This window comes from Methylobacterium sp. Leaf104, assembly GCF_001422885.1.
GTDB lineage: Bacteria > Pseudomonadota > Alphaproteobacteria > Rhizobiales > Beijerinckiaceae > Methylobacterium.
Genome location: NZ_LMMZ01000008.1, coordinates 57,672 through 109,248 on the forward strand (window position 1 = coordinate 57,672; position 51,577 = coordinate 109,248).

A 51,577-nucleotide genomic window follows, 5' to 3' on the forward strand; every position below is an offset into this window, starting at 1 on the left:
TTGGCGATCACATGCCGCGGTTCATCATCCGCTTCTTCATCATGCGGCGCTTCATCATCTGCTTCCGCATCATGCGCTTCTTCATCATCATCCGGTCGCCGTGCATCATGCGCACCTGGGTAACGCCACTCTCGGACTGGAGGCCGTTGACGGACATCGGTGCAGCCGTGGCCGAACCGGCCGCGAGGCCGATGCCATTGAAGGCGGTCAGCGCGGTCAAGACGAGCGAGAACTTCTTCATGAGATATCTCCCGTAGAGGCGAATGACTTATTCATCCTACTGGGAAACAGGATTATTCTATCGTTGTTCCGAGAAATATTAGATCGATTTCTTTTAATTAAATCTCTTGGCAATACTCCTCGCGCGCTCAAGCCAGGGCTTCGAGCACGGGGATCATTTGTCGTTACGTATGGCTACGGGATCGGTCGGCGATAAGTTTCAGGACCGCCAAAAGCTTGTTCGAGGGCGGTGACCGGCGATAGCTGACCTAAGGGTCCGGTTTCGTCCCTTGGTGTTCCGTGCGCTACCAACTTAAAATGAGGCGGGGCGCCCCGTCGGACGGGGCGCCCCGAATATGTCGAATGAAAAACTTTGGCTTCGGCTTTGGCGATTGAGCTTCTCGTGTCGCGAACTGCCCAAGCTTGACGCTTGGTAGCGTCCGGAGCGTCCCTCAAGCGGCCCGGGCGGTCACCTTCTCGAAGGTACCGGTCGCGACCTGGTCTTCGAGCTGGGCCTTGAAGTCGGCGATACCAAGGACTTGGAAGGGATTACCGGACTCGTCGAGGAACTCGTAGAGCGCGTCCTCGATATTGCGGTTGCTGAAGAACACGATGGCGTCCTCGTCGCCGCCGCCCTCCATGTGCGGGTCGCCGTTCGCCACGCCCGAGACGTAGCTGCCTGTTGGGCGCGTCTCCTTGTGAGTTCCGTCCTCACGATAGAACCTGAGCTCGCCCTGCATCACGAGCGTCACGTAGGGGCTCTTGTGCCGATGCAGCATCACCTTCTGGTTCGCCGCGAACTTGAAGACGACATCGACGATGCGGTTCTCCTCGTCGACCTTGTAGACGAAGAAGGCGATGTGCGGCAGCCAGTCGAGGGTCCGCCAGGTGATGTTGCTCTCGTCGAACATGGGTTTGGGCATCTCGTTTCCTTCCGTTCCCCCATCCGGCCGCTCTCGGCGAACGCACGGCTTTCCGCCGCCTCGGATGATCAGATCCAAGGCCAACGTCCCACACGATGGATCGATGCGGTGGCGCTTTCGACCAAGGCGATCCTGCTGCATGCGATCAAAGGCGGCCGACCGACGGTCAGACCGCGTGCTGGATGGCGTCGACGACCTGGTCCAAGCTGTAGGGCTTGGGTACGAAGCGGCCGTGGTCGGGGATTTCTCCGTCGGCGAACCGCTGGCGTCCCGAGGTCACGACAAGACGGATGTCGGGCCAGGCGTCGTGGACGCGTCCGGCCAGGGTCACCCCGCACATGGTGCCCGGCATGTCGACATCGGTGAACAGCGCGCCGATGTCGGAGCGCTCGTGGAGGATGAACCATGCCTCGTCGGCATGGCGCGCCTCGACGATTGTGAAGCCAGCATCCTCCAGCATCTCGACGGCGCAAAGGCGTACGAGGTCGTCATCCTCGACCACGAGGACGGCCGAGGCTTTCATGGAGCGCTTCGCGGTCATCGTTTCGCAACACAGGTTCAAGGCGATTGGTTGCCGACCGTCCGACGCGTCATTTGCACGGTCGGGTCCGGCTCGCGGATCACTCCATCCGTCTCGGGCGGTCGACGGCCTGTGAAGACTCGGATCAAGGCGAGGCGCAACCAGGTCGGGTAATGGCTCTCCAGGTGTGGCGTATCTCGGCCTGGCAACCCACCGATGCCGTTCACATCCGGCATTGCGACTCGCGCGAAACACAATCGAAGGGTAACCGGCGCGCATGCCTGCCACCGCCACGCCAGACCCCGAAGCCCTTTCGCGCGAACAACTCGTAGCCGAGGTTCTTCGCCTGCGTTCTCAGTCGGCCTCGCTCGCCGAGATGTTCGAGCAGGCGCCGAGCTTTATCGCGCTCCTCGGCGGACCGGAGCATCGCTTCACGTTGACCAACGCCGCCTACCAGCGGGCTATCGACCATCGCGATGTAGTCGGTCGGACCGTGGCGGAAGCGCTGCCGGATGCGGCGGCGCAAGGCTACGTCGACCTCCTCGACGAGGTGTTCCGTTCCGGCCGGACGCACAGGGCGACCGGTTCCCGCTACGATGTCCAGGCGACCCCGGGTGGCACGGTCCACGAACGCTATCTCGACTTCGTCTACCAGCCGATCACGGATGCGGACGGTGCCGTCACCGGCATCTTCGTCGAGGGGCACGACGTCACGGAACGCACTCTCGGCGAGGTCGCCCTAGGCGAGAACGAGGCACGCTACCGGACCCTGTTCGAGAGTATCGAGGTCGGGTTCTGCATCATCGAGATGAGGTTCGAGGGTGACCGCGCCGTCGACTATCGCATCGTCGAGGCGAACCCCGCCTTCGTGCGCCAGACCGGCGCCGACGTCGCCGGCAAGTGGGTGAGCGAATTCGCCCCGGACCTGGAGCGCCACTGGTTCGACACCTATGGGGGAGTCGCGCAGACCGGCGCACCCGCGCATTTCGAGCACTATGCCGAGGTCTTCGGGCGCTGGTTCGACGTGCGCGCCCTGCGGACCGGCGAGCCAGGCGCGAACCGCGTTGCGGTCTTCTTCTCGGACATCACCGAACGCCGTTCGATGGAGAAGCGCGCCGAAGCGGGCGAGCGCGAGCTCCGCCTCATCACCGATGCCTTGCCGGTCCTGATCTCCTTCATCGACGCGGACTACGTCTATCGCTTCGCCAACCAGGCGTACGACGACTGGTTCTTCATGCCGCCCGAGCAGGTCGTCGGCCAGGACGTGAGGGTGCTGCTCGGACCGGAAGGCTACGCCGCCCGCAAGCCCTTCATGGACCAAGCCCTGAGCGGGGAGGCCGTCACATTCGAGCTGGACTGGCCGCAACGAGACGGACGTCCCCGCGTCGCCGAGATCCGCTACCTGCCCCGCAGGACCGCCGACGCCCGCGTCGACGGGTTCCATGTATTCGTGCAGGACGTAACCGCGCGTAAGCAGACGGAAGCCGAACTCGCGCGCCAGGTCGCCGCCCGCACGGCCGAGCGCGACCGGATCTGGCAGGCGACCTCAGACATGCTCTGCGTCGCCAACCTCGACGGCTACTTCGTCAGCCTCAACCCGGCCTGGCCGAGCAAGCTGGGGTGGACCGACGCCGAGATGAAGGCACGCCCCTTCCTCGACTTCGTCCACGCGGACGACGTCGCCCCGACGCTGAAGGCGGCGAACGGCCTTGCGCGCGGCGAGGCTCAGACCACGTTCGAGAACCGCTATCGCCACAAGGACGGACGGTACCTCTGGCTGTCCTGGAACGCGGTCCCGCGCGACGGCCTGGTCTACGCGTCGGTGCGCGACGTCACGGAGATCAAGGAACAGGCGGAGGTGCTCCGCCTCACCGAGGAAGCGCTGCGGCAATCGCAGAAGATGGAGGCGGTCGGTCAATTGACCGGGGGCCTGGCGCACGACTTCAACAACCTGCTCGCGGGCATCTCCGGATCGCTGGAGCTGATGCAGACCCGGATGACCCAAGGGCGGCTGGGCGACCTCGACCGTTACATGACGGTGGCGCAGGGAGCCGCCAAGCGCGCCGCCGCCCTGACGCACCGCCTACTGGCCTTCTCACGGCGCCAGACCCTCGACCCGAAGCCCACCAACGTGAACCGTCTCGTCACCGACATGGAGGAGCTCATCCGGCGAACGGTCGGGCCGTCGATCCACCTGGAGGCCGTCGGTCTCGCCGGGGTATGGCCGGCGCTGATCGACCCGGGCCAGCTTGAGAACGCGCTGCTGAACCTGTGCATCAACGCCCGCGACGCGATGCCGGACGGTGGCCGCATCACCATCGAGACGGCCAACAAGTGGATGGACGACGCCGGGGCCCGCAAGCACGACATGCCACCGGGCCAGTATCTCAGCGTCTGCGTGTCCGACACCGGCACCGGCATGTCGGCGGACCTCATGACCAAGGTGTTCGAGCCGTTCTTCACCACCAAGCCGCTCGGCGAGGGCACGGGTCTTGGCTTATCCATGGTCTACGGGTTCGCGCGCCAGTCCGGCGGACAGGTCCGGCTCTACTCCGAGGTCGGCGAGGGCACCACGGTCTGCCTGTACCTGCCGCGGCACTACGGCGAGGCCGACGAGGACGAGGTCGCGCGAAAACTCTCCGAGGTCGAGCGGGCCGAGCAGGGTGAGACGGTGCTGATCGTCGACGACGAACCTTCGGTGCGTATGCTCGTGACCGAGGTGCTGGAGGATCTCGGCTACACCGCCATCGAGGCTGCCGACAGCGTCGCCGGCCTGCGGGTTCTCCAGTCCGACGTGCGCATTGACCTGCTGGTGACGGACGTTGGTCTGCCGGGCGGTATGAACGGCCGGCAGATGGCCGATGCCGGCCGGGAGCGGCGACCAGACCTGAAGGTGCTGTTCATCACCGGCTACGCCGAGAACGCCGTCCTCGGGAACGGCTACCTCCGGCCCGGCATGCAGATCCTGACCAAGCCGTTCGTGCTGGAGACGCTCGCCTCACGCATCAAGGAACTGATCGCCGCCGACTGAGCGATCCGCTGGTCCCCCCCCAGGGCGGCATGTCGGGCGAACGTTCCATCATGGTTAGGGGATCCCTTCGATTCGGGAAGCGGGCATCAGGAGGCGCATCCTGCTTTCCGCGTTCCTCGGAGTCGAGATCGACCGCGCCGATGGCCGCCGCAGCCGCAGGATTGGACGACCGTTAGCTCAGGATGGAGCCCCGCAGATCCCCTTTGGGGGTCTCCGCAACGGACCACTGGCCATTTTCTTGGTTCGAGCCGCCGAAGCGTGTGCCGATGAAATCGACGAACGAGCGTAGCTTCGGAGTGATGCGCCGATCCGGGGCGTAGAGGATGTGCATGGGATGCGTCGGGGGCTCATAGTCCGGCAGCAGGTGGACGAGCCTTCCCGATGCGAGAGCGTCCCGGACCAGCGATGCCGGTTGCAGCAGGATGCCCATTCCCGCCACCGCCATGGTCAGCAAGGCCTGGCCGTTGTTGACGATGTGCCGACAGGGGACATCGATGGTGACCGCACCCGTCGGCCCTACGAAGGTCCACTGGTTCCGCGTCGAGCCGTAGGCGAAGCCGAGGCATTCTTGTTCCCGCAGGTCAGCGGGCGTCGTGGGCGTGCCCCGTGCCTCGACGTAGGCGGGGGCCGCGCACAGGACCATCCTCATGGGCCGCAGCGACCGGGCGATGAGGCCGCTGTCACCAAGAGGACCGACACGGAAAACGGCATCGTATCCCTCGTCGATCAGGTCGACCGTACGGTCCGCGAGCGTCAGTTCGACGTCGACCCCAGGGTTGGCGTCCAGGTACCCCGGAAGCACCAGGGCCAGTTCATGGGCCCCGAACGTCACCGGGGCGTTCACCCGGATACGCCCGCGCGGGATGGCCAAGCTCTCCGCCGCCAGGGCCTCCGCCGCCTCGACCTCCGCTAAGATGGTCCGAACCCGCTCGTGGAAGGCACGTCCCATCTCGGTGACGCTCTGGCGGCGGGTGGTGCGGTTGATGAGCTTGACCCCGAGGTGTTCCTCCAGGGTCCGCACATGCTTGCCGACCATCTGGGACGACATCGAGAGGGCGTCGGCGGCGGCCGAAAAGGACCCCGCCTCGACGGCCTTGGCGAAAATGGCCATGCTCGCCAGCCGGTCCATTATTTGAAACTCCTTGTTTCAAGTGCTTGCAACGGATGGCGATTTATCCATCATCCGTTATGCCTCACAACCCCTCCAACGCCCATCGGACGGCGTTTCGGAGGTTGAGCAAATGACCATCGCGATCATCGGCACCGGCAACATGGGGAGCGGCATGGCCCGGCTTCTCGCCTCCAAGGGCATCGACGTCGCCATCGGTCACCGGGACCCGGCCAAGGCTGCTGCACTCGCCAGCGAGATCGGCCCTCGCGCCCATGGCGGGGGTGCACAGGCCGCCGCGAAGCTGGCCGACATCGTCGTCCTGGCGGTAAACTACGGTTCGGCCGGCGAGGCCTTGAAGGGTGCCGGCGACCTCACCGGCAAGATCGTCATCGACATCTCGAACCCGATCACGCCGGACTACAAGGCGCTCACCGTCGGTCACACCACGTCGGCCGCCGAGGAGATCCAAAAGCTGGTTCCGGGCGCGAGGGTCGTGAAGGCGTTCAACACGATCTTCGCCCAACTCCTCCCTGCCGAGGCACGCGTGGGCCGGGAGGTGCAGGTCTTCGTCGCCGGCGACGACGCCGCCGCCAAGGAGGCCGTCTCGGCCATGGCATCCTCAGTTGGGTTCACCCCCGTAGACGCCGGCCCGTTGAGCAACGCCCGCTACCTGGAGCCGGTCGGCGAGATCAACATCCACTTCGGGTTCTTCCTCGGCTGGGGCACCTCGGCGGCGCCGGCCTGGATCAAGGCGGCCTGAGCCGCTCCCTTCATTCCATTCAAGGAGACCCTCATGTCACGCATCGTACGCTTCCACGAGATCGGCGGCCCCGAGGTCCTCAAGGTCGAGGATGTCGAAGTGTCCGCCCCAAAAGCCGGCGAAGTGCAGATCAGGGTGAAGGCCATGGGCCTGAACCGGGCCGAGGTCATGTTTCGGACCGGCCAGTACGTCACCCAGCCGGCCTTTCCCGCCACCACCGGCTACGAGGCCGCGGGTGTCGTCGAGAAGGTCGGTCCCGGTGTCGAAGGCTTCTCGGTCGGTGACAAGGTCAGCGTCGTGCCTTGCTTCATGCTCGGCGAATACGGCCTGCACGGCGAACTCGTGAACGCCCCGGCCTTCGGCGTGGTGAAGCACCCGGAGAGCCTGTCGTGGGAGGCCGCCGCAGCGACCTGGATGATGTTCGTCACTGCCTACGGCGCCCTGGTCGACATCGCCAGGATGCAAAAGGGCGACGTGGTGCTGATCCGGGCGGCCTCGTCGAGCGTTGGGCTCGCCGCGATCCAGATCGTCAACATGCTCGGCGGTGTCTCAGTCGCGCTCACGCGGGGTAGCTCGAAGCGCGAAACCCTGCTCGCAGCAGGGGCGCAGCACGTCGTCGCCACGTCCGAGCAGGACCTCGTCGCCGAGGTCGGAAGGATCACCCACGGCAAGGGCGCCCGCATCGCCTTCGACCCGGTCGGCGGGCCCGAGGTCCCGAAGATCCTCGATGCGCTTTCGCACCTGGGCATCTTCTTCCAGTACGGCGCCCTCGACGTCGCCGACGTGCCGGTGCCGGTCCTCTCCCTCCTCGGGAAGAACCTCACCATCCGGGGCTACCAGCTCTTCGAGATCACGACGGACCCGCAACGACTTGAGCGCGCCAAGGCGTTCATCGTCGAGGGATTGGCCTCGGGCGCGCTGAAGCCCGTCATCGCCAAGACCTTCACCCTCGACGAAATCGTGGAAGCGACACGCTTCATGGAGAGCAATGAGCAAGTCGGAAAGATCGTGGTGAGCGTTTGAGTGACCGACGTTAAAGCAGGCATCATAAACGGCCCACTCGGGCAAGGCTGTTTCGCGCGTCCGCAATTGCTCTCGTGATGGATGGAAGTGGACCTTCCGCTACCCACCCAATCTGGTCATACAAGTCAGCTCATCAGACTGACCGAAGGCAGACGCTTTTAAGTCCCACTGAGGACTGGAACTCATAGCGCATAACAATTGGTTGGGGCCTCCGAAGCGCTCCTCCGACCACCGAATATGGGGCGCAGCATTTACCTAGCTTAGGGTAAGAGCCACGCTCCCTATGAGCCTCCGAGCCTCAACCGCTAGCCAGGCGTGATGGGAACCAGCCGGAGAATCCACCGAAGGGCATCGGTTGCAAGCGGTCGCAGATATTACGAGACCGCAGGATGGAGGTAGACGGGTAGCCCCAACCCTCCTCGACGACTCCAACGCCCCGCGGATCGAGCGGAGGGGTCCGTCGGCGCTGGCCGTCCAAGTTGACGGGAAGCGGTGCGTAAAGGCCGATCGCGCAGCCCCGGCCTGCCTGTCACAAGGTTGCACTTCGATCCGCCGGTCGACCGACAGCGTGGCTCCAAGATCCACTTCCTTCGGGATGATGCGATGCTTTGCCCTCACCGGCAAAGCCTTGCCCTAAAGGCAAACCGGTCTCCCTCAAACGTCCACCAAGATCCAGAACGAGCAGGCAGATAGAGACAGCGCGGGCCTTCGAACTGACATGGGCCGAGGCCGTGCCCCCCTTCGCTACCCCCGGGCTACCACCGGCCCGCAGCAACACGCACCAGCCCCACAGACCCGGTGAACGCCGCCTACCGTTCCGGGAAACCCCGGCCGAGCCGTCGAGACCGCGGCGCCCCGGAGCCTCGCCCTTCATGCCCTCACACGACCTGCACGCCCGCGTCGCCGCGGCCATCCTTTCCCAACTCGAGACCGCCGACCCCGCTTCGTGGACCCCACCCTGGCACGGCGCTGACCCAATGCCGCATAACGCCCGCACCGGCCGACGCTACCGTGGCATTAATGTCCTGGCGCTTTGGTGCGCGGCGCAGGCTGAAGGCTACGCCGACGCGCGCTGGGCGACCTACCGGCAATGGGCCGCCCTTGGCGCACAGGTTCGTAAGGCTGAGCGCGGCACGCTGGTCCTGTTCTACAAGGACCTGCCACGCAGCGCCCGCGCCGAGACCGGCGACAGCGACCCGCCGGACGGTGCCCCCTTCGTCGCCCGCGCTGCCTACGTCTTTAACGCAGCCCAAGTCGACGCCGCCCCGCCGACTGCGGACATCGATACGGTCACGTTGCAACCCGAGCCGCTGCCAGCCTTCGACGCCTTCGTCGCGGCCACCTGCGCGACAATCCTCGAAGGTGGCATCCGCGCCTGCTACGTCCCGGCCACCGACACGATTCATCTACCTCCCCGTGCGGCCTTCCACACGGGTACAGGCCACGCCGGCACGCTCGCCCACGAACTCGTGCACTGGACCGGCGCTCCCCACCGCCTCGCCCGCGACCTCACGGGCCGGTTCGGGGCCCGCGCCTATGCTGCCGAGGAGCTCGTGGCCGAGCTCGGCGCCGCCTTCGTGCTGGCCGACCTCGGACTCGCGCGCTCGCCACACCCCGACCACGCCGCCTACTGCGCCTCGTGGGCGCCGCTACTACGCGCCGACCCCCGCGCACTCGGCCACGCTGCCGCGCAGGGCTCGCGCGCGGCCGACTACCTCACCGCGCTGCAGCCCGCAGCCCGCAAAGCTTACTCATCCGAGGCAACAAAACCCGCTGCGGCAATGGCTGACACAATGCTGACGAATGCCGAGGCGCGTGTTGCCCAAGAACAGGCCGCCGCGTAAGCGCCACCGTCCCACCCCCTCGCGCCGGCTGCCGGACGCGCTGCCCGGCGACGTCGCCCAGATCAATCAGAACAGAGAGCTGAGGCGTGAGAAGCAATGCGGTAAACCGACGGAAGGGCTCAACTGACGCGCTGACCGGGGAGGGCAGCTTGCAAGCCACAAAGGGGGAGGGGAGGGCGACCGATCCTCCTTGCCGCCGCTCCACCCTGCTGCTACACATCCTATGGCGGCAGCGAAGCTAACTGACTGTAGTGGCTTATGTTTTTATGCAGCGGTCTCGTGGGTCAGTATCCTGGTCCCCCAGCCACTGCTTGAACGACGCCCTTTCCATTTCAGATTGAGACCCGCCAGGCCCGGTCGGCAAGAGCGGATCCGGTTTCGAACTGCGCGATGGCCAGCGCCAGGCGGCTGACGGCCGTTCCGCGTCGACCCGGAGGGACGGTTCGTCGATGCGCACCGACCCGCACTGTGGCTTGCGGACCTGGCGCCGCCGCTTTCCGATCACCGCCCCAGAGGCCAGGCCCCACCATGTCGGGGACCGTGATCGACCTCCAGGCCCCGCTTCCGGGAACGGCTCCGCACCGTCGCGGTCGCGCGGCGGGTCGCGCAGGGGCCGTGAGGCGGCCTCGACGATGAGCGCCGTCTCGCAGGGACGGCCCTCGAAGTCGCTCTCGGCACGCGGCTCGCGCTCGGCGGCGATGGCGGCGTCCCGCTTTTGCCTCCGGCGAAACCCCGTCCCCGAATTCCCTACGCGCCGGAAGAACCCGGCAGTGTGCCCGGGCGTCGCCCCTGGACCCGGCCCCTGGACCGGATCCGTCAGGATGCCGGACGGAACACGGAGAAGCCCTTCAGCAGCATCGACGCGTCTCCGCCGATCAGCAGCGGTTTCCGCCGGAGGTCTGGCCGTATTGCTGGGTGGGGAAGTTCTGCTGGTTGGCGTTGCCCTCGGCCTCGCACTGGGTGCAGGCCTTCATCACGGCGGTGAGGTGCTTGNCTCTGCGCCCGTTCCCGCATGGCCGGGGCCGGACGGGTCCAGGCCGGACGGAACACGGAGAAGCCCTYCAGCAGCATCGACGCGTCTCCGCCGATCAGCAGCGGTTTCCGCCGGAGGTCTGGCCGTATTGCTGGGTGGGGAAGTTCTGCTGGTTGGCGTTGCCCTCGGCGGCCGAGCTCATCGGGCAGCCGCGATAGGCGGGCGGGCGGCGCAGATCGGTGAGCGAGCCGGTGGTCTCGACATCGTCGRGCGCGAACGCCGTGTAGCGGGAGGGGCTGTCATAGGCCATTGCGGACGAGATCGGAGCGACGCCAAGGACAARCGCGGTGGCGAGGGCGGCGATACGGGTCTTCATGAAAGYTTRCGAGCTCCTTCACAGTACGAACCAGGTCTCTGGTGCGTTTCTCTCTGTCTGAACCTCATATGGGAATGACTTTCCCGTCTCGACGTGTCGGAGGACACGCGCTGCGCGGGATTAAGGCCGAGCGCCGCGCATCCGATCTTTGGCTATTCTGGTACGGGCCGCGGAAGAGGCCGCCTAAAGCCTTGCGTCCGAACAAGGTATACCASCGTCGGCGCCGGTGTTCCGGCCGATCGTGGTGCCTGTGGCAGCGCTGACCGGAGACCGCGCGGTTCCTGTGGGCCGAAGCCCGCGTCCAGCGTGACATNCGGGATTAAGGCCGAGCGCCGCGCATCCGATCTTTGGCTATTCTGGTACGGGCCGCGGAAGAGGCCGCCTAAAGCCTTGCGTCCGAACAAGGTATACCACCGTCGGCGCCGGTGTTCCGGCCGATCGTGGTGCCTGTGGCAGCGCTGACCGGAGGCCGCGCGGTTCCTGTGGGCCGAAGCCCGCGTCCAGCGTGACATCGAACGGCGTGCCACCGGGGCGGATGCTCGGTGAGGGCGCGAGCGACGCCGAAGCCGGGCGGCACTTCGCCCGTCCACGATCGTCCCCTCGCTCTCCTACGCCGAGGCAGGCGGAACGCTGCCCGCGCGGGGACGAGGCGGCGGCGTGAACGCCGTCGCGAGCGGGAGCCGCCTCACGCGGCCCCTGTACCCGGCGGCCGCGCAAGGGCTTCGGCTTCATCGGTGCGGGACCGTCCGCGCGCAGAACCAGCTGCCAAGGCCTACTTCGGACGTTTACCAAAGCAATCAAAACGAGAAGACACTAATAAAAAAGTTCAGCATAGATCTCACGAGCCATCGCGGTTCGGTGGCGGAGGTCTTTTCCCAGGCGGCGGCAGCTGAACATGACCTACAACCAGACGTTTTCCGAGCGTATCGCTACCGTATTGTCCTTCGCATCCAGCGCATTGCGAGCATCTATCTTTACCGATCGGCGAGCACCCAAGCGGAGCTCGGGCTGGACGCGCATGGATGAGCGCATGGCACGGGCGCGCGACAGATTCGATTAGAGGGTCGATCGCCGATCCCCCGCTGCGAGGCGGAGCCTCGAGCGTATCTGGGCCGTTCCAGTCCGCGCGGTCCTCTCTCGGACGGCCGCCGCCCGCGTGAGGTTGAGCCGGACGCGAGCGGCCCACGACGGCGCCGCGACGAACGATTCGCCGAGTTCCGGTGCGTGGCAGATCGGGAAGATGCTCCACGACGTCGGCCACGGGATCTCCAGGCGCTGCGTGCCGTAAGGCCGGCCGTCGTGCCGAGGCTCACGGCGGCCTGCGGCGATGTCCGTGACAGGTGGCAAGCAGTATTGGGGTCGCGACCCGCAAGGCGACATTCGACTTCGCCTCTATGCCGGATGTTCTGGATCGGCGAAGCGCTGCCGAGAAGCGAACGTTCGAGGACGGCCGACAATGACAGCGCCCCTCAAGGGCCGGTTGCAGGGCGGTGAGATGTCAGGCGCGGGTACGCCGGCCCGACACTGTGAGAACGGCGAGCGCGATCGCGGCCAGCGCCGAGACGGCGAGGCCGGTAAAGAGGCCGGCCGGTACGTATCGCAGGTCCAGCACGCCGTCTCCCGCTGGGACGACCGTCGACACGAGGAAGTCGTTGACGATCTCGACTGCCAGCGGTGCGCCGTTCCAGGACGCCGCGTAGCCCGGGTACCACGCGCGCGCCCAGACGATGCGGCCGCCCGCTGGCGAGGCGACCTTGTATCGCCCGGACGCCGCCCCCTCCGCCGCCGCGGCGACGCGGAAGCCCGCCGGCCCGGCCGAGAGCGTTCCAGGGAGGACGGGTGCGCCGGCCACCCGCTCGAACAGTTCGGCCGCCGCGCCGCTGCGCCGGGTCCAGTCAGGTCCGGCGACGGACGCGAAGCCGTCCGCGCGCGGCCCTTTTTCCGCCGCGACCCGAACCACGCGCGCAAGATCGAGCGTGCTGGCGCCCGTTACGGGATCCGGGCGCGCCAGTCGCTCGGCGGCCTCCGGACAAGTTACACCGACATACCCCATGCAGATCGCGCGGAAGCCCCGGACCGGCATGGGCGAATAGCCGCCGACCACTGCGGCTCCCATGAGCAGCGGCGTGTTGGAATGGGGCAGTTCGGTGAACACGGCGCGTTGAGCCTCCGGCGTCATCGGCGCTCGGTGGTAGCCCTTGCCGTGGAGAACCACCATCGTGTCGCCCGGGCGCATGGATGGAGCCCCGTAGGCCGAGCGCTCCATCGGCGCGGGCCACGTGCCGGCCTGGCCATTGAACGGCATGACCGCGGTGAGGATGGCGAAGACGACGGCGTGGCTCGCTGCGATGACGGCGAGCCGCGCCGTCCCTTCCGCCTGCAGCGCCAGAACGGCCGCCAGGGCGACGAGCGCCGTCAGCGTGAGTTGGAGCGGGAGGAGGTCGGGGTCGCGCGCGAGCGCGACTGCGCCACCGACCGCGATGAGCGCCAGTGTCGGGCCAAGCGCCCAGCGATCGCGGGTGACAAGCCAGGCCGCGACGATCGTGAAGCCGATCTGGACGTATGGCAGGAAGCGGAAGGGCCAGCGCAGCTGCGACACGCCCGGCGAGATCGCGAGCAGCGCGATCACGCCCGTCACCGCCAGCAACAGGGCGACGCCGCGGCCCTCGGGCTCACTCAGCCGCGCCCGGGAAATGATCACAATGGCAGCCGGCACCCACCAGGAGACGTACTGGGTAGGCGGCCCAGCGGTCGTCGTTGCGCCGCTGAACCCGAGCCAAGTCTCCGGCCAGATCGGAACGCCCAGCGCCAGCAGGACCGAGGGGGGCGTGGACAGCATCCCGCTGAACAAGCTCTCCGGCTGGCGGGAGCTCGACCCGAGGGCGGCCGCGAGAGGCATCCAGGACGGGGCGGCGAGCAGCCCACCGAGCCCGGCCGTCAGCGCAATGCGCAGGCAGGTGTGCCGATCACGCCCGACCCAGAAGGCCAGGGGGAGTCCAACGCTGAGACCGACGATGAGCGCCGCGTCGGAGAACGGCCACCCGCTCGTGATCGTCAGGTAGATGGCGGCCGCTGCCAGCGGCACAAAGCCCGGATCCCGGTAGGCACGGATCAACGCGGCGGCCGCCCAGGATAGCCAGGCCGTGCTGACGAGGCCGGGGATCCAAGTGATCGCGCCCCAGTAGATGATCCATCCGCTGGTCGCGGCCGTCAGCCCGGCCAGCACGGCGGCCGGTCGGCTCACGCCGACCAGGCGCGCCAGCGCGTGGGTGCCGCCGGCGAGCAGGCCGACGTGAACGAGCGCGAAGAAGGCCGCGGCGTGATCGAGCCGCGCGAACCCGTCGAGCGCGAGGTAGAGCAGCAGGCTGACGGGATTGAACAGCGCGTACTGGTATTCGGCGAGGAATGCCCCGCCCTGGAACAGCCGCGGCGTCAGGAACGGCAGCTCCCCTGCCTTGATCAGCCGGGCGATCTCCAGGAAGCCGGGTAGGAAATACGACTGGTAGTCGTCCGTGAAGTAGAAGGCCGGCTCGTGGACGAGCGGAATGGCCGCGGTCGCAATGGCGAGTACGGCGGTCAGCAATCCCCAGCCGAGCTCGGCCCCGCGCGGCATGCTGCGCGGCGGATGAACGGACGGCGACGCCCCGTGAATGAGCCCAGCGCTCATCGCGTCCAGATCCCCAGCACCGACTTGCCCGCCCGGAACCCCAACCAGGGATCGAGGCGACGCGAGAGCGGCACCATCAGCCGGTCCCAGGCGGCGATCTGCGCCGCGTTCGGCATCGCACTCCGCAGGACGAGGCGGTTGCCCAGCGAGGCGCAGAACCCGATGGCATCGAGGTAGTCGAGCCGCACCCGCCGCAGGCTCTCTGGCGCAGCCTCGCGCAAGGTCGCACGGGTGTAGCGCCGCTCGTGGCCGATCGCGGCATCAAAAGGCGAGTAAAGGCAGGGATGGGCCGGCGAGAGCACGACGAGGTGGCCGCCTGTCGCGAGCCGCGCGGCCGCCACGGCGAGCTCGCCGTGATCGTCGCGGATATGCTCCAGCACATCGATGTAAAGGATCGTCTCGAAGCGTTCGGCGGGGTCAAGGTCCCGGACCGTTCCCTGCCGCGCCTGCGTGCGCGCGGGCAGCCCGCCCGACGCGATCCGCCTGGCCAGGCGCCCGGCGAAGCGCGCGTCGGGCTCCAGGCACGTCCAGGCCTCGATGGTCGCCCGCGTGGAGAACACGTCCGCCGTCGCGCCCAGCCCGGCGCCGACGTCGAGGACACGGCCGCCGACGAACGGCGCGATCACGTCCGACCAGTAGCGCTTCCAGTTGCGGGCGGCAGCGAAGAGTTCAAGTTCAGTCCCGACATAGTCGGACTGTGTGATCAGCACGCCGCCCGCCGATCCGGTGGCCAATTCGCTTCTCCATTGTCGTCCGCGGGGGCGGCGGGGGCGCGCAGAAAACAGGGCGCGTCGCGGGCCGGCACGATCTCGGGCAGGGCGCGACGGTTGAGGTGGGCGGCGGCCGCCGTCGCCGCGAGCAGTGCCGCTTGGAACAGCACGACGAGGAGCAGCCCGCCCGCGTTCGTCGCCCAGCCGGGCATGGCGAGGTCGGTGCAGAAGCGGACCGCCACCACGCCGATCATCGCGACGATCACCCCGCACCCGAACGCCGCGAGCAGCACGAGGAGGCGCACGAGGCAGACGTCTTCGAACACGGCGATGGCATTGAGCCCGTGCCGGATCAGCGCCGTCGCGTTCATGGTCGAACGCCCGGCGTAACGCCGACCGCGGTCGAGGGGGACGCGGTGGAGCGGCAGGCCGGAACGGATCAGGCTCGCGGCGAAGTGGCTCCACAGCGCCGGGGTGTGAACGAGCCGCGGCAGGTGCGCCGGCGGGATCGCACAGTAATGGCCGAAATCAATGTGCCGTCCCGTGCAGAGCCGGAAGACGAGTTTGAACAGGCCGTAGCCGAGGGCGAAGCGGGAGCCTTCGAAGCGCCGTCGGCGCTGGGCGCAAACCACGGCGTTGGGGTGGGCCATGGCCTCCGCGACGAGGAGCGGGATATGCTCCGGCTGGTCCTCGCCATCGCCGTCCATCACGACGATAGCGCGGTAGACGTTCGCCCGCGCGCTCGCCTGCACGAGACCGACGGCAATCGCACGCTGGTGGCCGAGATTGGTGGCGAGCACGGCCGGTCGCACGCGCAGCCGCCGGGCCGCACCTGCAATCTCGGCGAGCACGCTCTCACCCGACTGCCAGGAGCCGTCGTCGACGACGATGAGCTCGGCGTAGAGGTCGGCCGCGACCAGGATGGTGTCGATCGCGCGTGCCAGGATCCGAAAGGCGGCCCAATCATTGTAGACGGGCACGACAATGGCGATCAGAAACGGATCGCGCGGCGATGCGTCCGACGTCTGGCGCAGGGCGGTGAGTTCGCGGGCAACCCGTGCGAACCGGTCGGCCTCGCTCGGCTCCAAGCTGCTCCCCACAACGTCTCCGTTTGCATCCGCCGCGTTAGGTCGACGAAGGCTGGATGAGCAGGGTAAACATTCGATTAAGAACCAAAATAGGACGATCAACCGCTTGATGGTGCGTGAAGAACGCTGCGGCAGGGCAGTTCGGTCGAGGCGTTTGAGGAAGGGTTGCCAGCGCTCAGGCGTGCACAGGGTCCGCTCAGCCAGTCGTGCGGCGATACGGTCTCGGTCCGAGCGCCGCTGCGAGCCGCGTTGTTCGCCCACGTCACGAGAACGTCTGACCGCGTAACCATCGCTGGCCGTGCGGTGCAAGTGACCGATCGACAGGCGCGGAACCTCGGCCCGACCCTCCAGGAACGGACCACCAACGCGCTCGAGCACGGAGCGCTCAAGGACGAGACTGGCCGACACGGCGTCACCCGGGAGATTGGTTGCGACCGGCGCGAGCGCCGCCGACCCGCGCCGCCGAGTGTGGCCGCTCTCGTTAGGTTGAACCGGCTGCCAATGCGGTATCTTCAGGGTTGGCTGCATGAACGGTACGGCGTTCAGAGGGGAATGCCCTCGCAGGCTAGGTCGGGTTGCGAGCCGGCGTGGCGGCGTCCGCTTTCCCCAACCATCGCCTGAAAGCGGACCAACGTCGATCCGCCCGGAGCTGCCGAGGGTTTCTGCCGCCACGAGAAGCCTGCAAGCGGACGTTCCTGGCTACCGCGCAGGCTCGGGACCTGACCGTCCGCTCTACGAACGGATCGGGGTGGCCGGCCCGGGCCAAGGGCGGGGCGCCTGCAGGGTGGCGTCCCTGGGGTGGCGGCAGGCCGGATCCGGGACGGTGACGGGTGCGGGCGAAGGTTCGTCCGCCGGCGCTCGATCCGCGCGCCGGAGGCGCGATTCCGGCCTTCACGGTGAGGCCGGGCTGCGGGCCGACGGACTTCGCGGCGGCATCCTGGATCTGCTTCGGTCGGCAAAAACATTCCTCCGCGAAAGCGCGCAAATTCGAAAAACCCTTTCCTTGCCAAATCTTGGCGGGCGTCCGTAAATCGTCGGCACGGGATCGTGATCGCACCGCCACGGTGCCGGCGATCCGCGAGCGGGCCCGCGGCGACCCTCGGCGGCGCGGCGCGGGACTTTTTCCCCGCGAGACCTTCCCTCGACAAGACTGGCCTTCCGGAGACGATCGATGACCGACGATACGCCGCGCGGGGCAGCCCCGTCGCGCCGGACGATCCTGCGCGCCGGCCTCGGGGCCGCCGCGCTGGCGCCCCTCGGGATGCCGGCGGTCCGGGCGGCCGAGCGGACCGTGCGCCTGAGCTACCAGCGCTCCTCGACCCTGCTCACCATCCTGAAGGCGAAGGGCACCCTGGACGCGCGCCTGAAGCCCCTGGGCTTCGCGCCCTCCTGGCACCTCTTCACCAGCGTGATCGAGCCGATGAATGCCGGGGCCGTCGATCTCCACGCGGACGTCGCGGACGCGGTGCCGATCTTCACCCAGGCGGCCAACGCGCCGCTGACCTTCTATGCCCGCGAGGTCGGCTCCCCCGCGGCCGAGGCCATCATCGTTCCCGAGGACTCGCCGATCCGCTCCATCGCCGACCTGAAGGGGCGCACCGTCGGCGTCTCGCGCGGGTCGGGCTGCCACTTCATCCTGGCGGCCGCCCTCAGACGCGCGGGCCTCGCCTTCGGCGACATCAAGCCGGCCTATCTCCAGGCGCCGGAGGGCCTCGCGGCCTTCGGCCAGGGCAGCCTCGACGCCTGGGTGATCTGGGACCCGTTCCTCGCCATCGCCCAGGCCAAGCGGCCGGTGCGGGTGCTGGCCGACGCCACCGGCCTGTCGAGCTACCACCGCTACTACCTCGCCAACGACCGGTTCGTGGCCGAGAACCCGCGGGTGCTCGAGGTGGTCTACCGGGCGCTCCGGGAGGCGGGCCGCTGGGCCAAGGCCGAGCCCGATGCGGCGGTGGCGCTCCTCGCGCCGATCTGGGGCGACCTCTCCCCGGAGGTGGTCGCCACCGTGAACCGGCGCCGGACCTACGACGTCACGCCGGTGGTGCGGGCCGAGCTCGGCGAGCAGCAGGCCATCGCCGACACCTTCCGCGCCGCCAGGCTGATTCCCCGCGACCTCGACGCGACCGCGGTGAATACCTGGCAGCCGCCGGCGGAGCGGGGCTGAGCGCATGACCCATCCGCTCCGCTTCGGGATCTGGGCCGCCGTCCACGGCGCCCGTGCCTCCCACCACGATCCGGACGAGCCGGACGACGCCAGCTGGGACCGCAACCGCGCCCTCGTGCTGGAGGCCGAGGCCCTCGGCTTCGACGCCGTGCTGGTCGCCCAGCACACCGCCAATCCCTACGACGACGGGCGCGACCAGCTCGAGGCCTGGACGGCCTCGGCCGCGCTGGCCGCCCTGACCCGGCGCATCGAGATCATCGCGGCGATCAAGCCCGGGCTCTACCATCCCGTCGTGCTGGCCAAGATGGCCCTCCAGATCGAGCACATCGCAAGGGGGCGCTTCGCCCTCAACCTCGTGAATGCCTGGAACCGGGCCGAGTTCGAGCGGGCCGGCCTGCCCTTTCCGGCCCATGACGCGCGCTACGCCTACGGCGCCGAGTGGATCGGCCTCGTGGACCGGCTGATGCGGGGCGAGCGCGTCACCCATGCGGGGCCGCACTTCCGGGTCGCGGATTACCAGCTGCGCCCGGCCGGCAGCTTCCGGCCGCGCCCGACGATCTATCTCGGCGGCGAATCCGAGCCGGCCCGCGCCCTCGCGGCGGAGCGGGCCGACGTCTGGTTCATCAACGGCCAGCCCCTCGCGGAGGTCGCGGCGCTGATCGCCGACGTCGCCCGCCGACCCGCCGCCAACGGGCCCCTGCGCTACGGCCTTTCGGCCTTCGTCATCGCCCGCGACACCGATGCGGCGGCGCAGAGCGAGCACGCGCGCCTGCTGGCCCTGGCCGACCGCGACGCGGCGCTGCGGGCCGACACCCGGGCGCGCACGGACACGGCGAGCGTGATGTTCGCCAAGACCGATGCGGCGGCCTCGCGGCATGTCGGGACCAACGGCGGGACCGCCGCCGGCCTCGTCGGCAGCTACGAGACCGTCGCGGCCCGCATCCGCGCCTTCCATGCCGCCGGCATCGAGCTGTTCATGCTGCAATTCCAGCCGTTCGAGGCCGAGATGCGGCGCTTCGCCGAGCAGGTCCTGCCCCGGGTGCGCTGAAGCTCAGGCGCGGGCGACGAACCGCTGGTGGACGGCCATGCCCACCAGCATGGCGGCGACGAAGGTCGCCACTGGTGGCGCTCCCGTCGACAGGGCCGCGACGGCGGGCCCGGGGCAGAGGCCCGACAGGCCCCAGCCGATGCCGAACAGGGCGGCGCCCCCGATCAGCGGTCCGTCGATCCGGCGGTTCGCTGGAAGGTCGAAGGCTCCCGCGAAGGCCGGGCGCGGCAGGCGGCGGGCCAGGGCGTAGCCGAGGCCGGCGACGCTCACCGCGCCCCCGAGGACGAAGGCGAGGGTCGGGTCCCAGGCCGCCCGGCCGTCGAAGGCGCCGGTCACGTCGAGGAAGCCCTGGACGCGGGCCGGGTCGAGCATGCCCGAGAGCGACAGGCCGAGCCCGAAGATCAGCCCGGCGGCGAGGGCCGCGAGCAGGCGGAGCGCCGCGCTCATGCCAGCCCCCGCAGCAGCGCCACGGTGAGCATGCCGGCCCCCAGGAAGGTCAGGACCGCGGCCAGCGAGCGGGCTGAGAGCCGGGCGAGGCCGGCGACGCCGTGGCCGCTGGTGCAGCCCGAGCCGAGGCGGGTGCCGAACCCGACCAGGAGGCCGGCGACCACGAGCACCGGCAGGGAGGCGACGAAGCGCATCGCCGGCCAGGCCCCGGTGGCGAGGGCGAAGGCGGGCGGCCCGGCGATGAGCCCGGCGACGAAGGCGGCATCGACCCACCGGCGGAGACCGCGATCCCGGCCGAGGCCGGCCACGAGGCCGCTGATTCCGGCGATGCGCCCGTTGAGGAGCATCAGGAGCGCGACCGACAGGCCGATCAGCGCGCCGCCCGCGAACCCGGACGCATAGGTGCTCATGGGAATCGCCCCTGCTCCGCCACCGTAAGTCGCCCCTTAGCGCGTCATGCCTTACCGGGCCATGCCCCAGCGCCGCACGGTGAGCCGCTCGAAGGCCGCGAACGCCAGATTCTCGACCACGAGGCCGATGACGATGACGAGGAAGAGGCCGGCGAAGACCCGGTCGGTGTAGAGCTCGTTGCGGTTCTGGAAGATGTACCAGCCGAGGCCGCCCCGTCCCGAGGACGCGCCGAACACCAGCTCGGCCGCGATCAGGGTGCGCCAGGCGAAGGCCCAGCCGATCTTGAGGCCCGACAGGATCGCCGGCAGAGCGGCCGGAATCAGGATCTGCAGGACGTAGGACGGCCCGCGCAGGCCGTAGTTGCGCCCTGCCATCCGCAGGGTCTCGGGCACGCCCTGGAAGCCCGCATAGGTGTTGAGCGCCATCGGCCACAGAACCGAATGGATCAGCACGAAGATCAGGCTGCCGGAGCCCAGGCCGAACCACAGCAGGGCCAGGGGCAGCAGGGCGATGGCCGGCAGAGGGTTGAACATCGCCGTCAGGGTCGAGAGCAGGTCGCGGCCGAACTGCGTCGAGACCGCGAGGGTCGTCAGCCCGAAGGCGAGCACGATGCCGGCGACGTAGCCCTGCACCAGCACGGTGAGCGAGATCCGCACCCGGTCCAGCAGTTCGCCGTGGGCGAGGCCATCCGCGAGCGCGGTCATCGTGGCGAGAAATCCGGGCAGCAGCAGATCGTTGTCCTGCCAGCGCGCCAGCCCCTCCCAGAGCAGAGCCAGGGCGGCGATGATCAGGCCCTTGCGCAGCCAGTCCTGCTGCCACAGCCGCACGCCGAGCGGAAGCGTGCGCTCCACCGGAGCCTCCACGAAGGGCGCGAGCACCCGGTCGTATTCCGGACGGATCGGCGGCACCCGATCGCCGGACACGAGATCGGGGCGCGTCGCCAAGACAGTCATTGGACCGCCTCCGCCGGGGGCGTCGGTGTCGAACAGGCGCGCGTGTAGCCGCTGCACCGCCGCCTGGAAGGCCTCGCTGCCGATGCTGGCGAGATCGAAGGCGTGGCTGTTGAACTCGGCCCGGACTCGGCCGGGATGGGGCGAAAGCAGGGCCACCCGGTTGCCGACCACGAGGGCCTCCTCGATGGAATGCGTGACGAACAGCAGGGTGAAGCGAGCCTCGTCCCAGAGGGCGAGCAGTTCCTCCTGCATCCTGCGCCGGGTCAGGGCGTCGAGGGCCGCGAAGGGCTCGTCCATCATCAGCACCCGGGGCTGCATCGCCAGGGCGCGGGCGATGGCGACCCGTTGCTTCATGCCGCCCGAGAGCTGGTGCGGGTAGCTGTCGGCGAAGGGAGTGAGCCCGACCTTGTCGATGTAGTGACGCGCACGCTCCTGCGCCTCGCGCCGGTCCAGCGCCTTGGCGGCCCGCAGCGGGAAGGCGACGTTCTGCGCCACCGTCTTCCAGGGCGGCAGCTGGTCGAATTCCTGGAACACTACGATACGGTCGGGCCCGGGCGCGCGCACCGGCGCGCCCGCCAGGGTGATCGAGCCCTCCACCGGGGTGATGAAGCCGGCCGCCGCCTTGAGCAGGGTGGATTTGCCGCAGCCCGACGGCCCGAGCAGGACGAAGCGGTCGGCCGCATGGATGTCGAGGTCGATCCGGTGCGTGGCGCGAACGACCCGCTGGGGCGTGCGGTATTCCAGGGTGACGCCCCGGATCTGCAGCAGGGGCGACGCGTCCCGTGCGGGCGCGGGCTCCGGTGCCGGTCGGGCAGGGGCCACCGCGCGCCGGACGCCGCCGCGCGGTGGCGCCTTCGCCAGTTCGAGGACCGACAGGTCGGACAGGGTGGCGGCGGAGATCATGGGCGGCCGCTCAGCTGCCGGTGGTGATGCGCGGATCGGCGAAGAAGTAGTCGCCGATCGCCTGGGGCGCAGTCTTGATCGCCCCGACCCGATGCATGAACTGGCCGAGGCCCAGGGTGTTCTCCGGCGTCACCTTGAAGGTCACGGCCGGGTTGGTGATGATCGTCTTCAGCAGCGCCGGGTCGAGCTTGCTGTTGGTCGTCCGGATGTAGATCTCGGCCGCCTTTTCCGGGTTCTCGGTGATGAACTTCGCCGCTTCGTCGAGCGCGTCCAGGAAGGCCTTGTAGGTCTTCGGGCTGGATTTGTAGAACGCCTCCGTCCCGTAGAGCACCGTCGAGGAGGCCGGCCCACCCTGAACGTCGTAGGAGTTCAGGACGATGCGGGCCTTCGGGTTCTCGGCCAGCTCCTGCTCCTGGAAGGGTGGGTTGCCGAAATGCCCGGAGATCTCTGTGCCGCCCTTGATGATCGCGGCCGCCGCCTCCGGATGCGGGACCGCGACGCTGATCCGGTCGAGCTTGGCGAATTCCTTGTCGCCCCAGAGCTTGGCCGAGGCCCATTGCAGGATGCGCGACTGCACCGAGACGCCCACCGCGGGGACCGCGATCCGGTCCTTCTCGCCGAAGTCGGCGATGCTCTTCACCTCGGGATTGTTGGTGACGAGGTAGTAGGGAAAGTTGCCGAGGGAGGCGACGCCCTTGACGTTCTGCCGGCCCCGGGTGCGGTCCCAGAGGGTGAAGAGCGGCCCGACGCCGGCCCCGGCGACCTCGATGTTGCCCGACAGCAGCGCATCGTTGACCGCGGACCCGCCCGAGAGCTGGACGTAGTCGACCTTGATGTAGAGGCCGGCCGCCTTGCCGTGCTTCTCGATGAGCTTCTGGTCCTCGACCACGTTGAGAAGCAGGTAGACGACGCCGAACTGCTTGGCGATCCGCAACTGGCCCTCGGCCGCCGCCGCGACGCCGGAGAGCGCCGTGCACAGCGCCAGCCCGCCGAGCAGGGCACCCGCCAGCCGTCGCGAGAGGATCGTGTATTGCCTGATTGTCATCTTGCCCGCCGCGACTTTTTTGGAGACGATTTCGTGCTCCGGAGGAGCGACCCTGCTCGAAGCAGAAGCCCTACTCGGAGAAGCCGTATCGTCTGAAGAGAATTAGGCAATCCAGGCCGATACTGCGCTCCGGACCGACGCCGAAGATCTTATCCCGCGTCCGGTGCACGTCAATAAAAGTGAAGTCTTTATTACGGAATTGCCGGAGACCGTTCATGCTCCGGGCTTCGGGTTCCGGAGGGTATTTCTCCCAGTGAGCAATTTAGCGCCGGACGCCCTGCTCCGACACGGGAAAGTGCCGCCTTCTCTTGCTGATCAATCCGGTTGGTCAGTCTTGCCGGCCGCACGCCCAGCCTGAGGGAACGCTGCCCCGACGCTCCGCCATCGGCCGAGCCGACATGCGATCGAGCGTCCCGACCGAGGATAGTCTCCGCCCTGGCCCATCTGGAGACCGTTTCCCTCGTCCTGGATTGAAGAAGGAAAGACGGTTCCGTTGATCGTCTCCTCTGAATACGTTTGAATATGGGTCTTCGAGGCGCCGTCGATCCTGTCCGCTCACGCTCGGTCGCGTGTGGCCTCCGCGCCTTGAACCTCCCTCCACCCTCGTCCGGATTCCATCCCATGCCCCCTGACGCCCTGCGCCGGCCCGCGCATCGACGCGGTTTCCTTCGCCTGGCCGGCGCCACTGCCAGTGGGATCGGGATCGCGACGGCAGCCCGCGCGGCGGGCGCCGCCGAGCCCCTGGAGATTCCCCCGTGGAGCCGCACTCCCGGGGCGCCGGTGGCCTCGCCGGCCTATGGTCAGCCGTCTCCCTTCGAGCGGCTGGGACGCCGGCCGCGGACGCCGCCGCCCTTTCCGGGAGCGGCCTCGACCGGTACGCCGCTGCAGCACCTACACGGCATCATCACCCCGAATGGCCTCCACTTCGAGCGCCACCATGCCGGCGTGCTGGCGATCGACCCGGAGCGGCACCGGCTGGCGATCCACGGCCTGGCGGAACGCCCCCTCGTCCTGACCATGGACGACCTGCTGCGGATGCCCGCCGTGTCGCGCATCCACTTCCTCGAATGTTCGGGCAACACGCCCTGGCTCGGCGCCAAGCCATCCTGGACTCTGCAGGAGAGCCATGGCCTGCTCTCTTGCTCCGAGTGGACCGGGGTCGAGCTCGCCACACTGCTCGACGAGGTCGGCGTGAGGCCGGGCGCCGCCTGGATCCTCGCCGAGGGCGCCGACGCCTCCGGGATGACCCGCAGCCTTCCCCTCGACCTCGCCCGCGACGGCGCGATCCTGGCCTATGTCCAGAACGGCGAGCGTCTGCGGCCGGAGCAGGGCTATCCTCTGCGGCTGTTCGTGCCCGGCGTGGAGGGCAACCTCAGCGTCAAGTGGCTGCGCCGCCTCAAGATCGGGGACCAGCCGTTCCAGACCCGCGAAGAGACCGCGAAGTACACCGACCTGATGCCGGACGGCACGGCGCGACAGTTCACCTTCGTGATGGAGGCCAAATCCGTCATCACCGCACCCTCGGGGGGCGAGCGCCTGGGCGGACCGGGCTTCCGCGAGATCCGGGGCCTCGCCTGGACCAGGCGGGGCCGGATCGCTCGGGTCGAGGTCTCCACGGACGGGGGCGCCCGCTGGCAGGCGGCGACCCTCGAGGGCCCGATCCTGCCGCGCTGCCTCACCCGGTTCCGCCTGCCCTGGCGCTGGGAGGGCGGTCCGGCCCAGCTCCTCAGCCGCGCCACCGACGAGACCGGCTACGTCCAGCCCGACCGCGCCGCCCTGGTCTCGGTGCGGGGCACACAGTCCTTCTACCACAACAACGCGACGTTCGGCTGGCGGGTCGCCGCCGATGGAGGCGTCAGCCATGCGGGTTAGCTTCCTCGGATCCTTCGCCTGCCTCGTCCTGACCGGTGCGGCCCTGGCCGATCCCGGCGGCCCCGTCGCGGGCCTGCACGGCCCGCCGGCCCACCTCGGGATCGGCCGCGCGGCCACGCCGGAGGTCCTGGCCGCCTGGGACATCGACGTCCGCGCCGACGGTCGGGGCCTGCCCCCGGGCCACGGCAGTGTCCGCGACGGCGCCGTCCTGTTCGGGGCGCGCTGCGCGGCCTGCCACGGAGCAATGGGCGAGGGCGGCAGCGCCGACGCCCTCGCCGGCGGCCAGGGCTCGCTCGCCACGCCGAAACCGGTCCGGACGGTGGGCAGCTACTGGCCCTACGCCACCACCCTGTTCGACTACGTTCGCCGCGCCATGCCCTTCGACGCGCCGCAATCTCTCAGCGCGGACGAGACCTACGCCCTGAGCGCCTACGTCCTCCACCTCAACGGCCTCCTGCCCGAGGACGCCGTGCTGGACGCCGGCACGCTCCCGAAGGTGGCGATGCCGAACCGGCACGGCTTCACCGGAGAAGCACGCCCCGACATCCCGGTTGCGGCCCGCTGAGCCGGCCGGAATCGGCCGCGCAGGACAAGCCTGCTCCCGGGACCCGTCCGGGAGGAAGGCTGTGCCCGCAAGCGGCCGATCTTTGGAAACCGCTGTCATTGACCCGGAACGGCCCGGATCGGCACACTTCCCTCAGGTTCGACGCTCCCGTCCGCGCCTTGCGACGGCCCGCCCGCGGGCCCCGGACCGCCCCACCGACGCCCTCCTAGTCACCCCCTCGAGCGATGACGTACAGACCGGAGATAGCGATGGTTCTCGGAGATCAGGTTGTGTTCGCCCGGCTCGACGTGGCCGATGCACTCGGGATCTGGCGCCACGCCACCGGGCGCATCGTCGACATCCTGCCGTCCCGAGACGGGGCGCAGGTCGTGGACGTCCAGTTCGAGGGGCACGGCCTCCTCGTGGGCTACATCGCCGCCCTCTTCCAGCGCGTCGGTTGAAGCCGATGCCGCCGCGCGCCGCCCGGACGTCCCGATCCGCATGACCGCCGGCAGCCAGGCCTCGCGGGTTCCTAGCAACCTCCTCCGTCCGCCCCTGCGCAGCGTGAGCCAGACCACGGCCGGCTCCGACGTCTGGCGGGCGATGCGCGCCGAGGCGGAGGCGGCCCTCATCGAGGAGCCGCTCTATGCCGGCATCATCCAGGCGACGGTGCTCGACCAGCCGAGCCTGATCCACGCCTTTGCCTACCGCCTCGCCCATCGCCTGGGCGACGGCGACCTGGCGCGGCTCTCCACCCGCGACCTCTGCCTCTCGGCCTTCGAGGCCGACCCGCATGCGGGCGAGCATGCGGTGCGCGACCTCGTGGCCATCCGCGAGCGCGACCCGACCTGCCGACGCTACCTCGACCCCTTCCTGTTCTACAAAGGGCTGGCGGCTCTCGAGGGCTACCGGGTGGCGCACTGGCTCTGGCACCAGGGCCGCGCCACCCTGGCGCTCCACATCCAGAGCCGGATCTCCGAGGTGTTCGGGGCCGACATCCACCCGGCGGCGCGGATCGGCTCGGGCGTCTTCATCGACCACGCCACCGGCGTCGTCATCGGCGAGACCACGGTGATCGCCGACGACGTCTCGATCCTGCAATCGGTGACGCTCGGGGGCAACGGCAAGGAGAGCGGCGACCGCCACCCGAAGATCGAGCGCGGCGTGCTGCTCAGCGTCGGCGCCAAGGTACTCGGCAACATCCGGGTCGGCGAGGGCGCGAAGGTGGCGGCTGCGGCGGTCGTCCTGCACGACGTGCCGGCCCACACCACCGTGGCGGGCGTGCCGGCCCGCGTCGTGTCGCGAATCAGTGCCGCCGAGGATCCGGCCCAGACCATGGATCAGTTCTTCGGAGACGGGATCTGACGGATTCGAGGGCCTGACCAGCGGCCCGCAGGGCGGCCGCGAATCCGTCTTCCGATGTCCGACCGGTTCCTGTGACCGGCCGTGCGCGGGTCGCCCCGCCCGGGTGGGCCGAGTCTTACGCCAGATCGTTCCAACCATTCCCCCAGAACCCTATTCTTATGGAATAATCTTCTTTTTTATTCAATTAAAAAGCATGTAATTTTGTATACGTCTGCAGGAGGAGTTCGCTAAACTAAAACAACCTCAAAAATGGATTATTATTCCATTGACGCCATATCGGCACCGCGGCTAGAACCGCGCCACTTCCGGCACCGTACAAATATTCACGCCGGAAATAGCAATACTTTGCCGCAGACTCCGCGGCTCTGTTCTCGATCGCGTAGTCGATCGACTGTGTTTGCGCTGAGCCGTGGCCTGATGCGCACGACATCACTCGACAATCCAGACGGAGACGACCAACCATGAGCGGACAGGGGCAGAGCGTGGGCGCATCCGCAGCACGCAATCTATCGACGGCGACCGTCACGTCGGTCCAGAACCTCGCCAACACCCCGCGCTGGCTCCTGCGGCTCCTGCCCTTCGTCAACGTGGATGGCGGCGTCTACCGCGTGAACCGGCGCGCCGTCGTGCTGGCCAAGCCCGGCCGCATCGAGTTCGCCGCCGCCGACAAGGCGCGTGCGATCAGCCCGGCTTCCCTGCGCGCCGTGCCCCCGTTCAGCCGGCTTGGCGATGCCGAGCTCGCGGCCCTCGCCGACCGGTTCACAGAGAGCAAGCACAAAGCCGGCGAGACGATCTCGGAAGGCGGCGCGGGCGACCGCAGCCTGACCATCGTCGCCGACGGCACCGTCGAGCTGTCCCTGTCCGGCCCCTACAAGAACCGCCTGCGCTCGGGTCTCGCCACCCGCGGCGACTTCTTCGGCGACGACACGCTCACGGGGGCCGGCCAGCCCGCCCCCGCCGTCACGGCGCTCTCGGCCGTCACGCTGCTCACCCTCGACCGGGCGGCCCTCGACGACGACGCCGTCAAGAACCGCATCGCGCAGTATGTCGAGGAGCGCGACCGCTTGGCGGGGCATACCAACAGCCACGGCGAGCAGGGCATCGAGCTGCTCGCGGTGCAGACCGGTGCGCCCCGCCTGCCGACCACCTTCGTCGATTACGAGATCGATCCGCGCGAGTACCACCTCTCCACGATCCAGACGATCCTCAACACCCACACCCGCGTCACCGACCTCTACTCCAACGAGATCGACCAGTTGCGCGAGCAGATCCGCCTCACGGTCGATGCCGTGAAGGAGCGGGAGGAGTGGGAGCTGCTCAACAATTCCGAGTTCGGCCTTCTGAACGAGGTCGGTGGTCGCCAGCGCATCCCGACCCGCGGCGGCCCGCCCACCCCGGACGACCTCGACGAACTGCTGACGCTGGTCTGGAAGAAGCCCGCCTTCTTCGTCGCGCACCCCCGCGCCATCGCGGCCTTCGGCCGGGAGGCGACCCGGCGCGGCGTCCCCCCGGTGGTGATCCACCTGTTCAGCGCGCCCTTCCTCACCTGGCGCGGCGTGCCGCTGGTACCGAGCGACAAGCTGCCCATCGACACCGATCCGGTCACCGGCGCCCAGACCACCTCGATCCTGCTGCTGCGCGTCGGCGAGGGCGAGCAGGGCGTGGTCGGCCTGCAGAAATCCGGCGTCACCGGCGAGATCGAGCCCGGCCTGTCGGTGCGCTACATGGGCACCAACGACCATTCCATCGCCTCGCACCTGGTGACCCGCTACTTCTCCGCCGCCGTGCTGGTGGAGGACGCGATCGCCCGCCTCGATAACGTGCTCCTGGGCAACTACCATGACTACGCCTGAGGCCGGTCTCTTGGGATCGTCCGCCTTCGGCCTCCCCACGGGCGCAGCCGGCGACACGGCGCATGCCGACCTGGTCGGGCGCCTCGCCCGCGAGATCTACGGCCAGAGCCAAGCGGCGCCCGCGCTGCCGGTCGTGCCGCAAGCTCCCCAGGGTCTGGAGAGTCTTCCCCAGGCCCCTGGACAGCCTGCGCCGGGTGCCGTAATCGGCGCGCCCTCGGGCGCCCTGCCGTCGGGCCTCCAACCCGACGCCTCGGCCCTCAGGGCCCGCAACTTCGGTGGCCCGAGCGTCGGGCTACCGGGCCTGACCGGGCCATCGGCCGCCAACCCGTTTGGCGCAACGCCCACTCCGGTGGGTGCCGGCTTCCTCGACACGGCGACGATTCCCTCGGTTCATCCCCTCGCCGATCCCCTGTCGGTAGGACGCGGGCTGCCGGAGTTCTTCGTGCCCACCGTCCAGGAGGTAGCTGCCTTCCTACCCGGCGGCCCGGACCTGCACCGGAGAATCGCCCAGGACCATCCGCGCGCGAACGCCTTCGCGCACGCGATCGCGCCGAGCCTCGTACCGGCCGATCCCTCGACGCGCGGCGGGGACGTCGCCCAGGAAAGCTTCCAAGGCGAAAAATCCCAACGCGAAAAATCTCAACGCACGGTGCGCGTCTCGGACGACCCCGTGCACGCGGCCCAGCGGAGCGACGACGCGGCGTCCGCATCGGGCGACTATTATTTCCTGACGGACTCCGTCCAGACGGCCCCGCGGCGCCCCTCGAAGCCGCACGCCTCCCCGCGCGCCGAGCCCTCGCGGCACGGCGGGCCGGCCCCGCGCGTGACTTCCCATGGGTCGCGCCCGGTCGCGGCGCCCTTCGATGTCGAGCGCGTCCGCAAGGACTTCCCGGCCCTGCACCAGAGCGTGAACGGCCACCCGCTGGTCTGGCTCGACAACGCGGCCACCACCCACAAGCCGCAGAGCGTCATCGACGCCACGTCGGAGTTCTACGGCCGTCACAACTCGAACATCCACCGGGCCGCCCACACCCTGGCGGCCCGCGCGACGGACCTGTTCGAGGGTGGCCGCGAGCGGGTGCGGCGCTTCCTCAACGCACCGTCGAAGGACGACATCGTCTTCCTGCGCGGCACCACCGAGGCGATCAACCTCGTGGCCAATTCCTACGGCCGCGCCCATGTGGGACCGGGCGACGAAATCATCGTCAGCCAGATCGAGCACCACGCCAACATCGTGCCCTGGCAGCTCCTGACCCAGGCCACCGGCGCGACCCTGCGGGTGATCCCGGTCGACGACCGCGGCGAGATCATCTTCGAGCAGTTCGCCGCCCTGCTCTCGGGCCGCACCAAGATCGTCTCGGTGACCCACGTCGCCAACGCGCTGGGCACCATCAACCCGGTGGCGGAGATCATCGCGCTGTCCCATGCCTACGGCGTGCCGGTGCTGGTGGATGCGGCCCAGTCCTCGCCGCACATTCCCCTCGACGTGCAGGCGCTCGATGCCGATTTCCTCGTCTTCTCCGGTCACAAGGTGTTCGGGCCGACGGGCATCGGCGCCCTCTACGGCAAGGCCCATCTGCTCGAGGCGATGCCGCCCTGGCAGGGCGGCGGCCACATGATCGAGGACGTCACCTTCGCCCGGACCGTCTACAAGGGCGCGCCGGAGAAGTTCGAGGCCGGCACCCCCGACATCGCCGGCGCCGTGGGCCTCGGCGCCGCCCTCGACTACCTGGAGGGCGTCGGGCTTCCCGGCATCGCCGCCTACGAGCACGATCTCCTCGACTATGCCCAGGCCGGACTTGCCGACGTGAAGGGCCTTCGCCTCATCGGCACAGCACGGCGGAAGGCGAGCGTGATGTCCTTCGTCATCGATGGCCATGCCAACGAGGACGTGGCCCGCCACCTCGACGCAAGCGGCATCGCGGTCCGCTCGGGCCATCACTGTGCCCTTCCCGCCCTGCGCCGCTTCGGCGTCGACCAGTCGGTGCGGGCCTCCCTGGCCTTCTACAACACGCGTGCCGATGTCGATGCGTTCCTGAAAGGCCTGCACAGCCTTCCGCGACGATAAGTCAGAAGGATCGCCTCGGCCTTTGTCCTGCGAGGTCCGACGTCTAAGGTCCGCAAGCGGGCCGCGCCTCCGACAGCCGCATGATTGGGTTGGGTCCAGGCCGTGTCGAAAGGTCGGGGATTGGGCTCGTGCGGTCGGGTGATGTCCCGGTCTCGCGAGACTCACCTGTTCACTGCGTCGAATGGCTTCTTCCGGCCGGGCGACGAACCAGTTGCATTGATGATGCTTCCCGGACGGTTTCTCGGCCTCTCCGGCGAGCGGCCCGAGCCCTCGTTCCGATGGGACTCCCCCAAAACGCCCATGCTGGCTCCGGCTCCGCCGTGCAGAGGTGCCTGAACTGTTCGTCGGTCCCGGAAAAGCGAGAGGCGAAGCGACGCCCCGTCCGATTGCGTCCCGAGACAACGCTGCCTGACCGCCTAAGTCGCTGGGGCGACCGCGTGAGATCCGGCCTGCCGGGCGAGCACGTAGAAGCCCAGGGCTGCGGCGAAGATCACCGCGCCGAAGGCGGCGGCGATTCCCAGGACCAGGCTGAAGCCGCCGCGGTCGTGCAGGAGGGCGATCATCGGCACCACGAACCCGCTCACGGTGAATCCGAGGAAGTAGCGCACGCTGTAGGCCCTCGCTCGGTAGAGCGGGGGCACGTAGCGGGCCACCATCGCGTCGTTGATGACGACCTGCCCGTAGAGAGCCGCCATCGTGAGCACGAGGCCGGCCAGGAGCGGCAGGCCCGTGCTCGACGCCGCGATGCCGAGGCCCAGCGGCTGCGGGACGGACAGGCCGAGGAACAGCGCCGGCAGGCTGTAGCGGTCGATCAGGCGTCCCATCAGCAGCTGCGTCAGGGCTCCGAAGACGAAGACCAGGGTGGCCACGGAGCCGATCAGGACGAGGGGCAAGCCGTCACCGACGCGCTCGTCGACCACCTTGGGCAGGGCGATCGTGGTGATGTTGAAGGTCATTCCGCCCGCCACGATCGCGAAGGCGAAGACCACGAGGAGGGAGATAGGGCGGGCGACCGGGATGACGGGCTTCGCGCCGGCCTTGCCCTGCGATCCGGCACCGTCCCCGGGTACGAGGGCCAGGAACGCCGCCCCACAGGCGAGGCAGAACAGGCCGGGCACGATGAAGGCTGCCTGCCAGCCGAAGGCCGTGGCGAGGAGCGCCGTCACTCCGGAAGCCGTGGCGGCACCGAGATTGCCCCAGACGCCGTTCACGCCGAGATCGCGTCCGAGGCGGCGCGCGTGGCTCACCAGCATGGTCGAGCCGACCGGGTGGTAGATCGCGGAGGCGAGCCCGAGCGCGCAGAGCCACCCCATGAACGCCGCCGGGCTGGCCGCGCTCGCCACCCCGAGGCAGGACAGGCCGTAGCCGAGGAAGAAGACCGCCAGCATGTTGCGGCGCCCGAACCGGTCTGCGAGCCAGCCCATCGGCAGGGCGCAGAGGCCGAAGGCCACGAAAGCGCCGGTCGCGAGCTTGATCAGTTCGCCGTAGCCGAGGCCGGTCTGGGCCGCGATCGCGATCACGGCGGTGGGGTAGACCAGCAGGACGAAATGATCGAGGGCATGCGCCACGTTGACGAAGCGCAGGGTGCGGCGGGACAGGGTCTCGGCATCCATCGGTCGGGCATCTCCTCTGGCAGGGACCCTTTCGGATCCCCACTCCGGCAGCCCTCTGCGGGGGGCTTGCCTCCTGTCTACCTGACCCGTTGAATGGCGTCGGGCCGAAGATGTACGCAATCGGGCCAGGGCGAGGCCATGCGTTCGATCCGGGCGGAGGACTATCAGGATGTCCCGCGTGCCGTCGCGGTGATGCCCAAGACCTTCGCGGCCGGCAGCAGCACGGACCGGCATCGGCATCCACGGGCGCAACTGCTCTACGCCACCGCCGGCCTGATGATGGCCACCGCCGAGGACGGGACCTGGGTCGTGCCGGAGGGGCATGCCCTGTGGATCCCACCCGGCCTGCCGCACGCGGTCGTTATGCACGGGGATGTGGCGATGTGCTCGGCCTACCTCGCGGTGGAGGCGATCTCCGGCTTTCCCCGCCGGGCCCGGGTGATCGAGGTCTCGGCACTGCTATCGGCCGCCCTGGTCGCCCTGACGAACGAGCCCGTGCTCTACGACGAGTCCGGGCGGGGCGGGCACCTGGCGGCCCTGGTTCTCGATGAGATCGGCTGCGCCGCCGAGACGCGCCTGGCCCTGCCCCTGCCGCGCGATCCCCGGATCCGCCGGGTCTGCCTTGGCCTGATCGGCGACCCTGCCCGGGCGCTCGACCTCGACGCCTGGGCCGAGGAGGCGGGCCTGAGCCGCCGGACCCTGACACGGGGATTTCGCCGGGAGACGGGGCTGACCTTCGGACAATGGCGGGCGCGGGCCCGCGTGGTGCGCGCCCTGGCCCTGGCCGCCGACGGCCGGCCCCCGCGCCAGGTCGCGGCCTCGGTCGGCTACCGCAGCCTTCAGGCCCTGCGAGACAGGACGGATGCCTTGGTCGGCAGCGCGCGGGACGCCTGAAGCGACGCCTGTCGTGGGCAGGAAGGTCCGGGCTGCGGCCGGGCCCAAGAAAAAACCCGCCCGGTCGGCGACCGGGCGGGCATTGGGATCGATCCGTGACGATCAGGCGATCAGCAATCGTCGCCCTTCTTGCCGAGCTCCTGGTTCGCGCCCGCGTTGTTCATGGCGCCGACGGTTCCGGGAGAGGCCGGCTGCTGGCCGCCGGCGAGGTTCTTGCTGGACGTGCCGACGCCGTCGCCCTGGTCGTTCTTGGCGTCCGAGCCGGGCTTGTCGCCGACCATCTGGTTGGCACCGACGTTGTTCATGGCGCCGACGGTTCCGGGAGAGGCAGGCTGCTGGCCGCCGGCGAGATTCTTGCTACCCTGATCGGCGGCCGAGCTCTTGTCGTTCGCAGCCTGCTGCCCGGGGCTGTTGCCCTTCGTCGAACCCGTGTTGCAGGGGGCGGCGAGCGCGGTCCCGGCGGTGAGCGCGAAGATGGCAGCGGCGCCGGCAATCGTCGAGAATTTCACTTGGCGTTCCTCCGAAGATGGTATCGCGAAGTATAATTCCGCACCGGGAGTTCGGTTCCCGGCCGCGACGGATCGTTCGGCAACAGGATTTGCCAAGATATCCTCCGCTGATCATCCCGGATTTCCTGTCGCCGGCCACGGTGTACGACGAAGCTCTATCTCCCATCGATCCGGCGGGCTCAGGACGCCGCCCGGATCCTGAATCGGTCCACCCGTCTCGATCGGCCCCGATTCTGGACGTCATGATCCCAGGGTCCGGTGGGGCTGATGTTTCCGCCTAGTTCGACCGCACAGCAGGCTGACCGGCGACAGGCCGGTCAGCCGGGGCTTACCCCGGCCGAGACACAGGTTCGGGTTTCGATGCGGACGCCCGGGCTCAGCCGAAGAGGCCGTCGTTCAAGACGGTGCGGTTCTCCACGAGGCCGAACTGCAGGAAATGCTGCATCGGGTCGATCCCGGCCTGGGCCACGTCCGGGTTGGCCTTGAGGTAGGCCTTGGTGTCGAAGTCGGCGGCCGGGTCGCGGCCCTCCTTGAAGCCGATACCGTCATAGTGCGCGAGCGGGTTGACGCCCGCCTGCGCCACGTCCTTGTAGGCGTCCAGGTAGCCCTTGGTGTCGAAGATCGCGTTGGGATCGCGGCCCTCCTTCCAGCCGAGGGCGTCGAAGTGCTGGCGGGCGAAGGCGAAGGTGTCGCCGCCCGCTCGCGAGGCCGCAACGGCCACGTCCGGGTTGGCCAGCAGGTAGTACTCCGCATCGAAGCCGCCCTTGATGTCGGTGGGCCGACCCACCGCCGCGAAGGTGGCGCGCCCCTCCGCCTGTCCGAACTCGAGGTAATGCGCCAGCGGGTTGACGCCGGCCGCCTTCACGTCGGGATTGCGGGCGAGGTAGGCCTCGTCGTCGAAGGCGGCGCCCGGGTCGCGGCCCTCCTTCCAGCCGGCCTGGGCGTACTGCGTCAGCGGGTTGGCGCCGGAGGCGGCCACGTCCGGGTTGGCGGCGAGGTAGCCCTTGGTCGAGAAGAAGGCGTTCGGGTCGCGGCCCTCCCGTGCACCGTACTGGGCATAGTGGTCGTCGGCGTCCAGGCCGGAGGCCAGGACGTCCTTGTACCGGGCGAGGTAGTACAGGTCGTTCACCAGCGGGTTGGCGTCGTTGAGGACGATGGTCGTATCCGAGAACAGGATGCGTTCGAAGCCGCCGATCGTGTCCCGGCCCTCCGGCCCGGTGACGATGGTGAAGTTGCCGTCCTGCGTGACCTGCGCGTCGGCGAGGCGCGACTGGAAGATCAGGGTGTCGTTGCCGACCGCGCCGGCGATGCCACCGCCCAACAGGATGTCGTCGCCGAGGCTGTTGACGATCATGTCGTCCCCGGCGCCGCCCGCCAGCACGTCGCCGAAGGCCGTGCCCTGGAGGGTGTCCGCGCCATCCGTGCCGGTCTTGGCGGTCCCGCGCTGGAACACGGTGTCGGCCCGGGCCGAGAGGTTCTGGATGCGCAGGTCGCCGGCCGGTCCGGTATCGGCGGTGCCGTAGGGCGTGACGGCATGGAACGCCTTGAGGTACTCGGCCAAGGCGTCCTGCTCGGAGCCCTTGGCCGCGAAGGTCTCGGTGTCGGGGAGCGAGACCGGATTGGCGGTGGTCAGGGTGAGCTTGTTCTCGCCATAGGCCGGGAAAGGATAGTTGTCGCCGCCGAGGCCCGGCGCCGAGGCCGTGCCGGTGGCCAGGAAGTCGAGCGTCACGACCTTGATGGCGCGGCCGGCATCGCCCACGACCTGGCCGTTCTGGACCAGGGTGTCGAGGACGCGGCCGTCGGCATCGATGATCGCCGCGTTGACGATGCGCTGGCCCTCGCGGGTGACGTTGCCGTTCACGTCGAGGGTCTGGGCCTGCTTGGTGGCGTCGAAGCTGTAGGAGATGCCGCCGACCTGGGCGAACTGGCCCGGGGTCGCACCCGGCGCCACCGCGGCGACGCCGTGCTCGAGGATGCGCTCCAGCTCGGCGGCCGTGACGGTGACGACCGCGAGGTTGTTGTTGAAGCGCAGGGAGTTGGTGACGTCGAGCTGCGAGATGTCGCCGGCCTGCTTGCCGGCCGAGGGGTTGGCCGCCGGGGGCAGCTCACTGGTGCCGCCGCCGGCCGTGGAGAAGGAACCGATCGAGTCGCGGATGCCGCCGCCGTTCTTGATCGAGACCGTGACGCCCGCATCGAACTGCTTGGCGTACCAGAGGTTGGCATCCGACGAGAGGTCGCCGAGGTTGGTCTCCTCGGTGCGGACCTCGCCGCGCCGGCCCTCCAGGTAGACGCTGGTGCGGCCGAGGATGTTGCCGTCCTGCTGGCGGATCACGTCGGCGATTCCGGCCGTCTCCTGGACGCCGTCGTTGTTGGCGTCGAGCCCCTCGATCACCTCGCGGACGAGGAAGCCCTTGCTGCCGGGGGTGAAGGCGGCGGCCGTCGAGCCGTAGAGCCCGGCAACGGTGGCGTCGTCCACCGCGACCGCGCCGCTGGTGGCCGGGTTCACCGACTCGCGGATGACGTTGCCCCGCTCGTCGAAGGTGACGTTGAGGCGGCCGACATAGGAATACTCGGAGGCGGTGTTCACCAGGAGCAGGGTCTGGCCGCTGGCATTGGTGTAGAATTGCGGGTAGCCACCCGCGGCCGTGTCGCCGGGAAGCAGGCGGTCGTCGCCGTCGGCCAGCAGGGTGTGCGAGCCGCCGCCGATGAGCACGTCGACGTTGCGCAGCAGCGGCGCCAGGGCCTGCTCGTTGGCGAGTTGCTGCAGGTGCGTGCCGACGATGACCTTGTTCACGTCCGGGTTGGCGGCGAGCACCCGGTCGACCTCGGCGTTGATCTGCTGGGCCAGCAGGGCGATGTTGTCCTGGCCGGTGAAGCCGTCCAGCGTGACGTTGCCGAGGGTCGTCAGCAGCGGCTCGAGCTGGGTGGTGGCGCCCACGAACGCGATCTTCTCGCCGTTCTCCACGAGGATCGTGGACTTGGCGATCTTGTCCGCCCCCGTGCCCGTCTGGGTCGAGGCCGGGCCGGTCTGGGCGAAGGTGGCGTTCGAGACGTTCGGGTTGACCAGCCCCGAGAGCGCCGCTTCCCGCGAGAAGTTCAGGTTGGCGGAGAGGTAGGGGAACTGGGCGCCGACCCAGGTGTCGTCGGCGTTGCCTGCCGCGGTGCCGAGATTGGCCCCGATGATGTTGGCGACCTCGGTGGGCCCGGAATCGAATTCGTGGTTGCCGAACACCGCCGCCTGGACGCCGATGATGTTCTGGATGGTGATGTCGGCCCGGCCGACCGAGGCCGCGAGCTTCGTGTACGCCGCCGAGCCCGTGAGCTCGTAGAGCTGGTTGTAGACGCCGTTATAGGTGGCGGCCAGTTGCGGATCGGCGCCCGCGATGAAGAACGGGCTCGGGATCCAGCCGTCGCCGGTGGAGAGGGTGATCGAGTTCGGGGTCGCGTCCTCGAGCTTGTCGACGATGGCGGCGAAGTTCGCCGCGCGCTGCGTGGCGAGAAGGCCGGCCTCCCAGTCGGAGGCGTGCAGGATCTGGAGCGTGTAGGTCATGGCCGGCGGGGTCTCCGTCGTGAAGTCGAGCTGGTCCTGGGGGATGCCGGCGAAGGCGTTGCCGGCGGTATCGAGGAGGGCGCCCGCCGGGACGATCACGTCGTAGGCGGTGCCGGCCTTGAGGTCGGTGCCCGGATCGATCGTCACCGTGGCGCCGCTGATGGAAACCTGGGAGGTGTCGCCGACCGCGATGGCACGGGTGTCGCCGGACCCGTCCGTGATCGTGAGGGCGCCGCTGCCGGCCCGCACCGCCTCGCTAAAGGTCAGGACGATGCTGGCGCCCGCCGCCACCTTGAGGGCGTTGTCCGCCGGCGTCGCCGAGACGAGGCGCGGCGCGGTCTGGTCGAGGCGCAGGCCGACCAGGATCGGGTCGTGGTCGGATTCACGAGCGGGGACGAGCCCGTCGAAATAGGCGGCGGAGCGGCCGAAATCGAGGTTGTAGTCGATGGCATCCGCCTCGTCGGCGTTGATGTGCCACTCGGTGACGCCGGTGACCTGGCGGTTCAGGCTCGCATTGGCCAGCGCGTGGTCGAGGGCGCCGTAGGCCCCGTCGAAGACGTAGGAATACGGGTCGGCGAGGCGGTCCTCGGCGAGGTTGGTGAAGCCGCCGGCCTTGAGGACGTCGAGGGCATCCTCCTTGATGTAGGCGTTGAAGTCGCCGAGCAGGACGACGTCGCCGTCCGGCGTCCCCGTCGGCTTGAGGGCGAGCCATTTCGTGAGGGCGGTGGCGGCCAGCTCCCGCTGCTGCTGCCAGCCGCCCTGGCCGTCGCCCTGGTCGGCATCGGCGCCCGTGCCGGCCCCGCTCTTCGACTTCAGGTGGTTGATGACCGCCGTGAAGTCCTCGCCCGTGGCGGTCTCGCGGAAGGTCACCGCGAGGGCGGCACGGCTGGTGTTGGCGCCGTTGAAGAGGTGGCCGATCGTGCTCTGCTGAAGCAGCGCCGGATCGAAGGCCTGCACGTCCGAATCGTCGAGCTTCTCGATGGTGGTGTTCAGCGCCACCGAGACCTTGCCGGGCTTGTAGACGAAGCCCACCGCGATGGCGTCGCCGCCGAGGAACTGGCCCTGGTCGAGCTGGGCGCCGGGCCGGACCCAGTCGTAGGTGCCGGCGCCCGCGCGGGCGTTGAGCTGGGCGACGAGGTATTCCAGCGCGTTGCCCGGGTTGCCGGGCTGGAACTGGTTCTCCAGCTCGGTGAGGCCGAACACGTCGGCCCCGGAGGCGATCACCGTGGTGACGAGCTTGGCTGTCTGGCGGTCGAACTCGGCGGCATTGCTGGCGCCACGCGGGTCGAGGCCGATGGCGGTCTTCACGCCGGTGGCGGAGCCGTCGCTGTCGAGGGTGCGGAAGTAGTTCAGCACGTTGAGGCTGCCGACCTTCAGGCTGCCGCCGACATCGTCGGGGGCGGCCGGGCGGGGATTGGCCCTGGCGACAGCATTGTCGCCGTCGTCGATCGCCCGGACCCGGTAGGCGCTGGCGGGGCCGTAGCCGAGCACGCCCGTGAGGCCCGTCACCGTGTCGCCCATCCGGGGTGCGGTGGCGGTGGAATAGGCCGGGCCGAAGCCGTCGAGGAGATCGACGGGCTGGTTCTGGACGTTGAGCCCGTCGTCGTAGGTGATCGAGCGCGCCGCGACCTGCGCAAGGTAGGCCGCGTAGCCGGCGGCGTTCGGCTCGAACGCGTTGGTGAAGGTCTCCGGGCGCCCGCCGGCCGCGAGGCGGATCTCGTTGAAGCGGTCGAGGTTGAACTGCTCGGTGATGGTGAGCGCCTGGCCGAACCGGACGAGCATCCCCTCGTAGCGCTCGAGGTCGGGCTGCGCCGTGGTGCCGGTGCCGATCGTGGCGGCGGCGGGCAGGTCGACCACCGTGGCGGCGGCCTTGAGGGCGGCGGCCGAGAGCGCGCCGGCCTGGACGACCTGGATCTGGGCCGCGTCGGTGACCGTGATCTGCGTCTCGCCGCCGAACTCGCCGACGGTGCCGGTGACCCGGACGCGATCGCCTTCCTGGAGATCCTTCAGGAGGCTGCCGGCGCCCTCGTAGACGAACACGCCCTCGGAGGTCAGCGGGTTGCCGTCCGCATCCGCGGCCTCCTCCTGCAGGTAGAACCCGCCGAGGTTACGCTTGGCGTCGGCGTCGCCGGTCTGGAAGTCGCCGACGACGATCGCCTCCACCGTGACGGTGCGGCCGGCGATCGGGCTCGCGCTGCCCGTGCCCTGCACGGCGGAGATCAGGGTGACGTCGTCGTTGAGGATGGTGCCGGTGGCCACGATGCCGGTCGTGGCCAGGGCCGCCGTCACTCCGCTCTGGCCGGCGCTGGCGCCCTTCAGCGTGACCGTGAAGCCCTCATTGGCCTCCGGAAGCGCATCGCCCTGGACCGTGACGGTGACGATGGCCGAGGCCGCGCCCGCCGGAATGATGCCGGAGATGCTCGCCGGCAGGCTGGGGCCGCCGGCGAAGTCCGCGCCGTCCGCCCCGGCGCCGGCGAGCTCCGCCGTGAAGGCGAGGCTGCCCAGCGTGCCGCCCGTGCGCTCCACCGTGAAGGCGAAGGTGGTGGTGCCGGCGTCGCCCTCGGCCTTGGCCACGGCCAATGAGCCGGGCTGGAAGGCGATCGACTGGGTGTAGCCCTGGGACAGGGCGGCGTAGAGGGTCGCGCCGCCGCCGGCCTCGTTGGCGGTGACGAGGAGCGGCGTGCCGGTGGGGTTGCGGTCGGCGGCGATGAAGGTCAGCACCTCGGGGCCGAGATCGGCGGAGACGCCTGCCAGCGGCGGCACGTAGGAGACGTAGGCCGCGTTCGCGGGATCGGTGACGTCGTAGACGATCACGCCGCTCTGGCGCTCGAGGCCCACGAAGGCGTAGGTGCGGCCATCGACGGTGCCGATCGTGACGCCCTCGGGTTCGGGACCCTTGTTGTCGGAGCGGTCGTCGGGGGTGTTGGCCACCACCTGGTCGTTGTTGAAGCGCTGCGGGTTGAGGCTCGCGAAGATCTTCTCGAACTCGCCGCCGGTCTCGCGCACCTTGGTCAGCGCACCGTCGGCCTCCTGGCGGAAGATCGAGATGCCGCGGCCGCCGAGGGTGTTGAGCTGGTCGATGACGCCGTCGTTGTCGGTGTCACCCGTGCGCAGCAGGACGTTGAGGCGGGCATAGGCGGGATCGGCCTTCAGCGCCTGCAGCTCCGGGGTGAGGCGGCTGTTAGCGATGCTGGAGAGGCGGGCCACGTCCGCCGAATCGTCGGCGCCGCCGATGACGCGCTGGTCGCCCTCGTTGGCAGTGACGACGTAGGTCACGCCGTTCACGGCGAAGCTCGCCGCACCGTCCGGCTGGAGCAAGCCGTAGATCGGCGCGTTGGCCGGCGTGTTGGCGATGCGGATCGAGGCCGTGCCGCCCGCACCGTCACGGTCGGAGGCGTCGAATTCGTTGCCGGGCAGCGAATGGTTGACGGAGCCGAGCGGCTGGATCGCGATCGGGGCGGTGCCGGGATTGGCGAGGTCGATCACCGCGATGCCGTTGACCTCCTGAAGGGTCACGTAGGCGAAGCGGTTGTCGGGGGAGAGCGCGATGTATTCGGGCTCGATGTCGGCGGCGGCACTCTTGCCCGCGGTGATCGCGAGGCCCTTGGCGCGCAGGGCCGCCTCGCTGCCGTCGAGGGCGTCGAAGCCCACGGTGGCACTGACGCTGGCACGGGCCGCGCCCCCGGAGAGATCGAGGATCGAGACGCTGCCAACCGGGTTGATGGCGCTCGTGAACTGCTCGCCCTCGTTGGCGACGAGGAGCTTCGTGCCGTCGCTGGTGAAGACGATCTGGTCGGGTCCGACACCGACCGTCACCGACTTGAGCAGGGCGCCGGCCCGGTCGAACAGGGCGACGCGGCCGGGCTGGTCACCAGCGGCATTGGCGTAGGCCACGGCGACGACGCCGTTCGAGACCGCCACCGAGTTCACGGAACCGTACTGGTCGAGGCCGGCGAGCCGGATCTCGCCGGATTTGGCCATCTGCCCGTCGGCGCCGATGCCGACGATCTCGATCCGGTTCTCGTTGGTGTTCTGGATGTAGAGGCTGCCGGTGGAGCGGTCGTAGGCCACCACCTCGGCATTGGCCGCCGCGGTGGTGGCCGGGTCGTTGGTGGTGGCGTAGCTGCCCAGGCGGACGAGCTGCAGCGCGCCGGTGGGGGAGGGCGGTGTCGTCGCGGTCGCCCCCTCGACCCCCTGGAGGGAGGGAGCCGCATCGAACACCGCCACACCGTTGATCACGGTGGCGGCATCGTCGTTGACGATGGTCCCGACCGCCTCGCCATCGGCGATCGTGGCGCCGACGACGTTCGTCACCCGCAGGGCGAAGGTTTCGTTGGTCTCGAAGGCCCTGTCGCCGGTCACCGGCACGCTGAAGGTGGCGGAGGTGGTGCCGGCCGCGATCGTCTGCCCGGTCAGGGCGATGGCGACGTAGTCGGAACCGGCCCGGGCGGTGCCGTCGGCGGTGGCGAGGTCGAAGGTGACGCCGCCGGCCGGGGCGGGGGCGCTGAGCGAGACCGTGAAGGTCAGGCCGGCCGTGCCCGCCTGGCCCTCGGTCACCTGCGCATCGGCGATCGACAGGGCCGGCAGGGTGGCCGACGCGCTCAGGCTCGAGACCGCGATGTCGTCGATGCCGATCCACTCGTCGCTGCCCACTGCGTTGGCGGTCAGGATGCGAACCTGAAGGCCCGCCGCGCCGTCGGCGTCGGCCGGCAGGGCGACGCTGACGGGGGTCACCTGCGTGGCGCTGCCCTGGGTGCTGGCATCGGCCACGAAGCCGGCCGGCAGGTTCTTCCAGGCGCCGCCGTCGGTCCGGTACTGCAGGGCGAGGGGCTGGACGGCGTTGTCGGCCGAGCCGTCGATGTCGCGGGCGTTGAAGGCCACCGTGATGTCCCGCCGCCCGGTGGCATCGAGGTAGAGCACGAGACTCGGCGCATCCGCCGTGCCCGAGCCCTGCAGGGCGATCGTCGGGTCGGCGAGCTCGAACTCGGCGACGCCGCCGGACCCCAGGGTGGCGGGACTGGTCTGGTTGGCGACGACGTCCGCATCGTTCGGCAGGGCCGAATCACCGGTGATGCCCTGCGGGTCGGTGCCCGTGACGGTGGTGAGGTCCTGACCCAGGTACCCGACGATGGCCGGCACCCTGCTCCAGTCGTCGTTCGTCGTGATCGCGCCGGTATCGGTCCAGGCCTGGAGCAGGGGACCGTTCGCGAGGACGTGCGGCGTCGTGGTCATGCGGACACTCTGAGGAGGCGGACGCGCCGGTGACCGGCGACCTGGTCGCGAGCCCGCACGGTCGGTCGGCGGCGCGCGAGCAGGCCGCCCCTGCCGCGGGCTTCACGCCACCGGTCAGGACGTCCGCTCCGCCGCATCAGGACAGATCAGGTTCTGGCAGCCAATAGATCCGCCACGTGACAGATCGATGAAAGCAAATCGAAACCACGATCTGCTCGCCGATCAGGTCACGGCAAAGTAATTTCCGATCATGATCAGCATCGATCCTGGTGTTTTAATCCATCGTCCGGGATGTTTTTTCCTGCGGCGGTTCGCGGTGGCATCCGGCCCGCCGGCGGCTTGACGCGCTGCGGCGAAGTTCGCCACATCGGCCCGACACCGGAGCCCGCGGATGACCACATCGCCCTACAACCCGCCCTGCGGCGGCCTGCCGCCCCAGACCGCGCTGATGACCGGGCGGGCCGTGTTCACCGAGGCCTACGCCGTCATCCCGAAGGGCGTGATGAGCGACATCGTCACCTCCGTGCTGCCGTTCTGGGAGGGCACCCAGGCCTGGATGCTGGCCCGCCCGCTCTCGGGCTTCTCCGAGACCTTCGCGCAGTATCTCGTGGCGCTCGCCCCCGGCGGCGGCAGCGAAAGGCCCGAGCCCGACGCGGAAGCCGAAGGCGTTCTGTTCGTGGTCGAGGGACGGGCACGCCTCCGCCTCGACGGCCGGCCCCACGACCTGACCCCCGGCAGCTACGCCTACCTGCCGCCCGGGGCCACCTGGAGCCTGCGCAACGACGGGGCCGGGTCGACCCGCCTCCACTGGATCCGCAAGGCCTATGCGCGGGTGCCGGGCATCGAGGTGCCGCCTGCCTTCGTCACCCACGAATCGGAGGTCATCCCGGCGCCGATGCCCGGCACCGACGGCGCCTGGGCCACGACCCGCTTCGTCGCCTCCGACGATGTACGCCACGACATGCACGTCAACATCGTGGCGATGCGCCCGGGTGCCTCGATCCCGTTCGAGGAGACCCACGTCATGGAGCACGGCCTGTTCGTGCTGGAGGGCAAGGCGGTCTACCGGCTCAACCGCGACTGGGTCGAGGTGGAGGCGGGCGACTTCATGTGGCTGCGCGCCTATTGCCCCCAGGCCTGCTACGCCGGCGGCCCCGGCCCCTTCCGCTACCTCCTCTACAAGGATGTCAACCGGCACGCCCCGCTCGCGCCCTTCCGGGCGCCCCGATGAGCGGCCGCCGGATCGTCGCCGCGCCGCTGACGGCGGAGGCCTTCGCTCCGTTCGGCACCGTGATCGACAAGGCGGCCGTCGCACCGCGCCCGATGAACGCCGGCAAGGCCCGCCGTTTCCACGACCTCGCGCAGGTGCGGGTGGCGGGCGAGGACGGGCATGTGGTCATCGGCTACGTCGAGGCGGAGCCCTACGGCCTGCCCCTCGCGGTGAGCCTCGTCGAGCGCCATCCGCTGGGCGCGCAGGCCTTCCTGCCCCTGAATGCCGCGCCGTTCCTCGTGGTGGCCTGCTCCGACGAGGGCGGCCGCCCCGGCCGGCCGCGCGCCTTCGTCACCGCACCGGGCCAGGGCGTGTGCTACGCCATCGGCACGTGGCACGGGGTGCTCACCCCGTTCGGCGCGCCCCAGAACTTCCTCGTCGTCGACCGCGGCGGCCTCGGTGCGAACCTGGAGGAATACGTGTTCGACGAGCCGTGGACGATCCACGGCCCGGATACGATCTGACAGGCCTCACGCTCGGCTTCTGCGGCGCGTGAGGCCCCTGGCCGAGACTCGTCCGGCCTCAGGCCTGGGGGCATGAGAGGCTTCGGAAACGCGGCCGGCCGGTCGGAAGCCGTCTCGACGCGGGGAAGGGCGCCCGCTTGAGGACGGGCGCCCCGGCCTCAAATCGGTGCCGTCTCACCAGCGATGGTGCCGGCCCGCATGGCGGTAGCCGCCGTGCCAGCCCCAGGGATGGCGGTAGCCGCCCCAGCGATGCCAGCGGGGGCCGTACACGATCGGACGGACAACGATGGGGCGGTAGACGACGTTCGGACGGCAATATCCGTAATAGCCGCGATGTCCCCAGGGCCCGCACCCGTCGCGCGCCTCGGCGGCGCCGGTATTTGCAGCAATCGTACCGAGCACAAGGATGGCTGCGCCAGCAAGCCTCAATCGCATTCGCATCCCCTCTGTTGCGATGGTCAAAAAACACGAAATCGATTAGGATCGTTGTAGATCTATAGGCTGCATTTTGTAACGAAACGCATCAATCACTAGATATTAAAGAACATTCATCTTCGCTGTCACGATCGACAACAGACATGCCCTTGCCGCACGGAGCCTCAATTGTTCCTGCGCGAGGTCCAGCGGCCCGAACAGCTCACCGGCCCGGACAGGGTCCAGAACCCGGATCCGTCCGAGGCCCGCAGCAGGCCCTCGACGGCCACGCTCGCCAGGCCGCTGCGGATGGTGCCGACGATGCGGCCGTCCGATCCGGCCCGACCGGACGCATCGACGCCGCTGCCGCCCGCGTCGTCCACGACGCCGTCGCGGATGACGATGGGATACCGGTACGGACCGGTGCAGTTGCCGTCGTCGACGGTCGCGGTCACCGACCAGTTTCCATCGAAGCGCGTGGCGGCCTCGGCCGCCGAGACGCCCACGACGATCAGGACCGTCGTCGCGAGCCACCGTGAGATGGGTGTCATGCTCTCCTCTCTGTGCGACCGTCGCGATGGCGGTCAGTTCTCGTCCACCCCCCCGGCGAGGTAGCGGATCATCAATTCGCCCGTCGCCCGAACCGCGTAATCCGCGACCGTCTCGCCGGTCCGCGGCGGGACCACGTCGGTCACGGGGCGTCCGCCGAGCAGGGCAGCGAGTTCCGCGCGCGCCATCCCGGATTCGACGGCTTCGCGGACGACGCCCTCGCCGTAGAGCCGCGCGTCCGGGATGGGGGACGGGACGGATCGGCCGGGGATCAGGCCCGGACTCCGGGATCGACCGGCGCACCGGGACGGGGATCGGGGCCGATGACGGGCTCGGAGGGGATCTCGCCCGGCGGCTCCTCGAAGGGGGCCGAGGGCTCGTCGGACCCGAGCGGTCGCTCGCCCGGATAGGGCCGCGGCGGCAGCTCCGACGGAGTGCCGCCCGGGATGGGCTCGGGCATGCCGGGATAGGCCATGGGACTCTCCTCCACGCGTGCCGCGGTTTGCGCGTGATGTTCTCGAAAGGGGGACCTTGGGCCGGGCCTGTGCCCGGAGCGGCACGACGCCCGGCCCTGCGGCCATGCCGAACCTGATCGGGGGGACTTACGAGGCCCGGCATAACTCTGGATTTGTCTGGACTGCGAAGCAGCCCTGCCGATCACCGGCTCTGGCGTCGAGATATGTGCGGCGATGCTGGGCTCAATGATGCGGATGCATCAGTTTGTTCGTTTTTTTCCTGGTATGATCGGTCGGTCTTGCTTGCCGTCATCGCCCATCGCGATGGCCTCGGACGGAGGCGGCGGCGATCAGGAGGCACGCTTTTCCAGGACCTCGGTCTCGGTCGCCGGGACCGGCTCGTAGAGCCAGCGGGCGAGGCTGCCCGCGATGACCGCGCCGATCATCGGCGCGAGCCAGAACAGCCAGAGCTGCCCGAGATGCGCGCCGCCCGCGAACAGGGCCGGGCCGGTGCTGCGGGCCGGGTTCACCGAGGTGTTGGTGATCGGGATCGTGATGAGGTGGATGAGGACGAGGGCGAAGCCGATGGGAATGCCGGCGAACCCTACGGCCGCGCCCTTCGAAGTCGTCCCGATGATGATCATCAGAAAGAAGAAGGTCGTCAGGACCTCCGCCATCAGGCAAGCCGGCAGGGCGTAGCCGCCGGGACTGAGGGGTCCGTACCCGTTCGCCGCGAAGGCGCCCGGTTGCCAGCCGGCCTTGCCCGAGGCGATCAGGTAGAGGATGGCCGCGCCCAGGATCGCACCGAGGATCTGGGCGGCGACGTAGGGCACCACGTGGTGGTTCGCGCAGCGGCCGGCGGACCACAGCCCGACGGTCACGGCAGGATTGAAGTGACCGCCCGAGATGTGGCCGACCGTGTAGGCCATCGTCAGGACCGTGAGTCCGAAGGCGAAGCCGATGCCGAGGAAGCCGATCCCCAGTTCGGGAAACGCGGCGCTGATCACGGCCGCCCCGCATCCGCCGAAGGTCAGCCAGAATGTCCCGAAGAATTCGGAGATGACGCGCCGACCGAGATCATTGTTCATGAAGATGTCCTCCTGCGCAGCGCGGAGAGGCGACGTCGTACCCGCATGGGATGGAAATCGATCGATGCGCACCGACAGACGATCGCGGACCTGCGACCTGCCCTTACGACCAAGACTGATGAACCCGATTGCCTAGAACAATGATGCAGCCGTACCAGTGCGTCGATCTTTTCTCCGAAAACTTCGCGCGGCGGATCACTTCGGCGTCAGCACGCAGATTCGTGCGATTCTCTTTGCCATCCCCATGGTTCAGCGCGCCGCGAGCGCGGACAAAGGCTGCACTCCATTGTCGGGACACACGTCGGTGTCCGGGATCCGGTGCGGCGCCCGTCGCGGCGGCAGATCCGGCTTCGCGGTCTCAGGCCTGCCCGGCAACGGGCGGCACGCCGTCGGGGGCGGGGGACCTCGCTGGGCGCGGGGCGGGCGGGCTCGTCGAGATCCCGCCGTAGCCGAGGGCGACGGCCTTCCAGAAGGCCTCGCGCTGGTCGGGTGCGCGCTCGCGCAGAGAGCTGTCGAGAGCCGCCCGGACCCATGCTCCGATGGGGTCCGGGTCGAACGGCGGCGAGGCCGCGTCCGGCGGGATCACGCGGTCCCCATGGCCTTGACCAGACGCTCGCGCGCACGGCTGACGCGGCTCTTCACGGTGCCGGTCTGGCAGCCCAGGACGGCGGCGGCCTCGTCGTAGAGCAAGCCGTCGACCATCACGAGGAGCAGCGTCTCGCGGTGCTCCGGCGTCAGTCTGTTCAGGGCGGCCTGAAGCTGAATCAGGCCGATCCGATGCTCCTGCTCGGGCTCCAGGCGCAGGGTGGCGGCGAAGGCGCCATCGACATCCTCGACCTCGCGGCGAAGCCGCTTGCGCTGGTTGAGGAAGGCATGGCGCAGGATCGTGAACAGCCAGGCGATCAGCCGCGTCCCCGGTTCGAACCGCGACCGGTTCTCCCAGGCGCGCATCAGGGTGGTCTGGACCAGGTCGTCCGCCTCGGCCGCGTTCCCGCACTGGGAGAAGGCGTACCGGCGCAGGCGCGGAACGGCGGCGATCAGGTCGGCCCGGAACGAGTCGGGCACCTGCCCGTCGGCCTGCGCCGCCGACAAGGCGGTCCCGAGCCGGACCAGCACCTGGCCGAGCCTGGATTGCTCCTCGACGCCATCGGGAAACGGAAAAATCTCGTTCAGTCGACGGCCGATCCAATCCGGAATCCGGCGCTGCGCTTCCACGTCATCCGAAGAGGAGCTGAACACTTTGAGGTCTGGCTGCACGGATGAGTGCCCTCTTGTCTCGATCAGGCGATGACTTGCGCGACCCTTCACGAGCGAGGTCACCCGAAGGCTTGTGATTGGGCAATCACATTCACGTCAATGATCCAGATATACCAGACAATCGCTTATCGGACGCGGAACCGGCCTCCCACGCACTTGTTACGAGCTGGACTTTGCAAGCGGCGCGACGCGCCATGGGAGCCCCGGTGACACTCGGCGTCGACAGGCATGAACTCCGGCAGATCGTGGCGGGCTTGAGCGAGGGCGTGATCCTCGTCGAGCCGGACCAGACCATCGCCTATGCCAACGCCGCCGCGCTGGAGATGCACGGGGCCGAGACGTTGGAGGAGCTCGGCGGGACGGTGGATGCCTACCGGGCTCGCTTCTCCCTGCGCTACCGCAACAACCACGCTCCCAACCAATACCCGATCGAGCGTGTGGTGGCCGGGGAACGCTTCCACGACGTCGTCGTGGAGGTCACGCGCACCGACCGGCCCGACACCGACTTCGTGCATTCCCTGCGCAGCCTGGTCGCCACCGACCGCGACGGCCAGCCGAGCTGCCTCGCCCTCATCCTCAAGGACGTCTCGGACCAGTTCGAGGCCGAGGCGCGCTTCGAGGCCACCTTCAACGCCAACCCGGCCCCGGCGGTGATCTGCCGGCTCGCGGACCTGCGCTTCGTGAAGGTGAACCTCGGTTTCCTGGAAATGACCGGCTATACGCGCGACGCCGTCATCGGCCGCAGCGTCTACGAGGTCGACGTCCTGGCCAATGCCCGCAGCCGCGACCTGGCGATCTCGCGGTTGAACGAGGGCGGGACCATCCCACAGATGGAGGCCTGCCTCGACCTGCCCGACGGCGGCACACGCTTTGTCATCGTGGCGGGTCAGCCGATGGAGCTCGGCGATGAGCCCTGCATGCTCTTCACCTTTGCCGACCTGGAACTGCGGCGGAAGGCCGAGACGGCGCTGCGCCAGAGCGAGGAGCGCTTTGCCAAGGCGTTCCGGCTCACCCCCGTGCCCACCCTGCTCGCCCGCGCCGACGGGCTGGCGATCACCGGCGTCAACGAGGCCTTCACGAGGGTCTTCGGCTTCGGCGCCGAGACGGTGACCGGCCGCACGCCGACGGATCTCGATCTGTGGGTCTCGCAGCCCCAGCGCGATCGGTTCGAGACGGCCCTGGCCCGGACCGGCTACGTGCTGGGCCTGGAGGTCTGCCTGCGTCACGAGGACGGGAGCAGCCTCGACTGCCTGGTCTCGGCCGAGCGGGTGGAGATCGGCGCGGAATCCTTCGCGCTCCTCGTCCTGCAGGACATCACCGAGCGCAAGCGCAGCGAGCGCGAGCTGTTCGAGGCCATCGAGGCGGTGATGGCCGACACCTCCTGGTTCAGCCGGGGGCTGATCGAGAAGCTGGCTCACCTGCGCCAGCCGGGTGCCGGGCACCAGGACGCGGTCTCACCCAACATGACGGTGCGCGAGCGCCAGATCCTCGACCTGATCTGCGCCGGACTCTCCGACGAGGTCATCGCCCGGCGTCTCGGCCTGTCCAAGAACACGGTCCGCAACCACGCGGCGGCGCTGTACCGCAAGCTCGACGTGCACAAGCGCTCCGAGGCGATCGTGTGGGGCCGCAACAACGGCTTCCCGACCGCGCCACCCGGGTAAAAAAACTCAGTTTACTGGTACTTCTGCATCATTGATGGGGCGCGATCAGGGACCATTTCTCGAACAACGGGCGTTGGGCCGAGACCCCGCCGCCCGACCTTCGCCTGCCGCGACCCGACTCGTCCGGTCCGGCACCTGCGCTACGCGAGAGGGCCACGATGACCGCCACCAAGCCGCCCACCTCCGCCCAGGCGATCAAGGGCTCGGTCAAGGAAGCCATCGGCAAGCTGACCGGTGACGGCCGGGTCGAGGCCGAGGGCCGCAGCGAGGCCGAGGGCACGTCCGCCACCAAATCCGAGGATGAGGCCGGGACGCCGAAGGCCGGCGGGGCCGCCAAATCGGCCAAGGTGGTCAGGCCGGCCAAGCCGTAGGGGCGTCCGCCCCCGCGCTCGCGCCCTGCATCATCGAGCGAAGCCACTCCACCCAAGTCACACCTTACACCCCCGCGTCGAGCCTCGGCGCAAACCCGTCACGAACCACGACGAACAAGGACAGGATCATGGTCGATACCAATCGGATCACGGGCGCCGCCCAGGAACTCGGCGGCAAGGTCCAGGGCGCCGTCGGCGACCTCACCGGCTCGAAGCGGGACTCGCTCGAGGGCCGGGCGCGCGAGGCGCAAGGGGCGGCCGAGACTCTCTACGGCCAGGCCAAGGACGGTGTGCGCGAGGCCGCCGGCCACGTCGCCGACACGGCGCGCGAGATCGGCGGCCAGGTCCGTGACGCGGTGGGCAACCTGACCGGGTCCGGCGAGGTCGAGGACCGCGCCCGCCGCGCGCGGGGCGCGGCCAGCGACACTTACGAACGGGCCGAGCGCGCCGTGCGCCACGCCGCCGACGAGGCCTACGACCGTGCCGAGGACGCCTACGAGAACGGTGGGCGGTACCTGCGCGAGGGCGGCCGTGAGGTCAGCAACCAGGTCGCCGAGCACCCGATCGCCGCCCTGCTCGTGGCCGGCCTTCTCGGCTACGGCCTCGGCCTGCTCATTCACGGCCGCGACTGAACGGAACCACGCAGCGCGTCCGGCCGCCTGCGCGCCCGCAGCGCGGCCGGAGCCTGGACTTCCACCCCGACTGACCCCTCGAACGACCGAGCTTCTCGGACGACCGACGATCCGGAGTACCTCTACGTGTCCACCTCTCCCCTTCTCGCGACCTCGACTCCCGCCGCCTCAGCCGACGTCCGCACGGTCCTGCTTCATCAGGTGTCGTGGGGCGCGATCTTCGCCGGGGCGGTCACCGCCCTGGTGAGCCAGGTCATCCTCAACATGGTCGGCGTGGGCGTCGGCCTGTCCAGCGTCGGCGCCCACGCCGCCGACAACCCGGCCGCCTCCACCCTCTCGCTGGGCGCCGGCCTCTGGTTCGTGGGCTCGGGCGTGGTCGCCGCGCTCGCCGGCGGCCTCATCGCCGGGCGCCTCTCGGGCAAGCCCGTCGCGGGCGCGGCCGGCCTGCACGGGCTGGTCTCCTGGGCGGTGACCACCCTGGTGGTGCTCTACCTCCTGACCTCGGCGGCCGGCGGGCTGATCGGGGGCGCCTTCTCGGGCGTGACCAGCACGCTCGGCGGGGCCGGCTCGCTGGTGGGCGGCACGGTGCAGACGGCCGCCCAGGCGGCCGCCCCCTCCCTGTCGAAGATCACCAACCCGCTGGACGGCATCGAGCAGACGGTGCGCCAGCAGGCGGCCGGCCAGGACCCGCAGGCGGCCA

Annotated in this window: 41 protein-coding genes and 2 pseudogenes; 19 read left to right on the forward strand and 24 right to left on the reverse strand. The window is 69.2% G+C overall.

What is annotated here, in order from left to right; translation table 11 throughout:
* Window positions 1–7: 7 nt before the first annotated feature.
* The 3 genes from ASF49_RS08525 to ASF49_RS08535 form a co-directional block, all read right to left on the reverse strand.
* Complete coding sequence (locus ASF49_RS08525; protein ID WP_243214867.1) at window positions 8–220, reverse strand: hypothetical protein; 213 nt, start codon at window positions 218–220, stop codon at window positions 8–10.
* Window positions 221–671: 451 nt separating this feature from the next.
* Window positions 672–1,142 carry a hypothetical protein gene (locus tag ASF49_RS08530; RefSeq protein ID WP_056470701.1) on the reverse strand — a complete coding sequence of 157 codons (471 nt, stop codon included), beginning with the start codon at window positions 1,140–1,142 and terminating at the stop codon, window positions 672–674.
* 166 nt (window positions 1,143–1,308) lie between these two features.
* Entirely contained in the window at window positions 1,309–1,683 is a 375-nt protein-coding gene (locus ASF49_RS08535) for a response regulator (RefSeq protein WP_056470703.1), read from the reverse strand.
* 256 nt (window positions 1,684–1,939) lie between these two features.
* Here ASF49_RS08535 and ASF49_RS22990 point away from each other — a divergent pair, with 256 nt between their 5' ends.
* Window positions 1,940–4,693: a hybrid sensor histidine kinase/response regulator gene (locus ASF49_RS22990; protein WP_082511018.1), complete on the forward strand. Its 2,754-nt coding sequence runs from the start codon at window positions 1,940–1,942 to the stop codon at window positions 4,691–4,693.
* Window positions 4,694–4,865: 172 nt separating this feature from the next.
* Here ASF49_RS22990 and ASF49_RS08545 read toward each other — a convergent pair whose 3' ends face one another.
* Window positions 4,866–5,822, reverse strand: coding sequence for a LysR family transcriptional regulator (locus tag ASF49_RS08545; protein ID WP_056470706.1), 957 nt, complete (start codon window positions 5,820–5,822; stop codon window positions 4,866–4,868).
* A gap of 52 nt (window positions 5,823–5,874) precedes the next feature.
* Between ASF49_RS08545 and ASF49_RS08550 the strand changes: the two genes are divergently transcribed.
* The 3 genes from ASF49_RS08550 to ASF49_RS08560 all read left to right on the forward strand — a co-directional run bounded on the left by ASF49_RS08550 (window position 5,875) and on the right by ASF49_RS08560 (window position 9,431).
* Window positions 5,875–6,564, forward strand: coding sequence for an NADPH-dependent F420 reductase (locus tag ASF49_RS08550; RefSeq protein WP_272481498.1), 690 nt, complete (start codon window positions 5,875–5,877; stop codon window positions 6,562–6,564).
* Between the two features lie 33 nt (window positions 6,565–6,597).
* Window positions 6,598–7,587, forward strand: a complete 990-nt coding sequence (locus tag ASF49_RS08555; RefSeq protein WP_056470712.1) for a zinc-dependent alcohol dehydrogenase family protein — start codon at window positions 6,598–6,600, stop codon at window positions 7,585–7,587.
* A gap of 872 nt (window positions 7,588–8,459) precedes the next feature.
* Window positions 8,460–9,431: an ArdC family protein gene (locus tag ASF49_RS08560; RefSeq protein WP_056470715.1), complete on the forward strand. Its 972-nt coding sequence runs from the start codon at window positions 8,460–8,462 to the stop codon at window positions 9,429–9,431.
* Window positions 9,432–10,519: 1,088 nt separating this feature from the next.
* On the opposite strand, the gene ASF49_RS08565 is transcribed toward ASF49_RS08560, so the two are convergent.
* The 4 genes from ASF49_RS08565 to ASF49_RS08580 all read right to left on the reverse strand — a co-directional run bounded on the left by ASF49_RS08565 (window position 10,520) and on the right by ASF49_RS08580 (window position 16,653).
* Entirely contained in the window at window positions 10,520–10,780 is a 261-nt protein-coding gene (locus ASF49_RS08565) for a hypothetical protein (protein ID WP_056470719.1), read from the reverse strand.
* Window positions 10,781–12,278: 1,498 nt separating this feature from the next.
* Window positions 12,279–14,447, reverse strand: a complete 2,169-nt coding sequence (locus ASF49_RS08570; protein ID WP_056470722.1) for a hypothetical protein — start codon at window positions 14,445–14,447, stop codon at window positions 12,279–12,281.
* Window positions 14,444–15,181, reverse strand: a complete 738-nt coding sequence (locus tag ASF49_RS08575; protein ID WP_056470725.1) for a class I SAM-dependent methyltransferase — start codon at window positions 15,179–15,181, stop codon at window positions 14,444–14,446. Before ASF49_RS08575 ends, ASF49_RS08570 begins: the two co-directional genes overlap by 4 nt.
* Window positions 15,151–16,653 (reverse strand): glycosyltransferase, encoded by a 1,503-nt coding sequence (locus ASF49_RS08580; protein ID WP_243214871.1) that lies wholly within the window; start codon window positions 16,651–16,653, stop codon window positions 15,151–15,153. Before ASF49_RS08580 ends, ASF49_RS08575 begins: the two co-directional genes overlap by 31 nt.
* A gap of 763 nt (window positions 16,654–17,416) precedes the next feature.
* Between ASF49_RS08580 and ASF49_RS08585 the strand changes: the two genes are divergently transcribed.
* Both ASF49_RS08585 and ASF49_RS08590 read left to right on the forward strand, forming a co-directional pair.
* Complete coding sequence (locus ASF49_RS08585; protein ID WP_056470733.1) at window positions 17,417–18,406, forward strand: ABC transporter substrate-binding protein; 990 nt, start codon at window positions 17,417–17,419, stop codon at window positions 18,404–18,406.
* A gap of 4 nt (window positions 18,407–18,410) precedes the next feature.
* Window positions 18,411–19,454: an LLM class flavin-dependent oxidoreductase gene (locus ASF49_RS08590; RefSeq protein WP_056470737.1), complete on the forward strand. Its 1,044-nt coding sequence runs from the start codon at window positions 18,411–18,413 to the stop codon at window positions 19,452–19,454.
* 3 nt (window positions 19,455–19,457) lie between these two features.
* Here ASF49_RS08590 and ASF49_RS08595 read toward each other — a convergent pair whose 3' ends face one another.
* From ASF49_RS08595 to ASF49_RS08615, 5 genes and pseudogenes are all read right to left on the reverse strand, one after another.
* Complete coding sequence (locus ASF49_RS08595; RefSeq protein WP_056470741.1) at window positions 19,458–19,901, reverse strand: DUF6691 family protein; 444 nt, start codon at window positions 19,899–19,901, stop codon at window positions 19,458–19,460.
* Complete coding sequence (locus ASF49_RS08600; RefSeq protein WP_056470744.1) at window positions 19,898–20,311, reverse strand: YeeE/YedE family protein; 414 nt, start codon at window positions 20,309–20,311, stop codon at window positions 19,898–19,900. The genes ASF49_RS08595 and ASF49_RS08600 overlap by 4 nt, the downstream gene beginning before the upstream one ends.
* Before the next feature lie 51 nt (window positions 20,312–20,362).
* Complete coding sequence (locus ASF49_RS08605; RefSeq protein ID WP_056470805.1) at window positions 20,363–21,265, reverse strand: ABC transporter permease; 903 nt, start codon at window positions 21,263–21,265, stop codon at window positions 20,363–20,365.
* 24 nt (window positions 21,266–21,289) lie between these two features.
* Window positions 21,290–22,168: pseudogene (locus tag ASF49_RS08610) on the reverse strand (ABC transporter ATP-binding protein); the annotation flags it as partial.
* Window positions 22,169–22,178: 10 nt separating this feature from the next.
* Window positions 22,179–23,213, reverse strand: a complete 1,035-nt coding sequence (locus ASF49_RS08615) for an ABC transporter substrate-binding protein (protein ID WP_056470747.1) — start codon at window positions 23,211–23,213, stop codon at window positions 22,179–22,181.
* A 621-nt stretch (window positions 23,214–23,834) separates the two neighbouring features.
* Here ASF49_RS08615 and soxC point away from each other — a divergent pair.
* The 6 genes from soxC to ASF49_RS08645 all read left to right on the forward strand — a co-directional run bounded on the left by soxC (window position 23,835) and on the right by ASF49_RS08645 (window position 30,915).
* Window positions 23,835–25,085, forward strand: coding sequence for a sulfite dehydrogenase (gene soxC / locus ASF49_RS08620; RefSeq protein WP_056470752.1), 1,251 nt, complete (start codon window positions 23,835–23,837; stop codon window positions 25,083–25,085).
* Entirely contained in the window at window positions 25,075–25,650 is a 576-nt protein-coding gene (locus ASF49_RS08625; protein ID WP_082511022.1) for a c-type cytochrome, read from the forward strand. The genes soxC and ASF49_RS08625 overlap by 11 nt, the downstream gene beginning before the upstream one ends.
* Before the next feature lie 248 nt (window positions 25,651–25,898).
* The gene (locus tag ASF49_RS08630) at window positions 25,899–26,090 is read left to right on the forward strand and encodes a hypothetical protein (protein ID WP_056470754.1); all 192 of its coding nucleotides are present in this window, start codon (window positions 25,899–25,901) and stop codon (window positions 26,088–26,090) included.
* A gap of 40 nt (window positions 26,091–26,130) precedes the next feature.
* Window positions 26,131–26,994: a serine O-acetyltransferase gene (gene cysE, locus ASF49_RS08635; RefSeq protein WP_056470757.1), complete on the forward strand. Its 864-nt coding sequence runs from the start codon at window positions 26,131–26,133 to the stop codon at window positions 26,992–26,994.
* Between the two features lie 461 nt (window positions 26,995–27,455).
* A complete protein-coding gene (locus ASF49_RS24710; RefSeq protein WP_056470761.1) occupies window positions 27,456–28,847 on the forward strand; it encodes a family 2B encapsulin nanocompartment shell protein in 1,392 nt (463 codons plus the stop codon).
* Window positions 28,834–30,915, forward strand: coding sequence for a family 2A encapsulin nanocompartment cargo protein cysteine desulfurase (locus tag ASF49_RS08645; RefSeq protein ID WP_056470762.1), 2,082 nt, complete (start codon window positions 28,834–28,836; stop codon window positions 30,913–30,915). The genes ASF49_RS24710 and ASF49_RS08645 overlap by 14 nt, the downstream gene beginning before the upstream one ends.
* A gap of 416 nt (window positions 30,916–31,331) precedes the next feature.
* Here the strand turns inward: ASF49_RS08645 and ASF49_RS08650 are convergent, their stop codons facing one another.
* Complete coding sequence (locus tag ASF49_RS08650; protein ID WP_056470765.1) at window positions 31,332–32,528, reverse strand: MFS transporter; 1,197 nt, start codon at window positions 32,526–32,528, stop codon at window positions 31,332–31,334.
* A 138-nt stretch (window positions 32,529–32,666) separates the two neighbouring features.
* Between ASF49_RS08650 and ASF49_RS08655 the strand changes: the two genes are divergently transcribed.
* Window positions 32,667–33,422, forward strand: a complete 756-nt coding sequence (locus ASF49_RS08655; protein WP_056470767.1) for a helix-turn-helix domain-containing protein — start codon at window positions 32,667–32,669, stop codon at window positions 33,420–33,422.
* 110 nt (window positions 33,423–33,532) lie between these two features.
* On the opposite strand, the gene ASF49_RS08660 is transcribed toward ASF49_RS08655, so the two are convergent.
* From ASF49_RS08660 to ASF49_RS23565, 3 genes are all read right to left on the reverse strand, one after another.
* Window positions 33,533–33,931 carry a hypothetical protein gene (locus ASF49_RS08660; protein ID WP_056470770.1) on the reverse strand — a complete coding sequence of 133 codons (399 nt, stop codon included), beginning with the start codon at window positions 33,929–33,931 and terminating at the stop codon, window positions 33,533–33,535.
* Window positions 33,932–34,307: 376 nt separating this feature from the next.
* On the reverse strand, window positions 34,308–42,713 hold the full coding sequence (locus ASF49_RS08665) for an ExeM/NucH family extracellular endonuclease (RefSeq protein WP_082511024.1): 8,406 nt from the start codon (window positions 42,711–42,713) through the stop codon (window positions 34,308–34,310).
* A 222-nt stretch (window positions 42,714–42,935) separates the two neighbouring features.
* Entirely contained in the window at window positions 42,936–43,079 is a 144-nt protein-coding gene (locus ASF49_RS23565) for a hypothetical protein (RefSeq protein WP_156652940.1), read from the reverse strand.
* Window positions 43,080–43,104: 25 nt separating this feature from the next.
* Here ASF49_RS23565 and ASF49_RS08670 point away from each other — a divergent pair, with 25 nt between their 5' ends.
* The gene (locus tag ASF49_RS08670) at window positions 43,105–43,944 is read left to right on the forward strand and encodes a bifunctional allantoicase/(S)-ureidoglycine aminohydrolase (RefSeq protein ID WP_056470774.1); all 840 of its coding nucleotides are present in this window, start codon (window positions 43,105–43,107) and stop codon (window positions 43,942–43,944) included.
* Window positions 43,941–44,447: an ureidoglycolate lyase gene (locus ASF49_RS08675; protein ID WP_056470777.1), complete on the forward strand. Its 507-nt coding sequence runs from the start codon at window positions 43,941–43,943 to the stop codon at window positions 44,445–44,447. Before ASF49_RS08670 ends, ASF49_RS08675 begins: the two co-directional genes overlap by 4 nt.
* 174 nt (window positions 44,448–44,621) lie before the next feature.
* Here ASF49_RS08675 and ASF49_RS23000 read toward each other — a convergent pair whose 3' ends face one another.
* The 7 genes from ASF49_RS23000 to ASF49_RS08700 all read right to left on the reverse strand — a co-directional run bounded on the left by ASF49_RS23000 (window position 44,622) and on the right by ASF49_RS08700 (window position 48,168).
* Entirely contained in the window at window positions 44,622–44,882 is a 261-nt protein-coding gene (locus ASF49_RS23000) for a GCG_CRPN prefix-to-repeats domain-containing protein (RefSeq protein ID WP_082511026.1), read from the reverse strand.
* 164 nt (window positions 44,883–45,046) lie between these two features.
* Complete coding sequence (locus ASF49_RS08680) at window positions 45,047–45,412, reverse strand: hypothetical protein (RefSeq protein WP_056470781.1); 366 nt, start codon at window positions 45,410–45,412, stop codon at window positions 45,047–45,049.
* Between the two features lie 33 nt (window positions 45,413–45,445).
* Window positions 45,446–45,598, reverse strand: coding sequence for a hypothetical protein (locus ASF49_RS23570; protein ID WP_156652941.1), 153 nt, complete (start codon window positions 45,596–45,598; stop codon window positions 45,446–45,448).
* Window positions 45,599–45,681: 83 nt separating this feature from the next.
* Window positions 45,682–45,885: a hypothetical protein gene (locus ASF49_RS08685; RefSeq protein ID WP_056470785.1), complete on the reverse strand. Its 204-nt coding sequence runs from the start codon at window positions 45,883–45,885 to the stop codon at window positions 45,682–45,684.
* Window positions 45,886–46,215: 330 nt separating this feature from the next.
* Window positions 46,216–46,953, reverse strand: a complete 738-nt coding sequence (gene aqpZ / locus ASF49_RS08690; RefSeq protein WP_056470788.1) for an aquaporin Z — start codon at window positions 46,951–46,953, stop codon at window positions 46,216–46,218.
* Window positions 46,954–47,311: 358 nt separating this feature from the next.
* Entirely contained in the window at window positions 47,312–47,539 is a 228-nt protein-coding gene (locus ASF49_RS08695) for a hypothetical protein (protein ID WP_056470791.1), read from the reverse strand.
* Entirely contained in the window at window positions 47,536–48,168 is a 633-nt protein-coding gene (locus tag ASF49_RS08700) for a sigma-70 family RNA polymerase sigma factor (RefSeq protein WP_082511028.1), read from the reverse strand. Before ASF49_RS08700 ends, ASF49_RS08695 begins: the two co-directional genes overlap by 4 nt.
* Window positions 48,169–48,416: 248 nt before the next feature.
* Between ASF49_RS08700 and ASF49_RS08705 the strand changes: the two genes are divergently transcribed.
* The 4 genes and pseudogenes from ASF49_RS08705 to ASF49_RS08720 all read left to right on the forward strand — a co-directional run.
* Window positions 48,417–49,874, forward strand: a complete 1,458-nt coding sequence (locus ASF49_RS08705; RefSeq protein WP_056470814.1) for a helix-turn-helix transcriptional regulator — start codon at window positions 48,417–48,419, stop codon at window positions 49,872–49,874.
* Window positions 49,875–50,032: 158 nt separating this feature from the next.
* Window positions 50,033–50,245 carry a CsbD family protein gene (locus tag ASF49_RS24430; RefSeq protein WP_056470794.1) on the forward strand — a complete coding sequence of 71 codons (213 nt, stop codon included), beginning with the start codon at window positions 50,033–50,035 and terminating at the stop codon, window positions 50,243–50,245.
* A 128-nt stretch (window positions 50,246–50,373) separates the two neighbouring features.
* Window positions 50,374–50,877 carry a CsbD family protein gene (locus ASF49_RS08715; RefSeq protein WP_056470795.1) on the forward strand — a complete coding sequence of 168 codons (504 nt, stop codon included), beginning with the start codon at window positions 50,374–50,376 and terminating at the stop codon, window positions 50,875–50,877.
* Window positions 50,878–51,003: 126 nt separating this feature from the next.
* Window positions 51,004–51,577: pseudogene (locus ASF49_RS08720) on the forward strand (PhnA-like protein); the annotation flags it as partial.

What these genes read in the sequence shown, in the direction of transcription:
- ASF49_RS08530 (WP_056470701.1), bottom strand. Translation starts at nt 1,142, where the DNA reads ATGCCCAAACCCATGTTCGACGAGAGCAACATCACCTGGCGGACCCTC.
- ASF49_RS08535 (WP_056470703.1), bottom strand. Translation starts at nt 1,683, where the DNA reads ATGACCGCGAAGCGCTCCATGAAAGCCTCGGCCGTCCTCGTGGTCGAG.
- ASF49_RS22990 (WP_082511018.1), top strand. Translation starts at nt 1,940, where the DNA reads ATGCCTGCCACCGCCACGCCAGACCCCGAAGCCCTTTCGCGCGAACAA.
- ASF49_RS08545 (WP_056470706.1), bottom strand. Translation starts at nt 5,822, where the DNA reads ATGGACCGGCTGGCGAGCATGGCCATTTTCGCCAAGGCCGTCGAGGCG.
- ASF49_RS08555 (WP_056470712.1), top strand. Translation starts at nt 6,598, where the DNA reads ATGTCACGCATCGTACGCTTCCACGAGATCGGCGGCCCCGAGGTCCTC.
- ASF49_RS08560 (WP_056470715.1), top strand. Translation starts at nt 8,460, where the DNA reads ATGCCCTCACACGACCTGCACGCCCGCGTCGCCGCGGCCATCCTTTCC.
- ASF49_RS08570 (WP_056470722.1), bottom strand. Translation starts at nt 14,447, where the DNA reads ATGAGCGCTGGGCTCATTCACGGGGCGTCGCCGTCCGTTCATCCGCCG.
- ASF49_RS08585 (WP_056470733.1), top strand. Translation starts at nt 17,417, where the DNA reads ATGACCGACGATACGCCGCGCGGGGCAGCCCCGTCGCGCCGGACGATC.
- ASF49_RS08590 (WP_056470737.1), top strand. Translation starts at nt 18,411, where the DNA reads ATGACCCATCCGCTCCGCTTCGGGATCTGGGCCGCCGTCCACGGCGCC.
- ASF49_RS08595 (WP_056470741.1), bottom strand. Translation starts at nt 19,901, where the DNA reads ATGAGCGCGGCGCTCCGCCTGCTCGCGGCCCTCGCCGCCGGGCTGATC.
- ASF49_RS08600 (WP_056470744.1), bottom strand. Translation starts at nt 20,311, where the DNA reads ATGAGCACCTATGCGTCCGGGTTCGCGGGCGGCGCGCTGATCGGCCTG.
- ASF49_RS08605 (WP_056470805.1), bottom strand. Translation starts at nt 21,265, where the DNA reads ATGACTGTCTTGGCGACGCGCCCCGATCTCGTGTCCGGCGATCGGGTG.
- ASF49_RS08615 (WP_056470747.1), bottom strand. Translation starts at nt 23,213, where the DNA reads ATGACAATCAGGCAATACACGATCCTCTCGCGACGGCTGGCGGGTGCC.
- soxC (WP_056470752.1), top strand. Translation starts at nt 23,835, where the DNA reads ATGCCCCCTGACGCCCTGCGCCGGCCCGCGCATCGACGCGGTTTCCTT.
- ASF49_RS08625 (WP_082511022.1), top strand. Translation starts at nt 25,075, where the DNA reads ATGCGGGTTAGCTTCCTCGGATCCTTCGCCTGCCTCGTCCTGACCGGT.
- ASF49_RS08630 (WP_056470754.1), top strand. Translation starts at nt 25,899, where the DNA reads ATGGTTCTCGGAGATCAGGTTGTGTTCGCCCGGCTCGACGTGGCCGAT.
- cysE (WP_056470757.1), top strand. Translation starts at nt 26,131, where the DNA reads ATGACCGCCGGCAGCCAGGCCTCGCGGGTTCCTAGCAACCTCCTCCGT.
- ASF49_RS24710 (WP_056470761.1), top strand. Translation starts at nt 27,456, where the DNA reads ATGAGCGGACAGGGGCAGAGCGTGGGCGCATCCGCAGCACGCAATCTA.
- ASF49_RS08645 (WP_056470762.1), top strand. Translation starts at nt 28,834, where the DNA reads ATGACTACGCCTGAGGCCGGTCTCTTGGGATCGTCCGCCTTCGGCCTC.
- ASF49_RS08650 (WP_056470765.1), bottom strand. Translation starts at nt 32,528, where the DNA reads ATGGATGCCGAGACCCTGTCCCGCCGCACCCTGCGCTTCGTCAACGTG.
- ASF49_RS08655 (WP_056470767.1), top strand. Translation starts at nt 32,667, where the DNA reads ATGCGTTCGATCCGGGCGGAGGACTATCAGGATGTCCCGCGTGCCGTC.
- ASF49_RS08665 (WP_082511024.1), bottom strand. Translation starts at nt 42,713, where the DNA reads ATGACCACGACGCCGCACGTCCTCGCGAACGGTCCCCTGCTCCAGGCC.
- ASF49_RS08670 (WP_056470774.1), top strand. Translation starts at nt 43,105, where the DNA reads ATGACCACATCGCCCTACAACCCGCCCTGCGGCGGCCTGCCGCCCCAG.
- ASF49_RS08675 (WP_056470777.1), top strand. Translation starts at nt 43,941, where the DNA reads ATGAGCGGCCGCCGGATCGTCGCCGCGCCGCTGACGGCGGAGGCCTTC.
- ASF49_RS23000 (WP_082511026.1), bottom strand. Translation starts at nt 44,882, where the DNA reads ATGCGATTGAGGCTTGCTGGCGCAGCCATCCTTGTGCTCGGTACGATT.
- ASF49_RS08680 (WP_056470781.1), bottom strand. Translation starts at nt 45,412, where the DNA reads ATGACACCCATCTCACGGTGGCTCGCGACGACGGTCCTGATCGTCGTG.
- ASF49_RS23570 (WP_156652941.1), bottom strand. Translation starts at nt 45,598, where the DNA reads ATGGCGCGCGCGGAACTCGCTGCCCTGCTCGGCGGACGCCCCGTGACC.
- ASF49_RS08685 (WP_056470785.1), bottom strand. Translation starts at nt 45,885, where the DNA reads ATGGCCTATCCCGGCATGCCCGAGCCCATCCCGGGCGGCACTCCGTCG.
- aqpZ (WP_056470788.1), bottom strand. Translation starts at nt 46,953, where the DNA reads ATGAACAATGATCTCGGTCGGCGCGTCATCTCCGAATTCTTCGGGACA.
- ASF49_RS24430 (WP_056470794.1), top strand. Translation starts at nt 50,033, where the DNA reads ATGACCGCCACCAAGCCGCCCACCTCCGCCCAGGCGATCAAGGGCTCG.
- ASF49_RS08715 (WP_056470795.1), top strand. Translation starts at nt 50,374, where the DNA reads ATGGTCGATACCAATCGGATCACGGGCGCCGCCCAGGAACTCGGCGGC.